This window comes from Nocardioides insulae DSM 17944, assembly GCF_000422825.1.
Taxonomy (GTDB): Bacteria; Actinomycetota; Actinomycetes; order Propionibacteriales; family Nocardioidaceae; genus Nocardioides; species Nocardioides insulae.
Map to the genome: position 1 here is coordinate 229,028 of NZ_KE383929.1, position 56,542 is coordinate 285,569.

Sequence of the window (56,542 nt, forward strand, 5' to 3'; positions counted from 1 at the left end):
CGGCTGAGGCGGCACCGGTGCCCGAGTCCTCGATGGCGACGCACTCGGTCGGGGCCAGCCCCAGCGCGGCGGCACCGGCCAGATACGGCTCCGGGTGGGGCTTGCCCCGGCTGACCTGGTCGCCGGTGACGACCGCGGCGAAGGTCCCGGGTGGGAGAGCGGCCAGCACCGGGGCCACGAAGCGCTGCCACGACATCGTCACCAGTGCGCACGGCACGCCCGCCTGCTGCAGCTCCGCGAGCAGCTCGCGGGCCCCCGGGCGCCACGGCACGTGCTCCTCGATCCGAGCCACCACGCCGTCGAGGAGTTCCTCGACGACCTGTTCCGGCGTGCGCTCCAGGCTCATCCGTGCGATCAGGTAGCGCGCCGAGTCGAGCAGGTCGCTTCCGACCAAATGCAGGGCGTCCTGGTGCGACCAGGTGGCGCCGTACTTGTGCGCCATCGCGAACTCGGTCTCGATCCAGAAGGGCTCGGTATCGACCAGAGTGCCGTCCATGTCCCACAGGACACCGGCGGGGAGACGCACTCCCTCGCCCGCGGAACCTCCAGGCCGACGGGAATGTGCAGTGCTCAGAATGCCCTCCGGAAGCTCGACGCCGCCTGCGATGCGACCACTCAGCCTAGAACGCGGAGGCTCCGGGTCCACCATCAGCGGGGCGAACTCCACGCAACCCCAGCGTCGGGCGAGCGTGGGTGGTGCGAGGCGCCCAGGGACCAACGGCACGCGGGCCCTACGCTCCTCCCATGCCTGACACCGGCCAGATCCGCCTGCGTCCCATCGACGAGGGCGACCTCGATCTCCTCGAGCGCCTGCACGAGGACCCGGTCGAGGCGGGCGAGCACGACTTCTACGGTTTCCGGCACCCCGGCCGGCTCCGTCGACTGTGGTTCGAGGAGGGCTTCCTCTCCCCCACCGGTGGGCGCCTGGCGATCGCCGACGCAGCCGGCAGGTTCCTGGGCGAGGTGCAGTGGCACGAGGTGTTCCAGGGACCGGCCTCGCCGTGCTGGAACATCGGCATCGCCCTGCTGAGCTCCGAGCGCGGCCGCGGGGTGGGCACGCAGGCCCAGGTCCAGCTGGCCGACTACCTGTTCGCACACACCCGGGTGAACCGCATCGAGGCCAGCACCGACCGGGACAACCTGGCCGAACAGCGCTCCCTCGAGCGGGCCGGATTCACCCGGGAGGGGATCCTGCGGGGTGCCTGCTTCCGCGCCGGTGAGTGGCGAGACATGGTGATGTACGCGGTGCTGCGCTCGGACCGCCCCACGTCCGGGTGAGCCCGCAGGTCTCCTCCCGGGCTCGTTCGGCCCGTCCATCCGGCCGACGAGGTGACCGGGATTCTCGCCCCGGGAACGGCATTTTCGGCCCCGGAACCATCCCGACGCTCCGCCGCCAGTGAGGCTCAGCTGTCCGGCTCGTAGCCCAGGTTGGGTGCCAGCCACCGCTCGGCCTCGGCCATCGACCAGCCCTTGCGGCGCGCGTAGTCGGCGACCTGGTCCTGGCCCAGCCGGCCCACCACGAAGTACTGCGACTCGGGCAGGCTGAAGTACAGGCCGGAGACCGAGGCGCCCGGCCACATCGCCATCGATTCGGTGAGCTCGATCCCGGTGACCGCCTCGACATCGAGGAGCTCCCAGATGGTCCGCTTCTCGGTGTGGTCGGGGCAGGCCGGGTAGCCCGGCGCGGGGCGGATGCCCGAGTAGCGCTCCGCGATCAGCTCCTCGTTGCTGAGCTGCTCCTCGGCGTACCCCCAGAACTCGGTGCGCACGCGCTCGTGCAGCCGCTCGGCGAACGCCTCGGCGAGCCGGTCGGCCAGCGCCTCCAGGAGGATGGCGGAGTAGTCGTCGAGGTCCGCCTTGAACGCCTGGATCCGCTCCGAGGCCCCCAGTCCGGCGGTGACCGCGAACGCGCCGACGTGGTCGGGCAGCCCGGTCTCCAGCGGCGCCACGAAGTCCGCGTTCGACTTGTGGGGTACGCCGGAGCGGTGCTCGCCCTGCTGGCGGAGGTGATGGAGCACGACGCGCTGCTCGGTGCGGGCCTGGTCGGTGTAGACGATGGTGTCGTCGCCGATGGCGTTCGCGGGGAAGATGCCGTAGACGCCGCGCGCGGTCAGCCACTTCTCCGCGATGATCCGGTCCAGCATGTCCTGCGCGTCGTCGTACAGCTTGCGCGCCGTCTCCGCCGTGGTCGGGTTGTTCAGGATGTCGGGGAACTTCCCCTTCATCTCCCAGGCGTTGAAGAACGGCTGCCAGTCGATGTATTCGCGCAACTCGGCCAGGTCGTAGTCGTCGAGGACGTGCACGCCGGGGGTCTTGGGCTGCGGGGGCTGGTAGTCGTTCCAGTCCACCTTGGTCGCGTCCGCACGAGCCGCCGCATAGGTGATGATCGGCCGGGCGGACTTCTCCGCGTGACGCTTGCGCAGGGCGTCGTAGTCGGCGCGGAGCTCGGCCAGCAGCGGCTCGCGCTTGGTCTCGTGCAGCAGCGCGGAGGCCACCGGCACGGACCGGGAGGCATCCTTGACCCAGACCACCGGGCCGTCGTACTGCTTGTCGATCTTCACCGCCGTGTGGGCGCGGCTGGTGGTGGCCCCGCCGATGAGCAGCGGGATCTCCAGGCCGAGCCGTTGCATCTCGGCGGCGAAACCGACCATCTCGTCCAGCGACGGCGTGATCAGCCCGGAGAGGCCGATCAGGTCGGCGTCGACCTCGCGGGCGGTGTCGAGGATCTTCTGCGCCGGCACCATCACGCCGAGGTCGATCACCTCGAAGTTGTTGCACTGCAGCACCACGCCGACGATGTTCTTGCCGATGTCGTGGACGTCGCCCTTGACCGTGGCCATCACGACGGTGCCGTTGGTGTCCTTGGCCTTGGCGAACTCGGGGTTGGCGGCCTTCTCCTCCTCGATGAACGGGATGAGGTAGGCGACCGCCTTCTTCATCACCCGCGCCGACTTCACCACCTGCGGGAGGAACATCTTGCCCGCTCCGAACAGGTCGCCGACCACGTCCATCCCGGCCATCAACGGACCCTCGATGACCTCGATCGGGCGACCACCGCGCTCCGCGATCTCGGCGCGCAGTTCCTCGGTGTCGGACTCGGCGTAGGTGTCGATCCCCTTCACCAGCGCGTGGGTGATCCGCTCGGAGACGGGCAGCGAGCGCCACTCCTCGGCACTCGCCTCGGCCTGCTCGCCCTGCTTGTTGTGCGCGTCGGCGATCTCGAGCAGACGCTCCGCGGCGTCCGGGCGACGATTGAGGATGACGTCCTCGATGCGCTCGCGCAGCTCCGCGTCCACCTCGGAGTAAGGCACCAGCTGACCGGCGTTGACGATGCCCATGTCGAGGCCGGCCGCGATCGCGTGGTAGAGGAAGACGGCGTGGATCGCCTCGCGGACGGGGTTGTTGCCCCGGAAGGAGAAGGAGACGTTGGAGATGCCGCCGGACACCTTCGCCCCGGGAAGATTCGCCTTGATCCAGCGCGCGCCCTCGATGAAGTCGAGCCCGTACGACGCGTGCTCCTCGATGCCGGTCGCGACGGCGAACACGTTCGGGTCGAAGACGATGTCCTCGGCCGGGAAGCCCACCTCGTCGACGAGGATCCGGTATGCCCGCTGGCAGATCGCGATCCGCTTCTCCAGGTTGTCGGCCTGGCCGTCCTCGTCGAAGGCCATCACGACCGCCGCGGCGCCGTACTTGCGGCACAGGCGGGCGTGCTCCCGGAACTTCTCCTCGCCCTCCTTGAGCGAGATGGAGTTGACGATCGGCTTGCCCTGCACGGTCCGCAGGCCGGTCTCGATGACCTCCCACTTGGAGGAGTCGATCATCAGCGGCACCCGGCTGATGTCGGGCTCGGAGGCGATCAGCTTCAAGAAGCGGTCCATCGCCGCGACGCCGTCGATCATGCCTTCGTCCATGTTGACGTCGATGACCTGGGCGCCGTTCTCGACCTGCTGGGCCGCCACGCTCAGGGCGGTGTCGTAGTCGTTGGCCTTGATCAGGTTGCGGAAGCGCGCGGAGCCGGTGATGTTGGTGCGCTCGCCGACGTTGACGAACAGGCTGTCCTCGGCGAGGGTGAACGGCTCCAGGCCGGCCAGCCGCATGACCGCCGGCACCTCCGCGGGCACCCGCGGCTCCTTGTCCGAGACGGCCTTGGCGATCGCGGCGATGTGGTCGGCGGTGGTGCCGCAGCAGCCGCCCACCAGGTTGACGAACCCGGCGTCGGCGAACTCGGCGATCACCTCGGCGGTCTGGGCGGCCGCCTCGTCGTACTCGCCGAAGGCGTTGGGCAGGCCGGCGTTGGGGTGGCAGGAGACGAACGTGTCGGCCACCCGGGACAGCTCGGCGACGTAGGGACGCATCTCGGTGGCGCCGAGCGCGCAGTTGAGCCCGATCGTGAGCGGGCGGACGTGGCGTACGGAGTTCCAGAACGCTTCGGTCACCTGGCCCGAGAGGGTCCGGCCGGAGGCGTCGGTGATGGTGCCCGAGATCATCACCGGCCACCGTCGGCCGGCCTCCTCGAAGAGGGTCTCCAGGGCGAAGATCGCCGCCTTGGCGTTCAGCGTGTCGAAGATGGTCTCGACCATGAGCGCGTCGGCGCCACCGTCGACCAGCCCGCGGGCCGCGGTGAGGTAGGCGGCCACCAACTGCTCGTAGGACACGTTGCGCGCCCCCGGGTCGTTGACGTCGGGGCTGATGCTCGCCGTCCGCGTCGTCGGCCCGAGCGTGCCCACCACGTAGCGGGGCCGGTCGGTGGTCGCGAACTCGTCGGCGACCCCGCGGGACAGCCGCGCCGAGGCCAGGTTGAGCTCGTAGGCCAGGTCGACCATGTCGTAGTCGCCCAGCGAGACCGCATTGGCGTTGAAGGTGTTGGTCTCGATCAGGTCGGCGCCGGCCTCGAGGTGCTCCCGGTGGATGCCGGCGATGATGTCGGGCTGGGTGAGCGTGAGCAGGTCGTTGTTGCCCACGACGTCCACGTGGTGCTCGGCGAACCGCTCGCCCCGATAGCCTGCCTCGTCCGGACGGTCCCGCTGGATCGCCGTACCCATGGCACCGTCGATCACCAGGATCCGCTCGCGCATCGCCCGGGCCAGCTCCTCGGTGGCGTCGGGACGCCAGCCGACCGAGACGTCGGCCAGGGGCGGGATCGGGGTGGGACGGGTCAAGGCGCGGTCTCCTTCAGTGGCGGTCCGACCATACGGCGGGCGACGCGTCCAGCGTAGGCGGCGGCGTCCGCGGGACGGACTTCGTTCCCGAATCCTGACACCGATTCCGAGGCACCCCGAAATCCGCTCGGGGCCACTACCGGTGCCGCCTTGCCACGACGGGCAGGTGCGTCTCCTAGGCTGGTCGGGTGATCGAGATCGAGGAAGCGCCGGACCTCATCGACCCGGTGGTCATCACCGCCTTCGAGGGCTGGAACGACGCCGCGGACGCCGCCTCCGGAGTGCTGGACCACCTGCTCGACGTCTGGCAGGCCCGGGTGGTGGGTGCGGTGGACCCCGAGGACTTCTACGACTTCCAGGTGAACCGCCCGCACGTGGGTATCGACGATGCCGGCATGCACAAGCTCACCTGGCCGAGCACGCAGATCTCGGTGGCCTCCCCACCCGGTCTCGGTCGTGACGTCGTCCTGATCCGCGGGATCGAGCCGAACATGCGGTGGCGGCAGTTCTGCGCGGAACTGCTGGCCGCCTGCGAGGAGCTGGACGCGCAGCTGGTGATCACCCTGGGGGCGCTGCTCTCGGACACGCCCCACACCCGCCCGATCCCCGTCACCGGATCGGCCAGCGAACCCGAGCTCGTCGACCGGCTGCACCTCGAGCAGTCCTCCTACGAGGGACCCACCGGCATCGTCGGGGTCTTCCAGGACGCCTGCACGAAGCTGGACATGCCCTCGGTCAGCTATTGGGCTGCGGTTCCCCACTACGTCGCCCAGCCGCCGTGCCCCAAGGCGACGCTGGCGCTGCTCGGTCGGCTCGAGGAGCTGCTCCAGTGCAGCATCCCGCTCGGCGACCTGCCCGACGACGCACGGGCCTGGGAGCGTGGCGTCGACGAACTCGCCGAGGACGACGAGGACGTGGCGGAGTACGTGCGCGCCCTCGAGGAGAGCCGCGACACGGCCGAGCTCCCCGAGGCCTCCGGCGAGGCGATCGCCCGCGAGTTCGAGCGCTACCTGAAGCGTCGCCAGGGCGACGCCTGAGCCAGGCCACCGCTCGGCGGTGGTGGCTCAGGGGTGGCTCAGGGGTGGCTCAGCCCCGATCGGTCCGGCGAGCGCCGGACAGGATCACAGACGCAGGCCCAGTGCGGCGTCGAGCATGGTCGCCACGGCGACGGTGGCATCGGGATCGCTGGCGTCGGCGAGATGTCCGGCCCGGCCGAGGGTCTGGTCGACCCAGGTCTGTACCCGCTCCACCGCGCTCGGAGCATCGAGGTCGTCGGCCAGTGCCGCGAGCACGTCGGCCACGACCGGGGCGGAGGGGGCACCCGCGCCGAGGGCCAGGGCCTGGCGCCACTGCGCGATCGTGTCGACCGAGGCGAACAGCTGGTCGTCGGTCCACTCCCAGTCGGTGCGGTAGTGATGCCGCAGGAGGGTCAGACGGATCGCCATCGGGTCGATGTCGGCGTTGCGCAGGGCGGAGACGAAGACCAGATTGCCGCGCGACTTGGACATCTTCTCGCCGAGGTAGCCGACCATGCCGGCATGGCTGTAGAGCTGCGCGAAGCGCTCGCCCGGCCGGGCGACCTGGACGTGGCCGGCACAGATCTCGTGGTGCGGGAAGACGAGGTCCGACCCGCCGGCCTGGACGGTGAACCCGGTGCCGAGGGCGTCCAGGGCGATCGCCGCGCACTCGATGTGCCAGCCGGGGCGACCCCGCCCGAACGGGCTCTCCCAGGCCGGCTCGTCCGGCCGCTCGGCGCGCCAGACCAGCGCGTCGAGGGGGTCCTTCTTCCCTGCCCGCTCGGGGTCGCCGCCCCGCTCGGCGAAGAGTTCCAGCATGACGTCGCGGACCAGCCCCGACTCCTCGCCGAAGGCCGCGTCGGCGGTGACCGAGAAGTACAGGTCGTCGTCGACCCGATAGACCGCGCCGGCCTCCTGCAACTGCTGGATCAGGGTGATCACCAGCGGGATCGACTCGACCGCACCGGTGAAGGTCTGCGGGGGCAGCACCCGCAGAGCGGCCATGTCCTGCCGGTAGAGCTCGGTCTCGCGCTCGGCCAGTTCTACCCAGTCGACCCCGACCTTGTCGGCACGCTCCAGGAGCGGGTCGTCCACATCGGTGACGTTGTGGGCGTAGTGGACCGCGTGACCGGCGTTGCGCCAGGCGCGGTGCAGCAGGTCGAAGGCCACGTAGGTGTTGGCGTGGCCCATGTGGGTGGCGTCGTACGGCGTGATCCCGCAGACGTAGAGCCCGGCGGTCCCCTCGGGCCGGGTCTCGACCCGTCCACGGCTGGAGGTGTCGTAGAGCGTCACCTCCGGCCCCTGGACAGGCAGCTTCGGGAACTCCGGGGCAGGCCAGGCACGCATGCCCGCACTCTACTGGCGCGCGCCCAACGCGCAGAATGCTGTCCGCGTCCGGGGCCTCAGAAGGGCGGCCAGGGGATCGGCGGCCACTCACCGGTCGGGATCGGCAGGGTGCCCTCCTGCAGTAGTGCCACGCACCGGCGTTCCAGCGCGTCGAGGTCGGGGTCGGCGAGCAGGGGGGCCAGCGACTCCCCAAGGTCACCGGCCAGCGCCACGAGTACGGCGGTGACCGCGTCGCGCTCGTCCTCTGAGATCGGTTCGCCCGCCCAACCCCACAGCACCGTACGCAGCTTGGGCTCCCGGTGGAAGGCGATCCCGTGGTCGATCCCCCAGCGGTGGCCGGCCTGCCCCTCCAGGACGTGCCCGCCCTTGCGGTCGGCGTTGTTGATGATGGTGTCGAGCACGGCGATCCGGCGAAGCGCCGGGGTGTCCTCGTGGATCAGGGAGATCGGACGGTCCTCGGCGTCGAGGCCGTCGAATACGTGGAGGTAGCCCTCCGGGGTACGCCCCTCGGGCACCAGGGTCACGGCCTCGTGCTCGTCGGCAGTGTCGATCCAGCGCTGGACCATGCCGGGCCCGTGCGGCCCCTCACGCAGCCATGTGGTGGGCACCAGTCCCCAGCCGGTGGCCTCGGAGACCCGGTAGGCGGCCACCTCCCGGCGGGCCAGATTGCCCTCGGGAAAGTCCCACAGCGGGCGCTCACCGGCGATCGGCTTGTAGACCACCGTGACCTCGCCGATGGTGCCCACGAAGGTGGCGTTGGACGCGGGCATCACTCGGCCGTGCAGGCGGAGTTCACCCTCGGCGAGATCGACGTCGCCCCCTTCTTCCCACCCGGGATCCGCTCCGAACGGGTCGGTCACCGGGTCACTCCCCGGAGGGATCACGGCGCTTGAAACCGTTGGCCCGCACACACAGGTGTCCCTGGGGGTCGACCGGCCGGCCGCAGAAGGGGCAGTCGGGACGCCCCGCCCCGATCACCTGCCGGGCCCGCTTGACGAAGGACCGAGCCGCCGCCGGCGGCATCCGCACGATGACGAGTTCCTCCGGTTCGTCCTCGGCCTCGGCCAGCGCGGCGATCTCCTCCCCCGTCACCGACTCCTCGGGGTCCACCAGGGTGACCTCGGTGAGGGGAAGCACCTCGATGACCACCCGCTCGTCACCGGGATCCCAGGAGAGCGTGAGGGTGCCGACCTGGAACTCCTCCTCGATCGGCTGCTCCAACGGGTCGTTGTCGTCCATGTCCCACGGCGCCACGGCCGGCACGACCGTCGTCGAGGAACGCATCACCTCGTCGAGGAGTTCGTCGATGCGCTCGGCAAGGGCTGCCACGTGCTGCTTCTCGCAGGCGACACTGACCATGCGGGGGCCGCTGCGCGCCTGCAGGAAGAACGCCCGCGCGCCGGGCTCGCCGACGGTGCCGACCACGAATCGCTCGGGCGGATCGAATGAATGCACGACTGGCATGCCCCCCACCCTAGGCAACCGCTGATCGATCCAGTGCGTTGCGCGCCGCGATGCGGTACGCCGACGGCGCCGGGCTCGCGGACGGGCTCCGACATGCCCTCGCTCCCGAGGCTTGCCGGACGCGCTCGCCGCGCGCGGCTCGCGACGCCGCCGTCGATCCGCCTCTCCGGAGAAGGCAGGGGTGAGCGTGCTGGGGGCACGCCCGCACCTGCCGGCCGACAAGACTCTAGTCAGGACGCCCCGAGTCCGGGTCCGGCGCCTCCACCGACCACGGCGTCGCCGGCCGCGGCCGCCCCGGCCGCATCGTCCGGCTCCTCGGTGCGCGCGGCCAGCCAGTCCAGGCTGCCCCGATGCGTGTTGGAACCGAGCACCAGCGGGCGCGCCTCGGTGTAGCGCACCACCGACAGGGACGCCGGGTCCACGTGCAGCCGCTGGAACAGGTCCAGATGCATACCGAGCGCGTCCGCCAGGATCGCCTTGATCAGGTCGCCGTGACTCACCGCCAGCCACACCGCGGCGGCGCCGTGCGCGGCCTCGACCTCGGCGTCGTGTCGGCGTACGGCCTCGACCGCACGGGCCTGCATCGCCGCCAGGGACTCGCCCCCCGGGAAGACCGCCGCCGAGGGCTGGCTCTGCACCACCCGCCACAACGGCTCCTTGGTGAGTGCGGAGAGGGCGCGGCCCTGCCAGTCGCCGTAGTCGCACTCGGCAAGTCCCGGCTCGGTCCGGATCTCGGCGTCCTCCCCACGGGCCGCGAGCACGAGTTCGGTGGTCCGGCGGCACCGCTCCAGAGGGCTGGAGACCACCCGGGCCAGGGGCACGCCGACGGTCCGCTCCCCCGCCCGACGGGCCTGCTCACGACCGGTGTCGTCCAGGTCCACACCCGGCATCCGTCCCGCGAGGATCCCCCCGGTGTTGGCGGTGGATCGGCCGTGGCGGAGCAGGATCACGGTGGCCATGTCGCTCACCCTACGGGAGTCCGGCGACGCCTACCGTAGGTCCGTGATCGTCGACAGCGGCCTGTACCGAGGCGGACGGCGCATCGTCCCGAGCACCGCGCCGCACCGGATCCCCGACCTGCGAGCGGGCGTGCGGGAGCCGGGCGACTTCGTCTGGCTGGGCCTGCACGACCCCGGCGAGGACGAGGTCGCCCGGGTCGCCGAGGAGTTCGAGTTGCACCCGCTCGCGGTCGAGGATGCGCTCTCGGCCCACCAGCGGCCCAAGCTCGAGCAGTACGGCGACACCCTCTTCCTGGTGCTCAAGACCTTGCGCTACGCCGCCGACGACACGGTCGAGACCGGCGAGATCTCGGTCTTCCTCGGTAAGGATTTCGTGGTGACCGTGCGGCATGGTCCCGGGATGCCGTTGGGTGCGGCCCGGGCGGCTCTCGACGGTCGGATCGCCACCGGTGGGCTGGGGCCCTCGGCCGCGGTGCACGCCGTCGTGGACCTGGTCGTGGACGGCTATCTCGAGGTCGTTGCGGACCTGATGACCGACGTCGACGAGGTGGAGACCTCGGTCTTCTCCCCGCAGCGCACCAAGGACTCGACCCGGATCTACACCCTGCGCCGCGAGCTCGCGGAGGTACGCCGAGCGGTCCAGCCGCTGCTGGAGCCGATCCAGCGGTTCGCCTCGGGTGGCGTCTACGTGGACGCCGGCGTCGAGCCGTTCTTCCGCGACGTGCTCGACCATCTCACCCGGGCGGCGGACACCGTCGACTCGCTGGAGACGCTGCTGTCCGGGGCGTTCGACGCCCATCTGGCGCAGCTCAGCCTTCAGCAGAACGAGGACATGCGACGGATCTCGGCCGGGGCCGCCCTGATCGTCGTACCCACCCTCATCGCGGGGGTCTACGGCATGAACTTCAGGGTCATGCCCGAGCTCGACTGGGCCTTCGGCTATCCCTACGCCCTGATCCTCATGGCCGCGACGGTGGTCGGATTGTGGATCTTCTTCCGTCGTTCCGGCTGGTTCTGAGCGCGCTTCTGAGCGCCCTTCCAGGCAGGCCGGATCAGGCCTGGAGCACGCCGGTGGACACCAGCACGAGCGTCGCCCCGCCGAGGAGGATCCGGTAGATGACGAAGGGCAGGTAGGAGTGGGTGGAGATGTAGCGCAGCAGCCACGCGATCGCGGCGTACCCCACGGCGAAGGAGACCAGGGTGGCCAGGATGGTGGGCCCCCAGCCGTAGCTGTTGTCGCCGTGCGGGATCTCGGGGAGCTCGAAGAGGCCGGCGGAGAACACCGCGGGGATGGCGAGCAGGAAGGCGTAACGGGTGGCGGTGGCCCGCTCGTAACCGAGGAGGCGACCGGCCGAGATGGTGGCCCCCGAGCGCGAGACGCCCGGGATGAGTGCCAGCGCCTGCCCGAACCCCATGAACACGGCATCGCGCAGGTTGAGCTGCTTGAGCTCCTTGACGTTGCGGCCGTACCGGTCGGCCAGACCGAGCACGATGCCGAAGACGATCAGGGTGGTGCCGATCAGCCACAGGCTGCGGAACTCGGACTCGATGGTGTCCTTGAGGGTGACGCCGAGGATCCCGATCGGGATCGAGCCCACGATGATGTACCACCCCATCCGGGCGTCCAGGTGACCGCGTAGCTCCGGTGTGTAGAGGCTGCGGATCCAGGTGACCGCGATCCGCCAGATGTCGCGCCAGAAGAACAGCATCACCGCCACCTCGGTGCCGATCTGGATCACCGCGGTGAACGCAGCACCGGGATCACCCCAGCCGAACAGCTCCGGGAAGATCCGCAGGTGGGCGCTGGAGGAGATCGGCAAGAACTCGGTCAGACCCTGGATCAGGCCCAGGACGATCGCTTGCAGGTAATCCATCGACTGCTCTCTACTCGAGGTGGTGACGCCGGCCCGGCCTGCGACGAACGCCTCGGTGAGGTCGTCCGCGCGCCGTCGGGCCCCGCGAAGCCTACGTGGTCACCGGCCAGCGGCGAGCCACCGTCGGGCGATGTCGAGCGGGCGGCTATCTTCACCCCCATGCAGTTGCGACCTCTGGGAGCCACCGGGCTGAAGGTCTCGCGTCTCGGGCTCGGCACGATGACCTGGGGCCGGGCCACCGATGAGCACGACGCCCGTGACCAGTTGATCGCCTTCGTCGAGGCCGGGGGCACCCTGATCGACTCCGCCTCCGGGTACGCCGACGGTGGTGCCGAGCGCATGATCGGTTCCCTGCTCGGTGACGTCGTCGCCCGCGACGACGTCGTCCTGGCCACCAAGGCCGGGATCGCCCGGCATCGCGGACGACGGGAGATCAACGCCTCCCGCGGCCATCTGCTGCGCAGCCTGGACACCTCGCTGGCCCGGCTCGGCACCGACCACGTCGATCTGTGGCAGGTGCACGTGTGGGACGACACCGTGCCGATCGAGGAGACCCTGGGTGCGCTGGACACCGCGCTCAGCACGGGTCGGGCGGCGTACGTCGGGATCTCCAACTACACCGGCTGGCAGACCGCGCAGGCGGCGACCTGGCAGCGCGCCGTACCGGGGCGGGCGACGCTGGCCTCCACGCAGGTGCAGTACTCCCTGCTCGCCCGCGAGGTGGAGTACGACGTACTGCCTGCTTGTGCCGCGCTGGGGCTCGGTGTCCTGGCCTGGTCACCGCTGGCCGGCGGGGCGCTGACCGGCAAGTACCGCGGCGGCACTCCCGCCGATTCGCGGGGTGCCCAGCGCGACTTCACCGGCCGGATCGAGTCCTATCTCGATGCCCGCGGCCGCGGGATCATCGAGTCGGTCGCCCGTGCCGCCGAGGGCCTGGACTGGCATCCGCTCCAGGTGGCCCTCGCGTGGGTGCGCGATCGGCCGGGTGTGACCGCACCCATCCTGGGCGCCCGCAATGCCGCCCAGCTGCGTCTCGGACTGGCCACCGACGGCCTCGTCCTCCCACCGGAGATCGTCGCCGCTCTCGATGACGTCTCCGCATGACCACCGGATCCGCCCAGCGAGGGAATAGGCTGCCCGGAACCTGAGGCAGCGACCCAGGCCCCACGACAACAGGAGGTACTCACCTTGGCCCGACACGATCGGCGGCCGCCGGCGCGTGGTGTGGAGTGGGAGTTCGACCGGGTCACCTTCGACCGCGAGTTCCCCAGAGGCGTGGTGACCAAGCTGCTCGTCGAGCGGGCCGAGCACGGGGGCTGGGAGCTGGATCGGGTGCGCATCACCTCCGACGGCACCCGCCGGGTGGTCCTGCGCCGCAAGATCATCCGGGCGGTCCGCACCGCCTGAGGCGGAGCGAGAGGAGGTCACCGGGCAGTGGGACGCACCGACAGCGCCACCTTGAACATCGCGACCTCGCCGGCGGCCGTGCACCGCGCCCTGCTCAGCGCGGTCGCGCTGGAGCGCTGGCTGCCGCCTGCCGGGATGACCGGTCGGCTGCTCGAGCACGACCTGCGCGTCGGTGGGTCCTTCCGGATGGAGTTGGTCCACCTCGACCCGAGTGACTCGCCCGGCAAGACCGCGCCCGACCGCGACGTGACCGAGGTGCGGATCCTGGAGGTGGTACCGGACCAGCGGGTGGTGTGGCAGGTGGAGTTCGATTCCGCGGATCCGGCGCTGGCCGGTGTGATGACGATGACCTGGAGCTACTACGCCCAGCCCGAGGCGACCCACGTCGAGGTGCGGGCCGACGACGTACCGCCCGGGATCGAGGCGGCCGCCCACCGTCGGGGGCTCGATGCGTCGCTCACCAACCTGGCCGCCTATCTCGCGGGGTCGTGACCACGGCTCAGACGTCGTCGAAGAAGCGATCAAGCACCCTGGTCCCGAACTCCAGGGCGTCCACCGGCACCCGCTCGTCGACACCGTGGAAGAGCGCGGTGAAGTCGAGGTCGTCCGGCAGCCGCAGCGGGGCGAACCCGTAGGTCCGGATCCCGAGCTTGCCGAAGTGCTTGGCATCGGTACCCGCGCTCATGAGGTACGGCGCCACGACCGCCTCCGGGTCCTCGGCGAGGAGGGACCGGCTGATCGCGTCGACGAGATCACCTTCGTACGGCGTCTCCCAGGGCCGCTGCCGGCTGAGGAAGTCGATGTCGATCCCGTCTCCGCACAGCTCGGCCAGGGTGGCGAAGAAGTCGTCCTCGTGGCCCGGCAGGAACCGACCGTCCACATAGGCGGTGGCCTCGGTGGGGATGACGTTGACCTTGTAGCCCGCCTGGAGCTGGGTGGGGTTGCTGACCTGGCGCAGGGTCGCCCCGATCATCCGCGCCGCCGGGCCGAACTCGTCCACGAGTCGCTCGGCGTTCTCCGGCGTCGCCTCGGTGCCGGCCAGATCGGCCACGGCGGCGAGCAGGGTGCGCATCGTCGGGGTCAGCGTCACCGGCCACTCGTGGGTGCCGATCCTCGCCACCGCGGCCGCGAGCCGGGTGACGGCGTTGTCGTCGTTGATCATCGACCCGTGCCCGGCCCTGCCGCGGGCGGTGAGGCGCATCCACGCCATCCCCTTCTCCGCAGCCTCGATGAGGTACATCCGGCGTCCTCGGACGGTCGCGCTGAACCCACCGACCTCACCGATCGCCTCGGTGCAGTGCTCGAACTGGTCGCGGTGCGACTCGATCAGCGGACCCGCGCCGCGCAGGCCGCCGGCCTCCTCGTCCGCGGTGAAGACCAGGGTCACCGGCCGCTGCGGGATCCTGCCCGCGCGCTGACGGGCACGCACGACGCTGAGCACCATCGCGTCGAAGTCCTTCATGTCGACCGCGCCACGGCCCCAGACGTACCCGTCCCGGATCTCGCCGGAGAACGGGTCGACCTGCCAGTCCGCCGCCTCGGCGGGTACGACGTCGAGGTGCCCGTGCACCAGCAGGCCGTCGGTGCGGGTGCCGTCACCGCCCCACTGCGCGATCACGTTCGTGCGGCCGGGGCTGGACTCGTGCAGCGTGCTGGCGATGCCGACCTCGTCGAGCAGGCCGGCGACGTACTCCGCGGCCTTCCGCTCCCCCGGCCCGTCGTCGCTGCCGTAGTTGCTGGTGTCGATCCGGATCAGGTCACGGCACAGGTCGACGACCTCGTCCTGGACGTCGCTGCTGCGGGGTTCGGTGGCCATGGGCCCACCGTAACGGGCGGCAGGCCGGTCGACCCGGCCGGCCGCCGCTCGCTTCCACGGGCCGGTCGGCCCTCAGCTCCGATCTCCCTGGGCGGCGACCGCGTCCAGGCATTGGGTGAGTACGGCGTCGATCGGGCGGGTGTCGTCGATGGCCGCGCCGGCCTCGTCCGTCTCCAGCGGCTCGAGCGTGTCGAACTGTGAGCGCAGGAGGGAGGCCGGCATGAAGTGCTCGCGACGCTCCATCCGGCGGTGCAGGGTGTCGTAGTCGGCGTCCAGGTGGAGGAAGAACAGGTCGGCGTACCCGTCGCGCAGCCAGTCGCGGTAGCGGCGGCGGAGCGCGGAACAGGCCGTCACCGACGTACGGCCGAGTGCCTCCTGGCGCTGGATCTCGGTGCCCAGCACGTCGAGCCACGGCCGCCGGTCATCATCGTCGAGGGGGATCCCCTTGGACATCTTCTCCACGTTGGCCCGCGGATGATAGGTGTCCCCCTCTACGAAGACGCTGTCCAACCGGGCCGCGAGGGTCTCGCCGATGGTGGTCTTGCCGGTGCCGGAGACACCCATCACGACCAGGTGACGGGGCCTCATGGCACGACCAGCCACAGCAGCAGGGCGAGCCCGAAGATGGACAGCCCCAGGGTGGTCTCCAGCACGGTCCAGGTCCGCAGAGTGACCGCCTCGGTCATCCCGAAGAACCGACTGACCAGCCAGAAGCCGGAGTCGTTGACGTGGGAGAGCACGGTCGCGCCGGCGGCGATGGCGAAGACCACCAGCGCGATGTCGAAGTCGCCGAGCCCCTCCGAGGCGACCTGGCTGGCGATCAGCCCGGCGGTGGTGGTGATCGACACGGTCGCCGACCCCTGGGCCACCCGCAGCGCGGTGGCGATCAGGAATGCCTGGAGGATCAGGGACAGGCCGAGCCCGGAGAGCGAGTCGGTCAGCGCCTCCCCGATCCCGCTGGCCCGCAGCACGCCGCCGAACATGCCACCCGCACCGGTGATCAGGATGATCGCGCACACCGGGCCCAGGGCCTGGTCCACTATCCCTGCCGACTCACGGACGGGGAACCGGCCCGGGGAGAGCAGGAAGATGGCGGCGAGGGTGGTGAGCAGCAGCGCGATCGGCGTCTGCCCGATCAGCACCAGGAAGTCACCGAAGGCGGAGTCCTCGGCGAGGGTGCCCGTCGTACGGAGGGTGCTGACCACGGTGTTGAGCCCGATCAGCAGCATCGGCAGCAGCAGGATGCAGATCACCGTGCCGAAGGACGGCGGTGGTCCGTACTTGGGGGTGTCGCCGGCGTCGTCGGCCAGCAACGGCGGGTGCGCCAGGGTGTCGTCCGCACCGATGCGGACCGCGACGAGGTAGCCGCCGACGAACCAGGCGAGGACGGCCACCGGGATTCCGAGCAACAGGGTCAGCCCCATGTCGCCGCCCAGGCTGGCCACCGCCGCGACCGGGCCCGGGTGGGGCGGCACGACCGCGTGCATCGCTGCGAAGCCGGCCGCGGTGGGCAGCGCGTAGATCAGCACCGGGCCGCCGAAGCGGCGTGCCACGGTGAAGATGATCGGCAGGAAGACCACCAGGCCGGCATCGAAGAAGATCGGGAAGCCGAAGATGAGGGCCGCCACGCCGAGGGCGAACGGTGCGCGCTTCTCCCCGAACCTGGTGATCAGGGTGTCGGCGAGCACCTGGGCTCCACCGGTCACCTCCAGCAGTCGGCCGATCATCACACCGAAGGCGACCAGTAGGGCCACCGACCCCAAGGTGCCGCTGAACCCGACCAGCAAGGCATCCGGTACGTCGGCCAGTGGGATGCCGGCCGCCACCGCGGTCACCGTGCTGACCAGGGTCAAGGCGATGAAGGCGTGCAGCTTCACGGCCATGATGAGCACCAACAGCACCGCTACCGCGGCCGCCGCGATGAGCAACATCACAGGGGTGCTGTACGCCGGTTCCAAGGGATCCACGAGAGTCCTCCCGAAGGCGGAATGGGGCCCATCGACAGTATCGGACCCGCGTGACCCGCGTCACCGACCGCGCCGTCAGCGCCGTGGGGTCTCCGGATCGTCCCGCAGGTTGTCGGGGTCGATGTGCGCGGCCAGATCCGCCTCGCTCTGCGCGCGGATGGTGCGCTGCAGGTCGGGCTGGTGGCCCAGCTTCTCCTCGGTGATGGAGGTGACCTGCCGCTGCCAGTCGGCGAGAGCACGGTCGTGGGCCTGTTTGAGCGCCGCCCCCAGCATGGCGTACGCCGACGGGGCCCCCTGGGCGTACACGACGTCGACCAGGAGTCCGCTGCCGTCCACGGTCGCGGTCACGAGCCCACGGTCGGAGCGGCCGGTGCCGCGGATCTCACGCAGCTCGTTCGCCGCCTGCATCGCCTCCTCGGCACGGCGCTGATGCTGCTCCATGATCCGCGGGAGGTTCTCGGGGGTGAAGTCGGTGATCAGTTCGTCGGCCATCTCACTTCTCCTCCCCCAGCAGCCGCATCACGGCGGCGGCCATCGGACGCTCGAACAGCTTGGCCGTGTCCTCCGGCGAGATCGACCGCCCGCCGCCCAGTTCGTCTCGAGCCGCGTTGATCGCGGTCATCGTCTCCTCGCGCAGCTGATCCCGCGACAGGTAGGCGCACTCCGGGCCGAACTCGGCCGACTCGAGCATCCCCTTGCCGTTGACCCGCACCTTGATCTCGCCCTCCAGCCCCTCGCCCTGCGCGGACTGCGGACGGCTCTCCGCATCGGCCCGTGCTTCGGCGTCCGCGGCCACCGCGCTCTCGAGTCGGCGCGCGGTCTGTTCCATCAGCTCGGCGAACATCGCGGCGTGGGGGTGGGGTCGGTCCAGCGGGTTGCTCGGCGGCCGGATCGGCCCCAGGTTGAGGCCGGGCTGGGTGCCTGGGTCGGGTACGTCGGCTGGTGGCATGGGTGTCCTCTCCTCAGAACTCGGCCGGTCAGCCGCCGGGCTGGGCGCGCTGGACGCCGCCGGCGATCGACTTGATGATCTCGGCGAACGATCCGACCGCAGCCGCGATGTCGTCCACGCTGCTGGTGGCGCGCGTGATGGTCGTCGTCAGTGTCGTGGTGGCCCGGGCGCTGTCGGTCACGGTGATACTGATCCGCGCCGTGGCCATCGGGATCACCCAGGTGAGTCCGATCCCCAAGGTGGCGCTGGCCTGGATGACGTAGCTGATCAGCTGACCGACCAGTTCCGACACGATCCACTTCACGAAGCTGCGGACCGCGTCGACGACCCCGCTGGCCACGGCCAGCCCCAGGCCGATGCACCGATACCCGTGCGCCGCCTGGTACATCCCGCTGATCAACGCGTTGGTCAGCACGGAGTAGGCATCCGCCGCGACACCGGTCCAGTTCGCCAACGCCTTCTGGACCACGGCGTGCAGCTGCTCGGCCGCGGCCTCGGTCTGGGTGGCGATGTTCTCCCAGGTCTGGCCGATGCCTTCGACCAGTGCGGGGTTCCCGGCCAGCGCGTCCAGGGCCTGCGGCAGCGGCGGCATGTAGTCCATCAGGAACCCGGCCGCACTGGAGAGCAGCGTTCCGAGCGGGTCGACCACGGCGGCGAAGGCCGACGCCCCGAAGCCGAACGCGCTGATCGCGGCGCTCGCCCAGTCGCCGTCGCCGAGTGCCGTCGCGGCGCTGACGAGGTCGGAACCACCGGGGATCCCCTGGGCCAGGCCGGAGTAGTCGCCGTCCGCGATCTTGGCGTACGAGGAGCCCGCGAAGTCGATGGGGTCGACGGCGATGATGTCGTCGGTCATCAGACCTGCACCCACTTGGGGTCGAACCGCTCCGCCACCTGTCCGTCGGTGAGTTCGAAGATGGTGGCCACGGCGTCCAGCCCGCCCGCCTCGGCGTCGGCCAGCCCGGCGAGTGCCTCCATGCTGCCCAGGGCGATGGTGCTCATCGCCAGCACGGGAGGAGTGAAGAACGAGCAGAGCAGGCCGAAGGCCTGGGGGCTCATCCCGGTCACCGTCGACCCGGCGCTCTGGATCTCGCCGACCCGACTGCTCACGTCCCTGACCTCACCGGCGTGCCGCCTCAGGTCGCCTGGTGTGACGTCGAACCCACTCATGCTTCGCCATCCCTCGTTGTGCCAGTGACTCGTGAACGGTCCGTGTCGTTCCCGTCTCGACCGAGCTCAAACCTCATCCGGACGATCACGGCTCTCCGGTGCGGGTGTCGCGGTGAGCGCCCGGACGACGGATCGGGCCAACTCCAGCCGGTCGGTGAGCGCGGAGACGTCGGGTTCCGTCGTGGTGACCAGGGTGAGCTCCCCCGCGCCCAGGATGAGGGACGCGGACAGCTCCCGGACCCTGGGGAGCAAGGGGCCCAGCCGAACGCCGACCGTGGTCGCGTCGACGCCCGCCGCCAGCATGCCGTGCACGCCGTACCTTTCGCCTTCCACCCCATCGGGGATCAGGAACGGCGCGGCGAACCCCGTGGGTCCGGCCACCATCGCCGGTGGGGTCGCCAGCACGGTGGGCGCGCCCGCCCAGCGGCACGGCAGCCTGACCAGGTGCAACGCGACGGGGAGGCCCACGACGGCGTACCGATTGAACCGGGTCGCCACCCACGACTCGACGACGAGATCCGGCGACCCGTCGAGGACCAGCAAACAGCGTTCGTGCCGGATCTGGCTGGTGCGCACCCGATCCGGGAACTCGCGATCGGTGACCTCGTGCTCCTCGAAGACGCGGTAGCCGTTCTCGCGCGCCCAGGCGGCCACCCCGGACCGCGCCGCGCCGGATCGGGCCACATCCAACCGCTGGACCCGGCGAGGCCGCACAGCCATGAGGACGCCTGCCACCAGGAACACCAACAGGATCAGCGCCACCAGCACCAGCATCGCGATCGATTGCATGCGCCCGATCGTGCCAGCACCTGTCATACACCTGCGTCGTCGGGTCATGCGGGCACCCGCGCTGTCAGCGGTCCGGAACGACTTCGGGCCCCGACCGATGGTCGGGGCCCGAAGCACTGCGTGCGCGAGGGGGGACTTGAACCCCCACCCTCTATACGAGGACTAGCACCTCAAGCTAGCGCGTCTGCCTATTCCGCCACCCGCGCAGTGCGAGATGAACATTAACAGCCACCCCGGCACGAGACGAATCGGGGTCGACTCCTGCCTCCCTACCGGCGATGCTCCGGTCCTGTCGTCGGGACGAGGGTCCGTAGGCTGGTGCCCAGGGGCAGGTCGTCCCATCCAGTCTGCCTCGCCCGGCCACGCCGGGTGACGCCGAGAGAGTGCGGAGTCAGCCATGACCTTCCGGGTCGGATTCGTCACCGGTGCCACCCCCGACAAATGGGCCCGGGCCTGGCGGGAACGCTCCCGCGAGCGACTCGAGCTCGAGCCGCTGGAGGAGACCGGTCAGGAGACCGGGCTCCTGGACGGCAGCCTGGAGATGGCGTTGCTGCGCCTGCCGGTGGACCGATCCCGGCTGCACTGCATCCCCCTGTACGACGAACTGCCGGTCGCGGTGATGGGTCACGAGCACGTGCTCACGCTCCTGGATGAGGTGAGCACCGCCGACCTCGACGAGGAGCAGCTGGTGCTGCCCCACCGGTCCGGATGGACGCCGCGGGCCGAACAGCTGACCTGGCCCGCGATGACGGAGAAGGACGCGATCGAGACGGTGGCCGCGGGCACCGGGGTCGCCGTCGTACCCATGTCGGTCGCGCGGCTCTATCACCGCAAGGACGCGACCTACCGGGTGGTGACCGACCTCGAGCCCACCCGGATCGGGCTGGCCTGGCCGATCAACGAGGACCGCGACCCGGCCGCCGAGGAACGCGTGCAGACCTTCATCGGCATCGTCCGCGGCCGCACCGCCAACTCGAGCCGCCGCTGAGCCCTACCGGTCCGCCGCCCGCTGATCCCGTTGAGCGCCGAAGCGGTGACCCGCCGAGCCGGTCCCTACCCTGAACGCATGAGTTTCGTGTCCCCCGGCACCGCGGCCGAGTACGACGTCCGTGCGCGGCAGGGGCTCGAGGCCACCTTCGACACGCCCGCGACGGGCGTCGGTCGAGCCCCGGGTCGGGTCAACCTGATCGGCGAACACACCGACTACAACCGCGGGCTCGTGCTCCCGGTGGCTCTCCCCCATGCCACCTACGCCGCAGCGGCTCGACGCGAGGGCACCCGGTTCCGGATCGCCAGTGCTCAGCAGAGCGAGGTCTGGACGGGCGCGCTCGGCGACGCCGCTCCCGGCCGGGTGACCGGTTGGGCGGCGTACGCCGCGGGCGTGGTGTGGGCGCTCTCGGAGGCGGGCTTCCAGACACCGCCGATGGACGTGTACATCGACACCTCGGTGCCGCTGGGCGCCGGCCTGTCCAGTTCCGCCGCGATCGAGTGCGCGGTGGCGATGGCGGTGCTCGGCGTCACCGACGTCGACCTCGACGACGACGTCCGCCGGCTCGTGGTCGAGGCGACCATCCGCGCCGAGACCGAGGTCGCGGGGGCGCCCACCGGTGGGATGGACCAGACCGTGTCCGTCTTCGCCGCCGAGGGCCAGGCCGTCCTCATCGACTTCGACGACGACTCCCACACCGCGATCCCGTTGCCCGCGGACGATCACGTGCTGCTGGTCACCGACTCGCGGGTCACGCACACGCTGGTCGACGGCGGGTACGCCGCCCGCCGGGCCGACTGCGAGGAGGCCGCCGCCGCGCTGGGCCTGCCGAGCCTCCGGGCGGCGACCGTCGCCGACGTCGAGCAACTGCCCGATGCCAGGATCCGGGCCCGGGCACGGCACATCGTCACCGAACTGGACCGGGTCACCGCGACGGTGGCGGCGCTGGAGCACCAGGACTGGGCGCGGCTCGGCGAACTGTTCGCCGCCTCGCACGCCTCCATGCGCGACGACTTCGAGATCTCGACCCCGGAACTGGACCTGTCGGTGGCGACCGCGGTGGAGGCCGGCGCGGTGGGGGCACGCATGACCGGCGGCGGCTTCGGTGGTTCGTCGGTCGCGATCGTGCCCACCGACCGGGTCGACGGGGTGGCGCGGGCGATCGACGTCGCCTACGCGGCCGCGGGCCACCCCTCCCCGGCCCACCTGCTGGCGACGCCGTCGGGGGGCGCAAACTACCTCGGCTGAGGGCCGGCGCCGATTCGGCTCACAGGTGCGCGCTCACCCAATCGGCGAGGTCGCGCGCGCTGCGGTCGACCGCGGTGTTCCAGTCCAGCGCGGTCTCGTCGGCGCTGTCCGAGACGTGCTTGACCAGCCGGGCCGGCACCCCGGCCTGCTCGCACGCCCAGGCGACGGCGTACCCCTCCATGTCGACCAGGTGCGCCACCTCGGCCAGTCGGATCCGCTCGGTGGTCTCGTGCACGAACTGGTCACCGGTGGCCAGCAGCCAGGGCGTGTCCGCCACGGTGAGCCACTCCCGGGTGTCATGCCCCAGGCCTCGGATCACCTCGGCCGAGATGTCGTGGCTGAGCACCCGGCCGGCCTCGTACACTCCGGAGAGCCCCTCCCGGAGGGCCCCGCATGAGCCGATGTTGATCACCTGGTCGACCTCGGGTGACTGCGCCAGGGCCCGGGCGACGGCGGCCGCGGCAGGCACCTTCCCGATGCCGGTGACGAGCAGCGGGATGTCGGGTGGCAGGTGGGCGGCCTCGACGCGGGTGGCGGAGACGACGAGTGTGGTCACGGGCCGGAGGCTACTTCAGCCCAGCGCGGCTCGGCCCCGGCACCCGGCGACGGAGGATGAGCTCTCTGCCGGCCCCGTAACGCCTCGGCGCTTGGGCCCGAACCCACCGCGCCAGCAACTGCCTTCGCTAGCCGCCCGCATACCTCCAGGAGAGCACCGGGCGCCGCCACCGCTGGTTTCGCGTCCCTGCTGCGCTGCTCGTTTACCTTCTCCTTCCCCCAGGGCCTCCTCCGTTCCGCATCGCGCCGGGTCACCGCCTAGGGTGTCGCTGTGTCCGACGCTCCTGCCCTGAGCCCCCACGGTCCCCTGCCCGAGGACGGCACCGTCCGGCCGATCACCCGCTGGGGGGAGCCGGTGATGCATCGGGAGCAGCAGCGGGTCGAGGTCTTCGACGAGTCTCTACGGGCACTCGCCGCCGACATGGTCGCGACCATGTACGCCGCGGACGGGGTCGGCCTGGCCGCCTGCCAGATCGGCGAGGACGTTGCGATGTTCGTCTTCGACTGCCCCGACGAACGTGGTCAGCGGGTCGTGGGCGTGGTGTGCAACCCCGAACTCACCCTCCCGGAAGGCACCGATCGCCGTCTCGACGAGGACGAGGAGGGGTGCCTCTCCTTCCCCGGCGCGTTCGTCACCTGTGCCCGCCCCGACCGGGCCTCGGTCCGTGGCCAGGGGCTGGACGGCGCCCCCGTCGAGTTCAGCGGCGACGGCCTGCTGGCGCGTTGTCTCCAGCACGAGACCGACCACACCCGGGGCACCGTCTTCGGCGATCGTCTCTCCCAGAAGGCACGCAAGAAGCTGAGCAAGCAGCACGACAAGCTCGCAGCCGACTACCCCCTCGACTGGCCGTCCTGACCGACCTGCTTCCTCCCCTCGGACCCCGTCGAATCGGCCCCCGTGGACGGTCGAGTGGGTCCCCGTGGACGGTCGAGTGGGTCCCCGTGGACGGTCGAGTGGGTCCCCGCAGACGGTCGAGTAGGTCCCCGCAGACGGTCGAGTCGGGCCTCGTCGGTCCCACATCGCCGCTCTCAACAATGCCTATTCACAGGCGGTTGAACTGCGGAAGCGAGGCACCTCGGAATGCTCCAACCTGCCGAGGTATGACATCGTCCAGCACCCTGTTCACCAAGGAACTTCCCGACTTCCCGTTCACGGCCGTCCAGGCACGAGAGTTCGGGCACGACCACTACCGACTTCGACGCCGGCTGCGCGCCGGCCAGGTGCGTCGTCTCCTCAGAGGGGTCTACGCACGGTCCGACATCCCCGATGGGATCGAACTCCGGGCAAGAGCCGCAGCCTTGGTGGTGACTCCCCACCATGTGGTCGTCGACCGCACGGCGGCCTGGCTGCTCGGCATCGATACCTTCGCGCCCGATGAACTCCAGCATCTTCCTCCGATCGAGACCTGTGCGCGTCGCGGTAACGCCCCCACCCGACGGCGAGACCTGCGCGGAGGCTCTCGGGATCTCCTGCCTCGGGACATGATGGTCATCGGCGGGGTCACGGTCACGACCCCGCTGCGCACGTCCCTCGACCTCGCCTGCCACCTCCGTCGCGGGGAGGCTTACGCGGCCCTCAACGACTTCGCTCGTGCGTACGCTGTCACACCAGCCGCACTGGCGGTGGAGATCGGACGCTTCCGCCGACGGCGAGGAGTGATCCAGGCACGAGAGCTCATCTCGTACGTCGACCCGCGGCTCGAATCGCCTCGTGAATCCTGGACGCTCCTCGCGATCATCGACGCGGGCCTCCCTCTGCCCGAACCTCAGTTCTGGGTCGAGATCGACGGCGTGCTGGCCTACCGAGTGGACTTCGCGTATCCGTCCCGGCGTGTCTGCGTGGAGTACGACGGCCGCGAGGCACACGAGTCGACCGAGGCCCAGCGTCTGCATGACCGAGAGCGGCGGGAGAACCTGCGACGCGAGGGATGGCTCGTCATCGTCGTACGGCGCGGGGACTTCTCGGGCGACCGACTCGACGCATGGCTCCGCAAACTGCGCGAAGCGCTCCAGAACCCGTCCTACTCTTCACGGCGATGGTGAGCGACCATCGCTACCGATCGCTCGGCCTCCGCACGCACCGCTCGCCCTACCGCAGCGACGAACGACACCGCCTTCGGGACAGACGACTCAATGTGTCCGCTAGACCCGACTCGACCGTCCGCAAGACCCGACTCGACCGTCCGGGAGGGCCGACTCAACCGTCCGCAAGACCCCACTCAACCGTCCGCAAGACCCAACTCAACGATCCGCAAGGCGCAACTCAACGGCGGGGAGGGTCAGCGGCGGGAGGTGACGTAGCAGGCGACGGCGGTGGCCGCGGCGACATTGAGCGAGTCGATGCCGGCACTCATCGGGATGATGGCCCGCCGATCGGCCGAGGTCTCCCAGCGCGGACTGAGCCCGTGGCCCTCCGAGCCCAGGACCAGGGCGACCCGCTCCACGCCGGCCACCGCGGTCTCGATCTCGGTGGCGTCATCGGCGAGGGTGAGGGCGACCGTGGTGAACCCGGCTGCCGAGAGCATCGGGAGAGCGTCGTACCAGTCCGGGAGGCGGGTCCACGGCAGGGAGAAGACCGCACCCATGGCGACCTTGATGGAGCGTCGGTAGAGCGGGTCGGCACACCGCGGAGCGAGGAGTACGCCGTCGAACCCCAGCGCCGCACCGCTGCGCAGGATCGCGCCCACGTTGGTGTGGTCGACCAGATCCTCCAGCACGAGCACCGATCGGGCACCGGCGAGCACGTCCTCGACCGTCGGAAGCGGCCGGCGCGAGAGGGAGGCCAGAGCGCCGCGGTGGACGTGGAAGCCGGTGACTCGTTCGGCCAACTGCTCCGACATCACGTAGCAGGGCGCCTCGGAACCGTCGAGCAGGTCGGCCAGACCGTCCAGCCACTTCGGCGCCATCAGGAAGGAGCGTGCCTCGAACCCGGCCTCCACCGCCCGACGGACGACCTTCTCCCCCTCGGCGAGGAAGAGCCCGTGCTCCGACTCCAGGTGCTTGCGCAGTTCGACGTCACGCAGGTCTCGGTAGTCGGCCAGACGGGGGTCGTCCGGGTCGGTGATCTCGATGAACTCGGCCACGTCAGTCCGAGAACGCGTCCGGGTGGGCGACGCGGACCACCTCGCCGACGACGATGATCGCCGGGGGCCGGACCGCGTGTGCGGTGAGCTGCTCGGCCAGGGTGCCGAGGGTGGCCAGCACGGTGCGCTGGGTCGGCATGGTGCCGTCGCAGATGACAGCGACAGGGGTGGTCGCCGCTCGTCCTCCGGCCACCAGCGCCTCGGCGATGGCGGGCGCGTTCTGGACGGCCATCATGAGGACCACCGTGCCGTGCAGTCGTGCGACGGCCGACCAGTCGGTCAGCGACTCCGGGTGCCCCGGCGGCAGATGGCCCGAGATCACCGTGAAATCGTGCGCGACGCCGCGGTGGGTGACGGGGATACCCGCGACGCCGGGCACCGTCACCGGGGAGGTCAGCCCCGGGATGACGGTCACCGGCACACCGGCCTCGCGACAGGCGATGACCTCCTCGTAGCCACGACCGAAGACGAAGTTGTCCCCGCCCTTGAAGCGCACCACGCACTGCCCGGCCTTGGCCCGCTCGACGATGATCCGGTTGATCTCCTCCTGCTGGGCGGAGCGTCCCCGCGGCAGCTTGGCCACGTCGATCAGTTCCACGTCGGCAGGCAGTTCGTCCAGGATCTCGCGGGGCGCCAGCCGGTCGGCCACCACCACATCGGCCTCCATGACCGCCTTGCGCCCGGCCACCGACATCAGGTCCGGCTCCCCGGGCCCGCCGCCGACGAGAACGACGCCCGGCGTACGCTCCCGGTCCTCCCTGCTGAGGATCACGCCCTCGCGCAGCGCCTCCAGGATCGAGTCCCGGACCGCAGCCGAGCGGCGCGGCTCGCGGTTGCCGAGCACGGCGACGGTGATGCCGGCGTGCCGCCCCACGGCGGGGGTCCACGCCGAGGCGTCGCGGGCGTCATCGGCGCGAACGCAGAAGACCCGACGCGCCTCCGCGGCCAGATGCACCGCCTCGTTGACCTCGGGGGTGGCCGTGGTCGCGATGACGTACCAGGCACCATCGAGGTCGGTGGGGTCGAACTCCTTCTCGTGCCAGTTGATCTCGCCCGCCCCGACCAGGCCCTCCAGTGCGGGGGTGATCTCGGGTGAGACGACGTGGACCTCGGCGCCGACGGCGATCAGGCCGGGCACGCGCCGCTGGGCGACGTGTCCGCCCCCGATGACGACGGTGCGGCGGCCGGCGAGACGGAGGCCGGCGGGGTACGGCGGGAAGTCGCTCACCCCCACATTGTGTCGTGCCGGGTTCGCGGACCGGCACTCAGGTCATCGCCTGGACAACCGGGGATCGGGACCGGATGTGAGTGGGTCCACTGGCCAGATAGGTTCGGGGCGAACGACCGATCATCAATTAGGAGTGAGATGTCCCTCGAGCGTCCGGTCCACCCCGACCCGTACGAACTGCTGCCGCAGGTTCCCTCCCTGCGCGTGACCAGCACCGAACTCACCGACGGCCAGCCCCTCGGCGAGGCCCAGGTCTACGCCGGTGCCAATACCTCGCCCCAGATCTCCTGGGAGCCGGGCCCCGAGGGCACCAAGAGCTACACGGTGACCTGCTTCGACCCGGACGCACCGATCGTGTGCGGGTTCTGGCACTGGCTGGCCGTCGACATCCCGGCCCACATCACCTCGCTGGACGCCGGCGCCGGCGTGCTCGGCGACGCCGGGCTGCCCGAGGGCGCCTTCCATGTCCGCAACGACTTCGGCACCCGCGACTTCGGTGGTGCCGCGCCGCCGAAGAACGACATGGTGCACCGCTACTACTTCGCGGTCCACGCGGTCACCGAGGAGAAGCTCGGGGTCGACGCCGACACCACGCCGGCGTTCGTCAACTTCAACCTGACCTTCAAGACGGCCGCCCGAGGGCTGCTCATCGCCACCGTCGACGCCTGATCCACCGACGGCCCTGGACCGGTTGGTCCGGGGCCGTGGTCGGTTCACACCCGGTCGAAAGCGGTGGGCCGCCCGCCGTGCTCCTCGATGAGCGATGTGCGGGCCCGGCGACGGAAACGCAGGATCTGGGTCAGGCCGATGGCCCACAGGATGTACTGGAAGGACATCGCCCAGGTGAAGGCGGAGGCGGCGTAGTCCGTACCCGCCGGGCTGCGCCAGTCCAGGATCCAGCCGATCGCCAGCACGGTGAGGAGCGCGGCGATGAAGCCGCCCTGGTTGACCAGCCCCGAGGCACTGCCCTGCCGCTCCGGCGGGTTGGAGGTGCGCGCCACGTCGAAGCCGATCATCGAGGCCGGGCCGCCGACCCCGAGCGCCACCATCAGCACGACCAGCGTCCACACCGGGGCCTCCCCCGGCCAGCACAGCACCAGCGTCCAAGCCGCCACGACGCCCAGGCAGGCGCCCAGGGCGATGGTGGAACGCTGCCACGGGTAGCGACCGATGCTCCAGCCGATCGCCGGGCCCGAGCACATCGCCACGACCACGAACAGGGTGAGCAGCGTTCCGGCCGCCTCCTCCGAGAGGCCCTCCGAGCGCACCATGAACGGCAGCCCCCACAGCAGCGAGATCGCATGCGTGCTGAAGCAGGTGGTGAAGTGGATCCAGAAGCCCAGCCGGGTGCCGGGGTGACCCCACGACGCGCCCAGGCTGCGGCGTACGGACCGCAGGTTCATCGGTGCTCCCCGCAGGTGCTTGCCCTCCGGTGAGTCGTGCAACAGCAGGGCCAGGAGCAGGGCGACCAACGGTCCCAGCAGGGCCGCGGTGAGGTACGTCGAGGTCCAGCCCCAGTGCCGCAGCGCCAGGGTCACGGGTACGGCGGCCACGATCGCCCCACCCTGCCCGATGGTCCCGGTCAGCGTCGTGACCAGCGGGACCTGCCGGCCCGGGAACCAGGCGGCGACCAGCCGGATGACACAGATGAAGGTCATCGCGTCGCCCACCCCGACGAAGAACCTCGCGATCAGGGCCTGCGGATAGCTCTCCGCGAAGGCGAACCCGGCTTGGGCCGCGCTGCACACGAGCACGCCGCCCAACAGGATGCTGCGTGAGCCGAACCGGTCGATCAGCAGACCCACCGGCACCTGCATCGCGGCGTAGACCAGCAACTGCAGCATCGTGAAGGTCGCCAGCCCCGAGGCGGAGAGCCCGAACCGGTCAGTGGCCTCCAACCCCGCCACCGAGAGCGAGGAACGGTGGAAGATGGCGAGGAAGTAGGCCGCCAGGCCCACGCCCCACACGATCCAGGCCCGTCGTTCTGCTCGCTCGGGCGTAGATGTCACTGCCCGGACTTTACTCTGGGCCCGCTGTCGGACCGGCATCCTTCCATGGGTCGGTCATCGCCCTCCCGGGGGCCGGTCACCGCGAAGGGGAGGTCAGTCGAGGCAGAACTCGTTGCCCTCCGGGTCCTGCATCACGATCCAGCCCGCACTCATCGGAGGCGCCGGCTCGAAGCGGGAGACCCGGGTGGCCCCGAGCGCGGCCAGGCGCTCGGCCTCCGCCTCCAGGGCGCTCATCCTCTCCTCTCCCTCCAGGCCCGGCGCGGCCCGGACGTCGAGATGGACACGGTTCTTCACCGTCCTGGCCTCGGGAACCCGCTGGAAGAAGATCCGCGGCCCGGCACCGTCGGGGTCGACACAGGCGGACGCGGCGTTGCGCTGCTCCGCCGGAAGGGATGCCGAGAACTCATCCCACGAGGCGAAGCCCGGTGGCGGAGGTGGGAGCACGTAGCCGAGCACCTCGTTCCAGAACTGGGAGAGGCCGCGCGGATCGGCGCAGTCGAAGGTGATCTGGACCTCGCGGATCGTCGTCATGACCTCACGCTAGGCCCCCGGCCGGACAGGTGCTGTCCGCTGCCCTCACTGCCGCTCGCTTGGTCGCCGGCGCTCGCTCCGCTCGCGCAGCTCCTCGCTCGTCGGAAACACCAGAGCTCGTTCCTCGCTCGGCGCTGCCGCTCACTTGGTCGCTTCCATCATCTGGCGGAGCTCCTTCTTCAGATCGCCGATCTCGTCCCGCAGGCGGGCGGCGACCTCGAACTGGAGCTCGGCGGCGGCACCCTTCATCTGCTCGGTGAGTTCCTGGATCAGCTGGGCGAGGTCGGTGCTGGGCAGCCCGACCAGCCCGTGCTCGCGAGCCTCCGCCGCGGCATCGCCCAGCACCGGGGTCGGCGCGACCTTGCCGCCCTTGCCCGCGGCCGGCTTGACGCCCCCGGCGCGCCCCTTCTCCCCCACATCGGCCCAGGTCTGCAGCAGCGCCTGGGTGTTCTCGTCCTCGCGGGCCAACATCTCGGTGATGTCCGCGATCTTCTTGCGCAGCGGTTGCGGGTCGACCCCGTGCTCGGTGTTGTAGGCGACCTGGAGCGCGCGGCGGCGGTTGGTCTCGTCGATGGCCGCCTCCATCGAGGGTGTGATCCGGTCGGCGTACATGTGCACCTGCCCGGAGACGTTTCGCGCGGCCCGGCCGATCGTCTGGATCAGCGACTTGTCCGAGCGCAGGAAGCCCTCCTTGTCGGCGTCCAGGATGCTCACCAGCGAGACCTCCGGCAGGTCGAGCCCCTCCCGCAGCAGGTTGATGCCGACCAGGACGTCGTACTCGCCCATCCGGAGCTCGCGGAGCAGGTCGATCCGCTTGAGCGTGTCGACCTCCGAGTGCAGATAGCGGGTGCGGATGCCGGCATCGAGGAGGTAGTCGGTGAGGTCCTCCGACATCTTCTTGGTGAGCGTGGTGACCAGCACGCGCTCGTTCTTGGTCACCCGCTCCTTGATCTCGTGGATGAGGTCGTCGATCTGACCCTTGGTCGGCTTCACCACCACCTCGGGGTCGATCAGCCCGGTGGGTCGGATGATCTGCTCCACGACGTCCGGCCGGCCGTCGGCACCGGTCACCTTGTCGAGCTCGTAGTCACCCGGAGTGGCCGAGAGGTAGATGGTCTGGCCGATCCGCTCCAGGAACTCCTCCCAGCGCAGCGGCCGGTTGTCCATCGCGCTGGGCAGTCGGAACCCGTGCTCGACGAGGTTGCGTTTGCGGGACATGTCGCCCTCGTACATGCCGCCGATCTGCGGTACGGCGACGTGGGACTCGTCCACGACCAGGACGAAATCCTCGGGGAAGTAGTCGATCAGACAGTTGGGGGCGCTGCCCCGCTCGCGGCCGTCGATGTGCATCGAGTAGTTCTCGATGCCCGAACAGGATCCGATCTGGCGCATCATCTCGATGTCGTAGGTGGTGCGCATGCGCAGGCGTTGGGCCTCCAGCATCTTGCCCTGCTTCTCGAAGGCGCTCAGCTGTTGGTCGAGCTCGGACTCGATGCCGTTGATCGCCCGCTCCATCCGCTCCGGACCGGCGACGTAGTGGCTCGCGGGGAAGATGTAGAGCTCGGAGTCCTCGGTCAGCACCTCGCCAGTCACGGCGTGCAGGGTCATCAGACGCTCGATCTCGTCGCCGAAGAACTCCACCCGCACCGCGTGCTCCTCGTAGACCGGGAAGATCTCCAGGGTGTCGCCCCGGACCCGGAAGGTGCCCCGGGTGAAGGACAGGTCGTTGCGGGTGTACTGGATCTCCACCAGTCGGCGCAGGACGGAGTCGCGGTCGTGCTCCTCGCCGACCCGCAGCCGCAGCATCCGGTCGACGTACTCCTGCGGTGTGCCGAGGCCGTAGATGCACGACACCGTGGACACCACGATCACGTCGCGCCTGGTCAGCAGGCTGTTGGTCGCCGAGTGCCGGAGCCGCTCCACCTCCTCGTTGATCGAGGAGTCCTTCTCGATGTAGGTGTCGGTCTGCGGGACGTACGCCTCGGGCTGGTAGTAGTCGTAGTAGCTGACGAAGTACTCCACGGCGTTGCGGGGGAAGAGCTGCCGCAACTCGTTGGCGAACTGGGCGGCCAGGGTCTTGTTGGGCTGGAGCACCAGCACCGGACGCTGCACCTGCTCGGCCACCCAGGCGACCGTCGCGGTCTTGCCGGTGCCGGTGGCACCGAGCAGGACGACGTCCTCGACGCCGCCCTCGATCCGCCGGCTGATCTCCGCGATCGCGGCGGGCTGGTCACCGGAGGGTGAATAGTCGGAGACGACCGTGAAGGGGGCCACGCGGCGCTCGAGATCGGTGACGGGACGCATGGGTCCGAGCCTACGGGGCCACGCCGACACGAGCGGACAGCTACGGTCCGCAAGGTGACGCCGACGCTACGGCGCGGCGGGAACGTCGGCCGCTAGATTGGCCGCGTGACCCGATTCCGCCCGCCCGTCGCCCGGCTCTGGCTCTGGCTGCGCCGGGCACTGCTCGTGTTCTTCGGGGTCCCGGCGCTGCTCGCCGTCGTGATGAGCGTGGTGGATTCATACCGCCGCCGCGGCAAGCGCTCCCGTCCGTTCCCCACCATGCAACCGACCAGCGCGCGCGTCGGCCACGGCGAGATCACGACGTACAGCTTCGGTGCCGATCTGTACGACGACATGATCGCCTCGATCGAGAGCGCCGAGCGGCTGGTCCTCTTCGAGACCTACATCTGGAAGGGCGACGAGATCGGCGAGCGGTTCAAGCAAGCCCTCACCGACGCCGCCGCCCGGGGGGTCGAGGTACACATCATCTACGACGCCTTCGCGAACCTGGTGGTCTCGCCGCGCTTCCTCCGGTTCCCCGACACCGTCAAGGTGCTCCGCTTCCCGGTCTACGGCGCCGGCTGGCGGTTCTTCGACCTCAGTCGGTACGGCCGCGACCATCGCAAGATCCTGGTCGTCGACGACAAGGTCGGGTACGTCGGCGGGTACAACATCGGCTCGGCCTACGCCACCGAGTGGCGCGACACGCATGTGCGCATCACCGGTCCCGGCGTGTGGGATCTCAAGCGGGCCTTCGCGGACTTCTGGAACCTGCACCGCCGTCGGCTGCTGGGCCCCAGCCGGCGACCGCTCCTGCTCGGCACCTCCGAGATCAGGTGGGAGACCGCGGTGCGATTCCATCGCAATGTGCCGAGGCTGTGGATGTTCCCGATCCGCGGGATGTACCTCGAAGCCATCCACCGCGCGGCACGCAACGTCTGGATGACGCACGCCTACTTCCTGCCCGACCAGGACTTCGTCGACGCGCTCGTGCTGGCGGCCCGCCGCGGGGTCGACGTCCGGATCCTGCTGCCGCTGAAGTCCAACCACATCGTGGCCGACTGGCTCTCCCGCGGCTACTTCACCCAGCTGCTGGAGGCCGGGGTCCGGATCATGCGCTACAAGGACGCGATGGTGCATGCCAAGACAGCCACCGTCGACGGGCTCTGGACCACCGTGGGCACCGCCAACATCGACCGGATGAGCCTCACCGGCAACTACGAGATCAACGTGGAGGTCATCGACGCCGGCCTCGCGACGGTGATGGAGGAGCTCTTCGAGCTCGACCAGAGCAACTCACTCGAGCTCACCGCCCACGAATGGGAGGCGCGCGACCTGCACCGCAAGTTCACCGAGCTGGTCCTCACCCCGCTGCGTCCCTTCCTGTGATCGGGATCATCGGCCGGGCAGGTGGGTGCGCGGAGCCATCCGCGGCCCACGTCGGGGGCGGTGGCCGGAAGCGGCGTACACCAGCGCAACCACGCGCGCGCGGTGCGGTCTGAAGGGTTCGAGGAACTCACGCAGTCGCTCGTCGTCCCACGGTTCGCCGGTGAGCGCCCATCCGATGTCCTTCGCCACGTGGTAGTCGCCGAAGGAGACCGCGTCGGGGTCCCCGTGGGCACGCGCGCGCACCTCGGCCGCGGTCCATTCGCCGATCCCGGGCAGGCTGGTCAGCCGGCGTTCGACCTCGTCGCCGGGAAGGCCCAGGGTGCGTTCCAGGCTCGGCGCGACCCGGGCCGCGGTCACGACGGCCCGGGAGCGGGCGGGGTCGACCGGCAGTCTCAGCCAGGCCCAACTGGGGATCGCACGCAACGATTCCGGGGACGGCGGCAGCCACAGGTCCTCACGCGGGCCCGGGGCGCGCTCGCCGAACCGGGTCACCAGTCGGCGGTAGCCCGCGAAGGCCTCCTGCCCGGTCACCTTCTGCTCCACGATCGCCGGCACCAGGGCCTCCATCACCAGGCCGGTCGCACCGATCAGGGGTACGCCGTGGCGCCGGACCGCCTCGCGCAGGAACGGATGCTCGGGCGCGAAGCCGTCGGGCTCGTCGTCCTGCCCCAACAGCCTCGGCATCGCGTCCAGCGCCCACTGGGCGCCCTCCCCCCAGGCCGTGACCCGCACCGTGTCGCCGTCCTGACTGGCGCTCCACGCGGCGACGCCGTCGGGGGTCCGGACCGCGCGCCAGTGCTCGACGCCTGCACCCGCCCCCTCGATCCGGTACGTCGGGTCGCCGCTGCCCCGCCGCAGGGGGCCCAGCATCGCGGCGAGCCGCACCGGTCGGTGCAGTTCGATGCTGCGTGTCGTGCCTCCCCGCTCCATCCCCACGAATCTAGGCCGTCCCGCCAACAGCCGCCCGTCCGGGCCTCGCCGGCCGGTGCAACGGTCGGGGACTGTCCGTGGTCGGGTGTTGACTGTTCCCATGCTGCTCGCCGACCTCGTGGAGACCCATGCCGCGGTGGCCGCCACCCGGTCGCGCAAGGCCAAGTCGGCCGCCCTGGCCGACCGGTTGTCGGCCGCCGATGCCGACGACCTCGCCATCGTGGTTGCCTATCTCGGCGGCACCCTGCTGCAACGACGTACCGGACTCGGCTGGCGCGGCCTGACCGAGCTGCCCGAGCCCGCCGAGGTGCCGACGCTCCAGGTGCGCGAGGTGCATGGGGCCTTCCAGCTGATCTCCGAACTCTCCGGCGCCGGGTCGCAGGGCCGGCGCAGGGCTGCGGTGGACCAGCTCTTCGGCCGGGCCACCGCAGCCGAGCAGGGGTTCCTGAGCGGCCTGGTCACCGGGGAACTCCGCCAGGGCGCGTTGGACTCGCTGGTCCAGGAGGGCCTGGCCCAGGCGGCCGCCGTACCACTCGTCGCGGTCCGGCGGGCGGCCATGATGGCCGGGTCCACCGTGGCGATCGCGGCAGCAGCCTTCGCCGGATCCGAGGCCCTGGCCGAGTTCCGGTTGGAGGTCGGTCGGCCCGTGCTCCCGATGCTGGCCTCGAGTGCGGCCTCCGTGACGGAGGCGCTGGCCAAGGTGGCCGACCCCGGTGGGGCTGCGGTCGACACCAAGCTCGACGGCATCCGCATCCAGGTCCATCGGGACGGCGAGGAGGTGCGGATCGCGACCCGGACCCTCGACGACATCACCGCCCGGCTCCCCGAGGTGGCCGACCTCGTCCGCGAGCTCCCCACCACCCGGTTGGTCCTCGACGGTGAGGCGATGCTGCTCGGGGAGGACGACCGACCACGCGCCTTCCAGGAGACCGCCTCACGGACGGCGACCCATGGCGAGGGCGAGGAGGTGCGGGCCTTCTTCTTCGATCTGCTCCACCTCGACGGCAGCGACCTCGTCGACCGTCCCCTGGCCGACAGACTCGCCGCGCTCGACGCCTTGGTCCCCGAGCGGCATCGCGTCGCCCGGCTCATCACCGATGACCCGGAGGCGGCCGAGACCTTCGCCCACGACGCCGTCTCGGCCGGCTACGAAGGCGTCGTGGTCAAGCACCTCGCCGCGCCGTACGCCGCCGGCCGCCGCGGGGCCGCCTGGATCAAGGTCAAGCCGGTCCACACCCTCGACCTGGTCGTCCTGGCCGTCGAATGGGGCTCGGGGCGCCGCCGGGGCTGGCTCTCCAACATCCACCTCGGTGCCCGCGACCCCGACACGGGCGACTTCGTGATGCTGGGCAAGACGTTCAAGGGGATGACCGACCAGATGCTCGCCTGGCAGACCGAGCGTTTCCTCGAGCTCGAGACCGGGCGCGACGGGCACGTCGTCCACGTGCGGCCCGAGCAGGTGGTCGAGATCGCCTTCGACGGCCTCCAGCGCTCCACCCGCTACCCCGGCGGTCTCGCGCTCAGGTTCGCGCGGGTCGTCCGCTACCGCGACGACAAGCGTGCCGAGGACGCCGACACGATCGGCGCCGTTCGGGCCCTGGAGGGGTGACCACCCCGGGCCGCGGAGCCCCGGCAGGTGCCCTCGCGTGCCCCGCGCGGGCGAGCGACCTCCCGGCACGGGCCCTTCTGGTGCGCGGGCGGGGGTCAGCCGCGAGGCGGGCGGATGATCCCTTCCTGCGCCGCGGTGGCCACGAGGGTGCCGTCGTGGGCGAAGACCCGGCCGAGGGAGAGCCCGCGTCCGCCCTGCGCGGAGGGTGACTCCTGGTCGTAGAGCCACCACTGGTCCGCGCGGAAGGGGCGGTGGAACCACAGGGTGTGGTCGAGCGAGGCCATCTGGACCCGCGAGGTGTCGAGCGAGTGAGCCGCCATCGACGCGCTGAGCAGGGTGATGTCACTGGCCCAGGTGAAGGCCGCGAGGTGGACCAGCGGATCCTCGGGCAGAGGGGCGGCGATCCGGAGCCACATCCGCTGCTGAGCCGGACGGGTCGGGTCGGGGGTGAGGCCGCGCTGGGAGTTGCCCACCGCGCGCATCTCGACCGCGCCCCACTCGCGGGCCAGGGCGGCGCCCTCCGCGCCGCCCATCGAGGCCATCAGCGCGATCATGTCGAGGCCCTTCTCGGGCGGCCGGACCGAAGGCATGGCGTCCTGGTGCTCGTAGCCCTCCTCGTGGCGCTGGAAGTTCGCGGTGAGGTAGTAGATCGCTCGGCCGTGCTGGCGAGCGACCACGCGGCGGGTCAGGAACGAGCGGCCGTCTCGGATCCGCTCGACGTCGTAGATGATCGGAGCGTCCGAGTCGCCCGGCAGCAGGAAGTACGAGTGCATGGAGTGCACGGTGAACTGCTCCTCGACCGAGCGCACTCCCGCGATGAGGGCCTGTGCGGCCACGTGTCCGCCGAAGGCCCGACCGCGGTCGTTCGGTGCGGGCGCACCGCGGAAGAGGTCGAGGTCGAGCTGCTCGAGATCGAGGGTGGCGACCAGCCGCTGCACGGCCTCGGCCGCGCCCGCGGAAGTGCTCACCGGTCCTCGCCCTCGGGGCCGCCGCGGCCCTCGGGACCTTCGGGCCCCTCGGGTCCCTCCAGCCCCGCCAAGAAGCGTTCGAACTCTCGCCCGAGCTCCTCGCCCGTCGGCAGCGGCTGGTCCTGTGCCAGCAGGCTCGACCCGGACTCCTCGGCCCGCTGGAACGCGTCGTACTGCCGTTCGAGGGCGGCCACCACGTCTCCGACCTCGTGGTTGTCACGGAGGTACTGCTCGATCTCCTGCTCGCGTTGCTGCGCCTCGGCATGCAGGTCGGCCAGGTCGATGGTGAGGCGCGCTGAGATCTCGGCCTGCTCCAGCAGCCCGGCCGCCGCGGCAGGGTAGTCGAGCTGGGCCAGGTAGTGCGGCACGTGGGCGACGTACCCCATCGCGTCGTGCTGCCACTCGCCGAGGCGGATCTCGAGCAGGCCCTGAGCGCTCGAGGGCACCCGGATCTCGCCGTTCCACGGGGACTCCCGCGTGATCAGGTCGGGGTTGTTGGCGTGCTGGGTGAGGGTCATCGGACGGGTGTGCGGCACCGCCATCGGCACCGAACTCAATCCGATCACCCGGTCCACGTCGAAGCGCTCCACCACATCGCGCACGGCGTGGGTGAAGGCCTCCCACCGGGTGTCCGGCTCGGGTCCGCTGAGGAGGAGGTACGGCGTGCCACCGAGGTCCCGCAGCACCCGCACGATCAGCCGCGGCGCGTCGTAGGACTCGTAGTGGTCGCGGACGAAGGACACCGGAGGACGACGGGCGCGGTAGTCGTGGAACTGGTCGACGTCGAAGGTCGCCACCACCGGGGCCTGGCCCGCGGCCTGGGCGAGCAGGTGGCGTACGGCGTGCTCCCCCGCCTTGCCCGCGTCGAGGAATCCATCCAGCACCACCAGCATCGACAGCGGCCCGTCGTGGTCGGCGAGCTCGGGGACCTCGTCGACGATGTGGACCAGGCGCGACTGGGGCACAGGGTTCTTCCTCTCCGGATGGTCCGCCTGGGGCTCAGGCGGCAGGGCGGGACGGCGTCTCCAGGGTCTGCGGTTCCACATGGCGCAGGCCCAGCGTCCACGACCTCCACGATATTCCCCCGTCCTGAGCCGACGCGGCCTGACCCCGTCGGGGCCGACGTGAGTGGGCGCACACGCTCTTCACATCGCATCTCTTGTTACCCCCTAGTAACGTTACTGGCGGGCAACCGCCCATCCGTCGTCCACGCTCCAGGAGATCCGGTGACCCGACAGCTGCGAGAGGTCGTCTTCGTCGACGGCGTACGCACCCCCTTCGGCAAGGCGAAGGGCCAGTACGCCGAGACGCGGGCCGACGACCTCGTCATCAAGTGCATCCGCGACCTGCTCCGTCGCAACCCCGACCTTCCGCCCGAGCGGATCGACGAGGTCGCCATCGCCGCGACCACCCAGATCGGTGACCAGGGCCTCACGCTGGGCCGTACCGCCGGGCTGCTCTCCGGCCTGCCCGCGAGTGTGCCCGGCTTCGCCATCGACCGGATGTGCGCCGGGGCGATGACCGCCGTGACCACCACTGCCGGCGGGATCGCCTTCGGCTCCTACGACGTCGTCATCGCCGGCGGGGTCGAGCACATGGGCCGGCACCCGATGGGCGAGGGCGTGGACCCCAACCCGCGCATCGTCGCCGAGCGGATCGTCGACCCCGACGCCCTGGTGATGGGGAACACCGCGGAGAACGTGCACGACCGCTACCCCGCCATCACCAAGGAGCGCTGCGACGCGCTCGCGGTGCGCTCCCAGCAACGCGCGGCTGCGGCGTACGAGGCCGGCATCATCCAGCCCGACCTGGTCCCCGTCGCGACCCGATCGGCGCAGGAGGGCTGGGGGCTGGCCACCGTCGACGAGCCGATGCGTCCCGGGACGACGGTCGAGCAGCTCGCCGGCCTCAAGACGCCGTTCCGGCCGCACGGCCGCGTCACGGCCGGCAACGCCGCCGGCATCAACGACGGTGCGACCGCCTGCCTGCTCGCCGACGAGGAGACCGCCCGCGAGCTCGGCCTCCCGGTCCGGATGCGGATGGTCGGGTTCGCCTTCGCCGGGGTCGAGCCCGAGGTGATGGCCGTCGGCCCGATCCCCGCCACGGAGAAGGCGCTGGCCAAGGCGGGACTGTCCATCGAGGACATCGATGCCTTCGAGATCAATGAGGCCTTCGCCGTCCAGGTGCTCGCCTTCCTCGACCACTTCGGCCTCGCCGAGGACGACGAACGGGTCAACCCGTACGGCGGCGCGATCGCCTTCGGCCACCCCCTCGCCTCCTCCGGCGTCCGATTGATGACCCAGCTCGCCCGACAGTTCGAGGCGCGCCCAGAGGCCCGCTACGGCCTGACCAGCATGTGCATCGGCCTGGGCATGGGCGGCACCGTGATCTGGGAGAACCCGCACTGGTCCGCGCACCAGGAGCAGGGCGAGGCCGCCATCATCGATTCCGCCGGAAAGGTGGCCTGACCATGACCGAACTCAGCACCCTGATCGAGAGGGCCACCGCGCTCGCGTCCGAGGACGAGGTCGTCACCACCGCCCGTCTGCGCAAGGTCGCCCTTCCCGCCGGCGCCGGTGTGATGGGCCTGATCACCCTCGACAACGGCCTGGACCACACCCGCCCGAACACGTTCGGCCCGCGTGGCCTGATCTCGCTCGACGCCGCCATCGACGCCGCCCTGGCCGACGACGAGATCGTCGCCCTCGGCGTGACCGGCAAGCCGTTCATCCTCGCCGCCGGCGCCGACCTGACCACGCTCGCCGCGGCCGGGCCGGACGGCGTACGGGTCATCGCGGAACTGGGCCACGCCGTCTTCCGCAGGCTGATCGACGGCGGCAAGCCGTCCTTCGGCTTCATCAACGGGCTCGCCCTCGGTGGCGGCCTCGAGGTGGCGCTGCACTGCACCTACCGGACGATCCTGGACACCGCGGCGGCGGTCGGCCTGCCCGAGGTCATGCTCGGCCTGGTGCCGGGCTGGGGCGGAAGCCACCTGCTGCCCAACCTGATCGGTCCCGAGCGGGCCACCACCGTCTTCATCGAGAACCCCCTCAACAACGGCCGCACCCTCACCGGCGCGCAGGCGTTCGGGCTCGGCATCGCCGACGCGATGTTCACCGGCGCCGACTTCCTGGAACGCTCGCTCTCCTGGGCCGGCGATGTCCTGACCGGCACGATCACGGTGGAGCGCACCGAGATCGACCGGGGCGAGGCCTGGGACGCCGCCGTACGCCGCGCCGAGGGCGTGGTCGCGGGCAGGACCGGCGGCGCCTCCCCCGCCGGCGTGCGGGCCGTGGACCTGCTCGCCGGCGCCCGCGCCGCGAGCCGCGACGAGGGCTTCGCAGCCGAGGACGACGCCCTCGAGGCGATGTCGCGTACGCCGGAACTGCTGGCCAGCCTGTACTCCTTCGACCTGGTGCAGAAGCGGGCCAAGCGGCCCGCGGGTGCACCGGACCGGGCGCTGGCACGCAAGGTCACCAAGGTCGGGATCGTCGGCGCGGGCCTGATGGCCTCCCAGATGGCCCTGCTGTTCGTGCAGCGGCTCAAGGTGCCGGTGGTGCTCACCGACCTCGACCAGTCGCGGGCGGACAAGGGTGTCGCCTACGTCCACGCCGAGCTCGACAAGCGCCTCGCTGCCGGCAAGGCATCCCCCGATGCGACCAACCGGCTCAAGGCCCTGGTCAGCGGCACCGTCGACCAGGCCAGTGCCTTCGCGGACGCCGACTTCGTGATCGAGGCGGTCTTCGAGGAACTGTCGGTCAAGCGACAGGTCTTCGCAGCTGTGGAGAAGGTGGTCTCGCCCGAGACGATCCTCGCCACCAACACCTCCTCGCTCTCCATCACCGAGATGGCGGCCGACCTCGATCACCCCGAGCGGCTGGTGGGATTCCACTTCTTCAATCCGGTGGCGGTGATGCCGCTGCTGGAGATCATCCGCGGCAAGGAGACCGACGAGGCCACCCTGGCGACCGCGTTCGCGACCGGCAAGGCGCTGAAGAAGACCGCCGTCCTGGTCAAGGACAGCCCCTCCTTCATCGTCAACCGCCTGCTCGGCCGGTTCATGGGAGAGGTGGCCAGGATCGCGGACGACGGCACGCCCATCGAGGTCGTCGACCGCGCCTTCGCCGGCGTGACGCCGATGCCGCCCTATCTGCTCATCGCCCTGGTCGGCCCGGCGATCGCGCTGCACAACGGGGAGACGCTGCACGCGGCCTTCCCGGAGCGGTTCCACGTCTCGGCCAACCTCCGAGCGGTGGTCGAGGCCGGGAAGCCGGGCTTCTACGCGCCCGGGACCTTCGAGGTGGACCCCGCCGTCGCCGAGCTCATGACCATCGGCACCACGGTGCTCGACGAGACGCAGGTCCGCCGCCGTACGCTCGAGGCGCTGGCCGACGAGACCTCCCGGATGCTCGAGGAGGGAGTCGCCTCCGCCCCCGAGGACATCGACCTCGCGATGATCACCGGTGCCGGCTTCTGCTTCTGGAACGGCGGCCTCACGATGCTGCTGGACAGGGAGGGCATCTCGACCGCTGTGCTCGGTCGAACCTTCCACTGAGCGGTCACGTCGACGGGCCCGGCACACGTCTGCCGGGCCCGTCGGGGCGCGTGCTCAGCCGCGGCCGCCGTCCGCCGCACTCCACAGCCGTGCCACCTGCTCGGCGGTGCGCTCGAGATTCTGCTCCACTCCGCTGACCGCCTCCGCCAGCGTCCCGGGGCCGGGTACGACGGAGAGGACGGCCGTCATGCCGGCCTCGACGGCCGGTCTGGACCCCTCCGCGACCGACCCGGCGAGCGCGATCACGGGCACGCCGAAGTGCTGTGCCCTGCGGAGCACACCGACGGGGGCCTTCCCACCCATGGACTGGACGTCGAGGGCACCCTCTCCGGTCAGCACGAGATCGGCGTCCCGCAGCACGGCATCAAGCCCGACCGCGTCGGCCACCAGATCGAACCCGCCGGTCAGCCGAGCTCCGAGGAAGACCAGAGCACCGAAACCGAGGCCACCGGCCGCGCCGGCGCCGGGCCGGTCGCGATGGTCCTCCCCGTGCTCGGCGAGGGTCTCCCCCAGCCGACGCAGTCCGAGGTCGAGGATCTCCACGGTCGGTCCGTCCGCGCCCTTCTGGGGCCCGAACACAGCAGCCGCTCCGCTCGGACCGCTCAGCGGGTTGTCGACGTCGCACGCCGCGAGCACCTCGCACCCCCTCAGCCGCTCGTCGAGACCGCTCAGGTCGATCGTCCGGAGTCCGGCCAGCGCGGCACCTCCGCGATCGAGTTCTGCCCCCGAGTGGTCGGTGAAACTGGCGCCGAGCGCCTGCGCCATCCCGACCCCACCGTCGGTGGTGGCGCTGCCGCCGAGGGTGAGCACGATCCTCCTCGCGCCCCGTTCCAGGGCGGCCCGGACCAACTGTCCGACGCCGTAGGTCGACGCCCGACCTGCGCTCCGCGGAGTGGGGTCCACCAGGTCCAGCCCGGCCGCCGCCGCCATCTCGATCACTGCCGTCGGCGGTCCGTCGTCGCCGAGATGCGGGAGTAGTCCGTAGTGAGCGGGCAGCGGCTCCCCCAGCGGGCCATCGACCTGCTCGGTCACCATGGTCCCGTCCAGAGCCGCGACGAGCGCAGCGGCGGTGCCCTCGCCCCCGTCCGCCAACGGCAGTTCGGTGATCCGCCACTGCGGGGCTCCCCTGCGCCAGCCGCGAGCCAGGGCTGCGGCGACGTCGGGGCTGGAGCAGCTGCCCTTGAAGGAATCGGGGGCGATGACGAGATGCCTGGTCATGCCGGTCAGACCAGGAGCGAGAGCGGAAGGACGACGAGCATGCCCGCCAGACCCTGGATCAGGGTGCCCGTGGTCTGCGCGCGGTAGGCCTGGCCCACACTCATCCGGCTGAACTGGCTCACCACCCAGAAGTAGCTGTCGTTGGCGTGCGAGACGGTCATGGCGCCGAGGCCGACCGCCATCACCGCCAGGGTCGCCCCGAGGTCACCGGTCAGTCCGAGATCGCCGAGGAGCGGCGCGACCAGGGCCGAGGTGGTCACCATCGACACCGTCGAGGAGCCCTGGGCGGTCTTCAACGCCGCGGCGATGAGGAAGGGCACCAGGATGCCGATCCCGAGGGCGGAGAGCTTGTCGCCGAGGTAGCTGCCCAGGTCCGTGGCCGCGATCACGGCTCCGAACGCACCGCCGGCACCGGTGATGAGCAGGATGGGGGCGGCGTCCACGATGCCCTCCCCGATCCGGTCCGAGACGGTCTTCTCGCCGTTCCTGGAGTGCAGTGAGTAGATCGCGAGTGCGACACCGACCAGCAGCGCGATGACCGGCTGACCGACGAACCTCAGCGCGTCCGCGACGACGGAGTCGGTGGCCGGCAGGAACGGCAGCGCCATCGCCGACCCGAGCATGATCAGCACGATCGGCACCAGGATCGGGGCGAACGACGCCCACGTGCCCGGCCGGTGGGTGGACGCGGCGACCTCGGCGAACTCGGCCATCCGGCGGTCGAGATGCTCGTTCGATTCGCCCTCCGGCTGGGCGTGGGAGAAGCGCAGCGCCCACAGCGAGCCGGCCGCCGCCGAGACAATCCCGACCGCCAGGCCCACGGCCATCACCAGACCGAGCTTGTCCGAGAGACCAAGATTGCCGGCGGCCGCGATGGGGCCCGGCGTCGGGGGCACGAGTGTGTGGGTGGCGTACAGGCCGGTGGCCAGGGCCACCGACATGGCGACCGGGCTGGTCTTGGTGCGAGCTGCCATCGACTCCTTCAGGGAGTTGAGGATGACGTAGGCGGAGTCGCAGAAGACGGGGATCGAGACGACGTAGCCGATGGCACTCATGGTCAGCGTCGGGAACCGCTTGCCGAAGATCTTGATGATGGCGTCGGCCATCGTGATGGCCGCCCCGGAACGGTCCAGGAAGACCCCGATCACCGTGCCGAGCACGATCACGATGCCGATGTTCCCCAGGGTCGTGCCGAACCCGGCCGTCACGACCGACACGACACCGAGCGAATCACCCTCGGTCAGCAGCGGCAGCCCGAAGGCGACCCCTCCGACCAGGGCGGTGATCAGCAGCGCGAGGAAGGGATGCATCTTGGCGGCTGCGGTGAGCAGCACCAGCCCCACGACCAGGGCGATCAGGATGAGCAGGTCGACCACGGAGAGCCTTTCGTCGAGTGGCCGGTCCACGAGATCGGGCGGCCAGAGTCACTCGGACCAAGGATGGTGGCGGGCTGTGACGCGGTCCACAGGCGGTTGGCCAGATTCTGCGCCGCCGCTTTGTGCGATCGCACAGCTACCCGCCGATGTCGCCTCCGGTGGCCACCACCGGACCCAGATAGAGCCACATCACGTGCGGCAGCCGGTCCAGCTGTAGACCGGTGATCTCCCCGATCCGGCCGAGCCGGTAGCGGACGGTGTTGCGATGGACGTGGAGCGCGTTCGCCGTGGCCGTGGGACTGGCCCGGTGACGCACGTAGGCCTGGAAGGTGGCGCGCAGTTCCCCGGTGGGATCGGACGCCTCCAGCCGATGCCACGGCTCGGCGACGAGTTCTGCCCGCCAGTCCTGCCGCAGGCCGGAGAGCAGCGCGAGCAGGGGCAGGTCATCGAAGGTGTAGGCCGAGGTGTCCTCCCGGATCAGACGCCCGACCGCAAGAACGTCGAGTGCGGTGAGGTAGCCCCGCTCGAAGGCGAGCTCGCCGGAGAACGCCCGGCCCACGGCGTACCGGATCGTCTCGCGACGATCGCTCAGTGGCTCGGAGACCGAGATCGGCAGCCGCTCCGCACGATGGGCGGTGCTGAAGAGCACCAACTCCCGTGGCGACGTACGCCCGACGAGGACGCCGCGGATGCCGGCCAGGGAACGGTGCAGTTCTCCGAGACCCCCCATCCCCTCGCCTGTGCCGGTCGGTACGACGACCACGGACAACCGGGCGACGTCCAGATCGATCCCGAGGGACGCTGCCCACGGCGCCAGGTCCCGGCGTTCGACCGCACCCGTCGCGGCCTGTGCCACGAACTCCTCGCGCTCGTGCCGTCGCCAGTGCTGTTGCTCGGCCGCGTGGGCCTGATCGACCATCAGCTCCGCCGTCACCCGGATCAGATCGCCCAGGACCCGCACCTCGGCCGGATCACCCGTGATGCCGATGACACCGATGAGTTCGCCCCGACTGCGGATCGGCACATTCACCCCGGGCTGGACCCCGCGGAGCGCGCCCGTCTCCTCCGAACCGATCTCCACGACCCGCTGCTGCTGCGCGGCGAGCAACGCGCCTTCGTGGACGCCGCCGATCCGATCACCATCACCGGAGGCGAGGATCACGCCGTCGGAGTCCATGACGTTGACGTTGTGCCGGAGCACGGCCATCGTCCGATCGGCCACCTGGCGAGCCAGCTCCGGACTCAACGGTCGGCGACCCACCGGGGACGGCGTGCGTGCTGCGCGCAGGGGTCAGTACCGGCTGCTCGGGTGGCTCCGCGGAGCCACGTCACCCTCGAGTGCGCGACCGGCCATCTCCTCGATGACGCTGCGGGCGACGGTCTGGGGGGTGAGGCCGATCCGTTCGAGGATCGCGGCCCGCTTGGCATGGTCGAGGAACTCCTGGGGGATCCCGTGGATCCGCACGGGCGTGTCCACCCGGGCCTTGGACAGCGCCTGCAGCAGGCTCGCGCCGACGCCTCCGGCGACCCCGTTGTCCTCGACGCTCACCACCAGCCGGTATCGGCCGGCCAGGTCGACCAGGGCGGGGTCGACCGGCTTGACCCAGCGGGGGTCCACCACGGTCGCCCCCAGCCCCTGCGCGACCAGGAGTTCGGCGGCCGCGACCGCCGTACCGGCCATCGCGCCGACGCCGACGAGCAGGACGTCGGGATCGCCCCTCCGGAACAGGACGTCGGCGCGGCCCGCGGTGTCGATCGCGGGGAGGTCCTCGGGAGGCGGCCCCTTGGGGAAGCGCACCACCGTGGGAGCGTCGTCGACCTCCACGGCCTCGTTGAGCAGTTCCCGCAGGCGCGTCGCGTCGCGTGGCGCGGCCAGGCGCAGCCCGGGCACCACCTCGAGGATCGACATGTCCCACATGCCGTTGTGCGAGGCGCCATCGTCGCCGGTGACGCCCGATCGGTCCAGCACGAAGGTGACGCCGCAGCGATGCAGGGCACAGTCCATCAGCACCTGGTCGAAGGCCCGGTTGAGGAAGGTCGCGTAGACGGCCACCACCGGGTGGAGGCCCCCCATCGCGAGGCCGGCCGCGGAGGTCACCGCATGCTGCTCGGCGATCCCCACGTCGAAGGTGCGCTCGGGGAAGCGGGCCTCGAAGTGGTGCAGCCCGACCGGGTGCATCATCGCGGCGGTGATCGCCACGATGTCCTGGCGCCGCTGGCCGATCTCCACGATCTCGTCGGCGAAGACGTCGGTCCAGATCCTCCCCTTCGGGGTCTCCGCGCCGGTCACGACGTCGAAGGGCCCCGGCGAGTGGAACTGGTCGGCCTCGTGCCGCTCGGCGGCGTCGTACCCAAATCCCTTGCGGGTCATCGCGTGCACGATCACCGGCCCACCGAAGCGCTTCGCCCTCTCCAGGGCCTGCTCCATCGCGACCCGGTCGTGCCCGTCGACGGGGCCGACGTACTTGAGGCCGAGATCCTCGAAGAGCCCCTGGGGAGCCAGCGCGTCCTTGACCCCCTTCTTGATGGCGTGGAGCGCGTCGTAGGTGGCCGCACCCACCCCCGGCACCTGGTGGAGCCGCTTCTTGATCGTCTCGAGGGTCTGCTCGTAACGCGGGTCGGTGCGGAGCGAGGTGAGGGCGTTGGCCAGCCCACCCACCGTCGGGGTGTAGGAGCGGCCGTTGTCATTGACGACGATGACCAGCCGACTGTCCTTGGCGATCGCGATGTTGTTGAGCGCCTCCCAGGCCATCCCGCCGGTCAGCGCACCGTCGCCGATCACGGCCACCACGTGCCGCTGCTCCCCGCGGATGGCATAGGCCTTGGCCAGGCCGTCGGCGTAGGACAGGGCGGTGGAGGCGTGTGAGTTCTCCACGACGTCGTGGTCGGACTCGGCCCGGCTCGGGTAGCCGGAGAGGCCGCCCTCGCGACGCAGGCCACCGAACTCGCCGGCCCGGCCGGTCAGCATCTTGTGCACGTAGGCCTGGTGGCCGGTGTCGAAGATGACCCGGTCCGTCGGGGAGTCGAAGACCCGGTGGATGGCCAGGGTCAGCTCCACGACCCCGAGGTTGGGCCCGAGATGACCACCGCCGACCGCGCAACTGGAGACCAGCAGATCGCGAATCTCCACGGCCAGCTCGGTCAGCTGGTCCTCGCTCAGACCCCGGAGGTCGTCGGGCGAGGTCACCGATGGGAGAACAGCCATGGACGGGAGGTTACAACCCGGTGTCGCACTGTGCCGCCTCCTCACGCCGGGTGTGCGTGGGTTCGCTGGGCTCGTCGCGTCACAGCCGCGCAACATAGCGGCGCCCCCGGATGGCGTCCTCGACGAGCCCGACCTCCCGGCGTACGGCGGAGAGCCGGGCGTCCTCGAGCAGGAGCGTCTGGACGGCGGCCTCCACCACGGCAGGGGTGGCCACCTGCCCCAGATCCGCCCGGGCCTCGGAGAGACCGCGCCGGATCGCGGCCTGGTCGGCCTCGACGTGGAGCACGGCGAACCGGGCGAGCACGACCAGGTGACGACGCAGGCCCGTATAGCGGCGGTAGTCGGAGGGGCAGCGGTCGAGCAGCCAGGACGCCGCGGTCTCCTCCCATCCCGGCGCGTCGGGTGGACGGACCTGGTCCGGCCACCCGGGCGGAGCGTAAGCAGGCATGAGGAGAGTCTATCGAACATCTGTTCGATTCAGGAAGTCGCTGTCGGCTCTGGGTCGAGTGACTGACGCTGCCTTGACCGGGTGACCGAACGAGCGCCCGGGAAGGAGGCCTTCGCACACCACCCGGGCACCACATGCGACGACGCCGGCACCCCTGATCGGGGCGCCGGCGTCGTGGTCGTCGAGCAGCTCAGGCGAGCTCGAGGCCGGGGTAGAGCGGGTTCTTCTCGAGCAGTTCGGCGCTGGCGGAGCGCACCCGATCGGCAACTCCGTCGGCGAGCCGGTAGGACGCCTTCGAGGGGCCGCCGGCCTTGGTGGTGCCCGGGGTGGTGTTGGACAGGACCTCGACGATGAGCTCGGAGACCCGGTCGAACTCGGCGGCGCCGAAGCCCCGGGTGGTGAGCGCCGGCGTACCGAGCCGGATGCCGGAGGTGTACCAGGCGCCGTTCGGGTCTGCCGGCACGGAGTTGCGATTGGTGACCACACCGGCGTCGAGCAGCGCCGACTCGGCCTGCCGACCGGTGAGGCCGAAGGAGGTCACGTCGAGCAGGACCAGGTGGTTGTCGGTGCCCCCGGTGACCAGGTTCGCCTCGCGCCGCAGGAAACCCTCGGCAAGCGACTTGGCGTTGTCGGCGATCTGCTGCGCATAGGTCTGGAAGGCGGGCTGGCGGGCCTCGGCCAGAGCGACCGCCTTGGCCGCCATCACGTGACTGAGCGGGCCGCCGAGCACCATCGGGCAACCGCGGTCGACACTGGGGGCGAACTCCTCGGTGGCCAGCACCATGCCGCCGCGCGGACCGCGCAGCGACTTGTGGGTGGTGGTGGTGACCACGTGGGCGTGCGGCACCGGGTCCTCGTCGCCGGTGAAGACCTTGCCCGCCACCAGGCCGGCGAAGTGGGCCATGTCGACCATCAGGGTGGCGCCGACCTCGTCGGCGATCTCGCGCATCTTGGCGAAGTTCACCCGTCGCGGGTACGCCGAGTAGCCGGCGACGAGCACCAGCGGCTTGAACTCGCGCGCCTTGGCGGCCAGGGCGTCGTAGTCCAGCAGCCCGGTCTCGGGGTCGGTGCCGTACTGCTGCTGGTGGAACATCTTGCCGCTGATGTTGGGCCGGAACCCGTGGGTGAGGTGGCCGCCGGCGTCCAGGCTCATCCCGAGGAGGCGCTGGTTGCCGAGCTCGCGGCGCAGCTTCTCCCAGTCCGCCTCGGTGAGGTCGTTGACGTTGCGCACGCCGTGCTCGGCCAGGGCCGGCGACTCGATGCGGTGCGCCAGGATCGACCAGAAGGCGACCAGGTTGGCGTCGATGCCCGAGTGCGGCTGGACGTAGGCGTACTCGGCACCGAACAGCTCGCGCGCGTGCTCGGCGGCGAGGGCCTCGACCGTGTCGACGTTCTGACAGCCGGCGTAGAAGCGGTGGCCGACGGTGCCCTCGGCGTACTTGTCACTGAACCAGGTGCCCATGGTCATCAGCACGGCCGGGGACGCGTAGTTCTCGCTGGCGATGAGCTTGAGGCTGGCTCGCTGGTCGGCGAGCTCCTGGCGCGTGGCATCGGCGATGCGGGGCTCGACCGAGGCGATGACCTCGAGAGCGTGGCGGTAGGCGCTGCTGGTGAGCGAGTTCAGGTCGGCCATGCCTGGAATGCTAGTGACCCGGCGACCCCGGCACGAATCAGTCGTCGAGGCGCGGACGGCGACCGACAGGCCAGGCCCACCGAACCTCCGCCGCCCAATCCGGTCGCCGGTGTGACCTGGGCCTCACCGAGGTCGGCTCCCCTCCGGGGAAACAGGATTCTCGTATCACTATTCGGACATGCGTCTCACGGCATGAGACAGGCGCTTGTGGTCGTCGGTTCCGAGGGCTGAGACTCCTTGACATGGTCACCGCTGCAACTCACGCCCACCTCGTGGTACGTCGCCACGTGGACCTCGGGCGTACCCGCAGCGCGATGTGTTGGCCTCGCTGACCGCGGCCGCTCATCGCTCATCCTGAGCCACGAGCCGGCCCGCCGCCCGAGATGACTCCATTCCCCCGGGCGCGGCGATCGAGCCACGCCCTGACATTCCGAGGACCTGCCCTCCATGCCTGATCTGCGCTTCCAGTCGAAGACCGCGACCCGCACCGAGATCCCGCGCCCCAAGCGCGGCGAAGGCCAGTGGGCCCTGGGCTTCACCGAGCCGCTGAACAAGAACGAGCAGAACAAGAAGGACGACGACGCCCTCAACGTCCGCGACCGGATCCTGCACATCTACTCCAAGCGGGGCTTCGACTCGATCGACCCCTCCGACCTGCGTGGACGCTTCCGCTGGATGGGCCTCTACACCCAGCGTGCGCCGGGCTTCGACGGCGGCAAGACCGGCAGCGTGCCCGAGGAGGAGTTGGACGACCGCTACTTCATGATGCGGGTCCGCTCGGACGGCGCCCGACTCGCCCCGGCCACCGTGCGTGCGCTGGGTGAGATCGGCCGCGACTACGCCCGCGACACCGCGGACATCACCGACCGGGAGAACATCCAGTACCACTGGATCCGCGTCGAGGACGTCCCGACGATCTGGGAGACCCTCGAGGCGGCCGGGCTCTCCACGGTGGAGGCCTGCGGCGACTCTCCTCGCCCCTTCCTCGGATCGCCGGTGGCCGGCGTCGCGGCCGACGAGATCATCGACGGCACTCCCGCTCTCGAGGAGATCAAGCGGCGGTACCTCGGTGACCCGGCGTTCTCGAACTTCCCCCGTAAGTTCAAGACCGCCCTGACCGGTCACCCCAGCCAGGACGTGGCGCCCGAACTCAACGACGTGGCCTTCGTGGGCACCGTCCACCCCGAGCTCGGGCCCGGCTTCGACGTCTGGGTCGGCGGCGGTCTCTCGACCAACCCCCGCCTCGCCGAGAAGCTGGGCGTGTGGATCCCCCTCGACGAGGTCCCGGACGTGTGGTCCGGGGTCGCTGGGATCTTCCGCGACTACGGCTACCGCCGTCTCCGCAGCCGGGCCAGGCTGAAGTTCCTGGTGGCCGACTGGGGCAAGGACAAGTTCCGGGAGGTCCTCGAGAACGAATACCTCGGCAAGCCGATGGTCTCGCTCGAGTCTCCGCCCGCGCCCGTCGCCCACCGCGACCACATCGGCGTCCACGACCAGAAGGACGGCAACAAGTACGTCGGCCTGGCACCCGTCGCCGGGCGGGTCTCGGGCACCATGCTGATCGCCCTGGCCGAGGTCATGGAGCGGTTTGGCGTGCCGGCCGCCCGCCTCACGCCGTACCAGAAGATCGTGCTGCTCGGCGTGGAGCCCGGATCCGTCGACGGGCTGCTCGACGCCCTGGAGCCCATCGGCCTCTCGGGCCGTCCCTCCAACTGGCGGCGCAACACGATGGCCTGCACCGGCATCGAGTTCTGCAAGCTGGCCATCGTCGACACCAAGAATCGTGCCCGCGACCTGATCGCCGAGCTCGAGGAGCGGGTCCCCGAACTGGACGCACCGATCACCGTCAACCTCAACGGCTGCCCCAACGCCTGCGCCCGCACCCAGGTCGCCGACATCGGGCTGAAGGGTCAGCTCGTCCTCGACGCCGACGGCAACCAGGTCGAGGGATTCCAGGTGCACCTCGGCGGCGCCACCGGACTGCAGGCCAACTTCGGCCGCAAGCTGCGTGCGCACAAGGTCACCTCCGCGGGCCTCGGCGACTACGTCACCACGCTGGCGACCAACTACCTGTCCGACCGGGAGTCGCCGGAAGAGTCCTTCGCCACCTGGGTCGCCCGCGCCGAGGAGAACCTGCTCCGTGGCGAGCAGATCCTGGAACCCGCGGCGACATGAGCGAGCGCGCGATTCCGTTCCACTGCCCCTACTGCGGTGACGAGGACCTCCGTCCCCATGAGGTGGTGGCGGACACGGGTGAGGTCACCTCGCCGCACGGCGCCTGGGAGTGCCGCTCCTGCTTGCGCGCCTTCGTCCTGAAAAGCCTGGGCATGACACCGTCACCGACCCGAGGAGGTCAGTCATGAGTGTGGCCACCGCGGCGGCGCGGGCCAACCGCGCCGTCCAGACCGCCGGCCGCTCCCCCGAGGAGCTGCGCGAGCTCGTCCTGCACTGGGGTGCCGAGCTCGAGCTCGCACCCGCGGAGACGATCATCGAGTGGGCAGCCGCCACCTTCGGAGAGCGCTTCTGCGTCACCTCCTCGATGGGCGACGCCGTCCTGGCCCACCTGGCCAGCACCGTCGTACCCGGGGTGGACGTGGTCTTCCTCGACACCGGCTACCACTTCGCCGAGACCATCGGCACCCGCGACGCCGTGGCCGCGACCATGGACGTCAACCTGCTGACCATCACACCGGTCCAGAGCGTCGCCGAACAGGACGAGACCTACGGCAAGGACCTCTACAAGACCGACCCCGACCTGTGCTGCCAGCTGCGCAAGGTCAAGCCCCTGGCCGAGTCCCTCAGCGGGTACGACGCCTGGGCGACCGGGCTGCGCCGCGCCGAGACCCACAACCGGGTGATCGCCCCGGTCATCGGCTGGGACGCCAAGAAGCAGAAGGTCAAGGTCTCCCCGATGGCCCGCTGGTCCGACGAGCAGGTCGACCAGTACATCGCCGAGAACGGGATCCTGGTCAATCCGCTCGTCTACGACGGCTACCCATCGATCGGCTGCGCGCCCTGCACCCGTCGGGTCGCTCCCGGCGATGATCCGCGCTCCGGCCGGTGGGCCGGCATGAACAAGACCGAGTGCGGCATCCACACCTGACCCACGTCCATCCATCCCCCGCCGACATCGTCGTCGGCACCCCCCACCCCCAGCATCACGCACTTTCCGAAGGGAGGCCCGAGCACCATGGCCGCTCCTGCACTGGTCGCGCTGGCTCACGGCAGTCGTGACCCGCGCTCCTCTGCCACCATCACCGCTCTCGTCGAGGAGGTCCGCGCGATGCGGCCCGATCTGCGGATCGAGCCCGCATTCCTCGAACTCTCGCGGCCCTCGTTCACGACCGTCATCGACCGTCTGGTCAAGGCGGGCCACGAGGAGATCGTGGTGGTGCCCCTGCTCCTCACCGACGCCTTCCACGCCAAGGTCGACGTACCTTCCGTGGTGGCCGAGGCCCAGGCCCGGCACCAGGGTGTGAAGATCCAGGCGACCGACGTCCTCGGGCTGGAGACCCGGTTCCTGGAGGTGCTCGACGTACGACTGCGGGCGGCGCTGAAGCAGGCCCGGGTGCGTGAGCTCGACGCGCTCGTCCTGGCCGCGGCCGGCTCGAGCGACCCCCTGGCCAACCAGGCGGTCGCCCGTCTGGCCAGGGTGTGGGGCACGCACCATCGGCTCCCCGTGGTGGCGGCCTATGCCTCCTCCGCACCCCCTGCCACCGGCGAGGCCGTCCGCCAGTTCCGGGCGGAGGGACGCCGGCACATCGCGGTCGCCTCGCTCTTCCTCGCCCCGGGTCTGCTCCCGGACCGGGCCGCCGAACTCGCCCTCGAAGCCGGCGCCGTCGCCGTCTCCGACCCCCTGGGCGCCCACCCCGAGGTGGCCCGCACCGTCCTGGCGCGCTACGCCGTCGGCGCGGTCGAACTCGTCCCCGTCTGAGAGCCTCCGCTCCTGCAACCCAAGATCGAGCCGGCGTCGTTGGACGCCGGCTCGATCCACTCTCCGCCGAGTCGGCGTGCTGCGAGGGCCAGCCGTCGACAGCTACGCCCTCTCACCCGGGCCGCAGCCCGGTCCGGTCGGCCGATCGTGCCGATCAGCTGACCAGCTGCTCCACGAGCCGCTGGAGCTCGGCCTCCGGGTCGGCGGCGACCCCGCCGTGCACCGGCCCGGGCTGGAGCACGGTGCTCTTCGGTGCACGGACGAACCCGAACCGCTGCCCGAGGGGGTGCTGCGCCGCAGCCCCGCCGCGCGCATCGCCGGCACAGACCCCGTCGACGAACGCCAGCGCCTCGCACACCTGGTCGACATCGAGGGTCGGGAAGGCGGCGGAGAGCCGGTCGGCCGAGACCCGCCACCCGACACGGAGGAAGCCGGCCGCCTCGCAGTAGAGCACCACGCCGACGTTGAGGAACTCCTCGCGGTCCACCCGTGGCACACAACGAAGCACGACGTACTGGTAGGACAGCCGCGCGCTCATGCCGAGACCTCCGCGACCGGGAGCCATTGCGAGGCCCGCAAGCGGGCCGTCAGGAAGCTGACGTACGCCGACCGCAGTGCCGCCGGGGTCTCGGCGCCGGGGACCGGCTCGAGCCACTCGTCTGGCACGGTGGCCAGCACCTCGGCGAAGACCGACTCGTCCAACTGCCGGCGGATCTCCGCGTCGGCGGCGGGCAGCTGGTCAGCGTACTGCCGCAGCACGTGGTCATCGGAGTTCCACGGCTGTTGCGCGAACCGCTCCGGTCCACCCTCCTTGGCCAGCGACCCGCCCTGCCAAGCGTGGTGGAAGTAGAGCGAGGCGCCGTGGTCGATGACCCACAGGTCTCCGTGCCACAGGAGCAGGTTGGGGTTGCGCCAGGACCGGTCGACGTTGGCGGTGAAGGCGTCCAGCCACAGCACCTTGGCCGGGTCTGCGCTACCGGGCCCGGGATCCCCGTCGTACCCGAAGGAGCCGGGGAGGAAGTCGATGCCGAGATTGAGGCCGGGGCTGGCATTGAGCAGATCCTGGACCTCCTCGTCGGCTTCGTAGCGTGCGATCTCCGGGTCGAGGTCGAGGACCACCAGTCGCGGCGTGTGCAGCCCGATGCGTCGGGCCAGCTCACCCACGATCACCTCGGCGACCAGCACCCGCACGCCCTGGCCGGCACCACGGAACTTGCACACATAGGTGCCCAGGTCATCGGCCTCCACGATCCCGGGGAGGCTTCCGCCCTCCCTGAGGGGCGTGACATAGCGCGTGACGCGCACCCGCGCGAGCCCATCCGCGCCGAGCTCGCCGAAGTCAGCAGTCATGGCGCGAGTATCCCAGTGTGTCCTCCCCGCCGAGCACTCGGACCACGTCGAAGGTGTGCCCGACCACCGTGCTCACCGAGCCGTCGGGCTCCGGTTCGTCGAACCACACCTCCTCGGTGAAGCCCAGCTTGCGCAGCACCCGCCGGGAGGCGAGGTTGCGATGATCCGGCGCGGCGAAGAACGAGCGTGCCCCCGGATGGCGCTCGCGCGCATGCCGGCACCAGTGCGAGAGGATCCGGGTGCCGAGCCCACCTCCGACCATCGCCGGGGGTCCGATCGCGTAGTCGAGACCCAGCGAGTCCGGATCGTGGGTGAGGACCGGATAGTCCGGATGATCGCGGAGCAGGTAGTCCTGACAGAACCCGACCGACCTTCCGTTGGCCTCGACGACCCACAGATCGGTGCCGCTGCCGGCGCGTAGGTCTGGGGCGTAGCGCTGGGTGATGTTGGCCAGGGTGGGCTCGCCGTCGACGCCGAACCACCGCCGAACGTGCGGTTGGGCGAGCCAGCCCGCCAGCACCCGCAGGTCGCCGGTGACCATCGGCCGCAGCGCCACCCGGGGCTCGGGATCGGCGCTGAATTCCTTCACCTCGCCGGAGAGATCCATCGCCCAGACCGCCGCCGCCGGGCTCCCCGAGATGCGGCCGGCAGCGGCGTACCAGCTCTCCCCCGGCTCCGCCGTGCCGGTACGCCACCTGCCGTCGACCCGCACCTGCACGGGGACGGTCACGAGCCGATCTCTCGCTCGGTGCTCACAGCCCCGATTCAAGCATCCCCTCGTCAGGGTCGGCGTCGACCTCCTCGCGGACGATGGCGTACGCCACCCCGGGCGAATAGCCCTTGCGAGCGAGCATCCCCACGAGTCGACGGACCTTGACCTGCTGATCCAGCCGGTGCATCGTCCGGAGCTTCTTGCGGACCAGGGCTCGCCCCGCCTCCCGCTCGTCGTCAGGATCGAGCTCGTCGAGCGCGGCTCGGGCGACCTCGTCGGAGACGCCCTTGCGCCGAAGCTCCTGTGCCAGGGCTCTGCGCGCCAACCCCTTGCCTGATTGGCGACCGCTCACCCAGGCCCGGGCGAAGGCTGCGTCGTCGATCAGCCCGACCTCCTCGAAGCGGTCGAGCAGGGCCGTCGCGATCTCATCGGGGATCTCGCGCTGGGCCAGCTTGTCGGCCAACTGCCGGCGGCTGCGGGCCTGAGCGGTCAGCTGATCGAGCAGGATCTTGCGCCCCCGAGCCTCCTCGTCCGTGGGTGCCGCCGCCGGTGCGGGTTGGGCTCGCCCGGCCCGACCCCGGGAACCCGACTTCGCCCTGCCGGTCCGATCACCGCTGCGCCGGGAGCGATCCGCTGCCGGACGGTCAGCGGTGTCGCCAGTGCCTCGAGTCCAGGCCTCGACGCCGCTGGTGACGTCGCCGAGCCACGCTGGGGGTGGCCCGGACGACGCCCACGGGTCTGCCTCGCCCTGCCAGGGATCAGAAGGAGTCGACGCCGATCGGCTCATCGGAGAGCTCCTCGCCGTCCACTGTCGGTCCGACCCCGAGCTTCTCGAGGATCTTCTTCTCCAGCTCGTTGGCGAGGTCGGGGTTGTCGGAGAGGAACTTGCGCGCATTCTCCTTGCCCTGGCCGAGCTGATCGCCCTCGTAGGTGTACCAAGCGCCCGCCTTGCGGACCAGGCCAGCTTCGACACCGACGTCGATCAGCCCGCCCTCGCGGCTGATGCCCTTGCCGTACATGATGTCGAACTCCGCCTGCTTGAACGGCGGGGCCACCTTGTTCTTCACGACCTTGACCCGGGTGCGGTTGCCCACGACCTCCTGGCCGTCCTTGAGCGACTCGATCCGGCGCACGTCGAGACGCACCGAGGAGTAGAACTTCAGCGCCCGGCCACCGGTGGTGGTCTCCGGCGAACCGAACATCACGCCGATCTTCTCCCGAAGCTGGTTGATGAAGATCGCCGTGGTGCCCGCGCCGTTCAGAGCGCCGGTCATCTTCCGCAGGGCCTGGCTCATCAGCCGCGCCTGAAGGCCCACGTGGCTGTCGCCCATCTCGCCCTCGATCTCCGCCCGCGGGACCAGTGCGGCCACCGA

At 70.6% G+C, this 56,542-nt stretch carries 53 protein-coding genes, 1 tRNA gene and 1 pseudogene (2 of these 55 cut by a window edge); 19 read left to right on the forward strand and 36 right to left on the reverse strand.

Annotation, left to right across the window (positions count from 1 at the left end):
* On the forward strand, positions 1 to 7 hold the end of the coding sequence (locus G515_RS21825; RefSeq protein WP_245565436.1) for a RecB family exonuclease. 1,010 nt of this gene lie to the left of the window's left edge; 7 of the gene's 1,017 nt are visible here — the last part of the coding sequence; the start codon falls outside the window, past its left edge; it ends in the stop codon at positions 5 to 7.
* 24 nt (positions 8 to 31) lie between these two features.
* On the opposite strand, the pseudogene G515_RS23130 reads toward G515_RS21825, so the two are convergent.
* Positions 32 to 649 (reverse strand): annotated as a pseudogene (locus G515_RS23130) (HAD family hydrolase); the annotation flags it as partial.
* A 95-nt stretch (positions 650 to 744) separates the two neighbouring features.
* Here G515_RS23130 and G515_RS0115680 point away from each other — a divergent pair.
* Positions 745 to 1,278, forward strand: coding sequence for a GNAT family N-acetyltransferase (locus G515_RS0115680; protein ID WP_028660903.1), 534 nt, complete (start codon positions 745 to 747; stop codon positions 1,276 to 1,278).
* Positions 1,279 to 1,403: 125 nt separating this feature from the next.
* Here the strand turns inward: G515_RS0115680 and metH are convergent, their stop codons facing one another.
* A complete protein-coding gene (gene metH / locus G515_RS0115685; protein ID WP_051218472.1) occupies positions 1,404 to 5,162 on the reverse strand; it encodes a methionine synthase in 3,759 nt (1,252 codons plus the stop codon).
* Between the two features lie 188 nt (positions 5,163 to 5,350).
* Here metH and G515_RS0115690 point away from each other — a divergent pair, with 188 nt between their 5' ends.
* A complete protein-coding gene (locus G515_RS0115690; RefSeq protein WP_028660905.1) occupies positions 5,351 to 6,199 on the forward strand; it encodes a PAC2 family protein in 849 nt (282 codons plus the stop codon).
* Positions 6,200 to 6,283: 84 nt separating this feature from the next.
* Here the strand turns inward: G515_RS0115690 and mshC are convergent, their stop codons facing one another.
* The 4 genes from mshC to G515_RS0115710 all read right to left on the reverse strand — a co-directional run bounded on the left by mshC (position 6,284) and on the right by G515_RS0115710 (position 9,948).
* Positions 6,284 to 7,525, reverse strand: coding sequence for a cysteine--1-D-myo-inosityl 2-amino-2-deoxy-alpha-D-glucopyranoside ligase (gene mshC / locus G515_RS0115695; protein WP_028660906.1), 1,242 nt, complete (start codon positions 7,523 to 7,525; stop codon positions 6,284 to 6,286).
* A 56-nt stretch (positions 7,526 to 7,581) separates the two neighbouring features.
* Positions 7,582 to 8,385 carry an SCO1664 family protein gene (locus tag G515_RS0115700; protein ID WP_036555881.1) on the reverse strand — a complete coding sequence of 268 codons (804 nt, stop codon included), beginning with the start codon at positions 8,383 to 8,385 and terminating at the stop codon, positions 7,582 to 7,584.
* 4 nt (positions 8,386 to 8,389) lie between these two features.
* Entirely contained in the window at positions 8,390 to 8,989 is a 600-nt protein-coding gene (locus G515_RS0115705) for a DUF3090 domain-containing protein (protein WP_028660908.1), read from the reverse strand.
* A gap of 230 nt (positions 8,990 to 9,219) precedes the next feature.
* On the reverse strand, positions 9,220 to 9,948 hold the full coding sequence (locus G515_RS0115710; RefSeq protein ID WP_028660909.1) for a histidine phosphatase family protein: 729 nt from the start codon (positions 9,946 to 9,948) through the stop codon (positions 9,220 to 9,222).
* A 43-nt stretch (positions 9,949 to 9,991) separates the two neighbouring features.
* Between G515_RS0115710 and G515_RS0115715 the strand changes: the two genes are divergently transcribed.
* A complete protein-coding gene (locus tag G515_RS0115715) occupies positions 9,992 to 10,966 on the forward strand; it encodes a magnesium and cobalt transport protein CorA (protein WP_028660910.1) in 975 nt (324 codons plus the stop codon).
* A 34-nt stretch (positions 10,967 to 11,000) separates the two neighbouring features.
* Here the strand turns inward: G515_RS0115715 and G515_RS0115720 are convergent, their stop codons facing one another.
* Entirely contained in the window at positions 11,001 to 11,822 is an 822-nt protein-coding gene (locus tag G515_RS0115720) for an undecaprenyl-diphosphate phosphatase (RefSeq protein ID WP_028660911.1), read from the reverse strand.
* 159 nt (positions 11,823 to 11,981) lie between these two features.
* Here G515_RS0115720 and G515_RS0115725 point away from each other — a divergent pair, with 159 nt between their 5' ends.
* From G515_RS0115725 to G515_RS0115735, 3 genes are all read left to right on the forward strand, one after another.
* Entirely contained in the window at positions 11,982 to 12,926 is a 945-nt protein-coding gene (locus tag G515_RS0115725) for an aldo/keto reductase (RefSeq protein WP_028660912.1), read from the forward strand.
* A gap of 120 nt (positions 12,927 to 13,046) precedes the next feature.
* Positions 13,047 to 13,229, forward strand: coding sequence for a DUF5703 family protein (locus tag G515_RS0115730; protein WP_028660913.1), 183 nt, complete (start codon positions 13,047 to 13,049; stop codon positions 13,227 to 13,229).
* A gap of 27 nt (positions 13,230 to 13,256) precedes the next feature.
* On the forward strand, positions 13,257 to 13,721 hold the full coding sequence (locus G515_RS0115735; RefSeq protein ID WP_028660914.1) for an SRPBCC domain-containing protein: 465 nt from the start codon (positions 13,257 to 13,259) through the stop codon (positions 13,719 to 13,721).
* Positions 13,722 to 13,728: 7 nt separating this feature from the next.
* Here the strand turns inward: G515_RS0115735 and G515_RS0115740 are convergent, their stop codons facing one another.
* From G515_RS0115740 to G515_RS0115780, 9 genes are all read right to left on the reverse strand, one after another.
* On the reverse strand, positions 13,729 to 15,045 hold the full coding sequence (locus G515_RS0115740; RefSeq protein WP_028660915.1) for a M20/M25/M40 family metallo-hydrolase: 1,317 nt from the start codon (positions 15,043 to 15,045) through the stop codon (positions 13,729 to 13,731).
* Between the two features lie 72 nt (positions 15,046 to 15,117).
* Entirely contained in the window at positions 15,118 to 15,633 is a 516-nt protein-coding gene (locus G515_RS0115745; protein ID WP_036555882.1) for a gluconokinase, read from the reverse strand.
* Positions 15,630 to 17,012 carry a GntP family permease gene (locus tag G515_RS0115750; RefSeq protein WP_028660917.1) on the reverse strand — a complete coding sequence of 461 codons (1,383 nt, stop codon included), beginning with the start codon at positions 17,010 to 17,012 and terminating at the stop codon, positions 15,630 to 15,632. Before G515_RS0115750 ends, G515_RS0115745 begins: the two co-directional genes overlap by 4 nt.
* Positions 17,013 to 17,087: 75 nt before the next feature.
* A complete protein-coding gene (locus G515_RS21830; RefSeq protein WP_036555883.1) occupies positions 17,088 to 17,504 on the reverse strand; it encodes a YbaB/EbfC family nucleoid-associated protein in 417 nt (138 codons plus the stop codon).
* A 1-nt stretch (position 17,505) separates the two neighbouring features.
* A complete protein-coding gene (locus G515_RS0115760; RefSeq protein ID WP_028660918.1) occupies positions 17,506 to 17,961 on the reverse strand; it encodes a hypothetical protein in 456 nt (151 codons plus the stop codon).
* A 28-nt stretch (positions 17,962 to 17,989) separates the two neighbouring features.
* Positions 17,990 to 18,814 carry a hypothetical protein gene (locus G515_RS21835; protein ID WP_051218473.1) on the reverse strand — a complete coding sequence of 275 codons (825 nt, stop codon included), beginning with the start codon at positions 18,812 to 18,814 and terminating at the stop codon, positions 17,990 to 17,992.
* Positions 18,814 to 19,128, reverse strand: a complete 315-nt coding sequence (locus tag G515_RS21840; protein ID WP_036555884.1) for a type VII secretion target — start codon at positions 19,126 to 19,128, stop codon at positions 18,814 to 18,816. Before G515_RS21840 ends, G515_RS21835 begins: the two co-directional genes overlap by 1 nt.
* A 66-nt stretch (positions 19,129 to 19,194) precedes the next feature.
* The gene (locus G515_RS0115775) at positions 19,195 to 19,917 is read right to left on the reverse strand and encodes a hypothetical protein (protein WP_028660919.1); all 723 of its coding nucleotides are present in this window, start codon (positions 19,915 to 19,917) and stop codon (positions 19,195 to 19,197) included.
* A gap of 121 nt (positions 19,918 to 20,038) precedes the next feature.
* A tRNA-Leu gene (locus tag G515_RS0115780) sits at positions 20,039 to 20,123 on the reverse strand.
* Between the two features lie 191 nt (positions 20,124 to 20,314).
* Here G515_RS0115780 and G515_RS0115785 point away from each other — a divergent pair.
* Both G515_RS0115785 and galK read left to right on the forward strand, forming a co-directional pair.
* Positions 20,315 to 20,905, forward strand: a complete 591-nt coding sequence (locus G515_RS0115785) for a LysR family transcriptional regulator substrate-binding protein (RefSeq protein ID WP_028660920.1) — start codon at positions 20,315 to 20,317, stop codon at positions 20,903 to 20,905.
* Positions 20,906 to 20,983: 78 nt separating this feature from the next.
* A complete protein-coding gene (gene galK, locus G515_RS0115790) occupies positions 20,984 to 22,153 on the forward strand; it encodes a galactokinase (RefSeq protein ID WP_036555885.1) in 1,170 nt (389 codons plus the stop codon).
* Between the two features lie 19 nt (positions 22,154 to 22,172).
* Here the strand turns inward: galK and G515_RS0115795 are convergent, their stop codons facing one another.
* Entirely contained in the window at positions 22,173 to 22,709 is a 537-nt protein-coding gene (locus G515_RS0115795; RefSeq protein ID WP_028660922.1) for a nucleosidase, read from the reverse strand.
* Between the two features lie 270 nt (positions 22,710 to 22,979).
* Here G515_RS0115795 and def point away from each other — a divergent pair, with 270 nt between their 5' ends.
* Together def and G515_RS0115805 are read left to right on the forward strand one after the other, a co-directional pair.
* Positions 22,980 to 23,564, forward strand: coding sequence for a peptide deformylase (gene def, locus G515_RS0115800; protein ID WP_281168308.1), 585 nt, complete (start codon positions 22,980 to 22,982; stop codon positions 23,562 to 23,564).
* 245 nt (positions 23,565 to 23,809) lie between these two features.
* Positions 23,810 to 24,751, forward strand: a complete 942-nt coding sequence (locus G515_RS0115805; RefSeq protein WP_028660924.1) for a type IV toxin-antitoxin system AbiEi family antitoxin domain-containing protein — start codon at positions 23,810 to 23,812, stop codon at positions 24,749 to 24,751.
* A gap of 236 nt (positions 24,752 to 24,987) precedes the next feature.
* Here the strand turns inward: G515_RS0115805 and G515_RS0115810 are convergent, their stop codons facing one another.
* Positions 24,988 to 25,791, reverse strand: coding sequence for a TrmH family RNA methyltransferase (locus tag G515_RS0115810; RefSeq protein WP_028660925.1), 804 nt, complete (start codon positions 25,789 to 25,791; stop codon positions 24,988 to 24,990).
* A 1-nt stretch (position 25,792) separates the two neighbouring features.
* Complete coding sequence (cobA, locus tag G515_RS0115815; protein ID WP_028660926.1) at positions 25,793 to 27,019, reverse strand: uroporphyrinogen-III C-methyltransferase; 1,227 nt, start codon at positions 27,017 to 27,019, stop codon at positions 25,793 to 25,795.
* Positions 27,020 to 27,157: 138 nt separating this feature from the next.
* Between cobA and G515_RS0115820 the strand changes: the two genes are divergently transcribed.
* A complete protein-coding gene (locus G515_RS0115820) occupies positions 27,158 to 27,688 on the forward strand; it encodes a YbhB/YbcL family Raf kinase inhibitor-like protein (RefSeq protein ID WP_028660927.1) in 531 nt (176 codons plus the stop codon).
* A gap of 44 nt (positions 27,689 to 27,732) precedes the next feature.
* Here G515_RS0115820 and G515_RS21845 read toward each other — a convergent pair whose 3' ends face one another.
* The 3 genes from G515_RS21845 to uvrB all read right to left on the reverse strand — a co-directional run bounded on the left by G515_RS21845 (position 27,733) and on the right by uvrB (position 31,863).
* Positions 27,733 to 29,028 (reverse strand): MFS transporter, encoded by a 1,296-nt coding sequence (locus G515_RS21845; RefSeq protein ID WP_245565438.1) that lies wholly within the window; start codon positions 29,026 to 29,028, stop codon positions 27,733 to 27,735.
* A gap of 93 nt (positions 29,029 to 29,121) precedes the next feature.
* Positions 29,122 to 29,559: a VOC family protein gene (locus G515_RS0115830; RefSeq protein WP_028660928.1), complete on the reverse strand. Its 438-nt coding sequence runs from the start codon at positions 29,557 to 29,559 to the stop codon at positions 29,122 to 29,124.
* Positions 29,560 to 29,700: 141 nt separating this feature from the next.
* Entirely contained in the window at positions 29,701 to 31,863 is a 2,163-nt protein-coding gene (gene uvrB / locus G515_RS0115835; protein ID WP_028660929.1) for an excinuclease ABC subunit UvrB, read from the reverse strand.
* Between the two features lie 105 nt (positions 31,864 to 31,968).
* Here uvrB and G515_RS0115840 point away from each other — a divergent pair, with 105 nt between their 5' ends.
* Positions 31,969 to 33,231, forward strand: coding sequence for a phospholipase D-like domain-containing protein (locus tag G515_RS0115840; RefSeq protein ID WP_028660930.1), 1,263 nt, complete (start codon positions 31,969 to 31,971; stop codon positions 33,229 to 33,231).
* Positions 33,232 to 33,237: 6 nt separating this feature from the next.
* Here G515_RS0115840 and G515_RS0115845 read toward each other — a convergent pair whose 3' ends face one another.
* The gene (locus tag G515_RS0115845) at positions 33,238 to 34,161 is read right to left on the reverse strand and encodes a DNA-3-methyladenine glycosylase family protein (protein ID WP_051218475.1); all 924 of its coding nucleotides are present in this window, start codon (positions 34,159 to 34,161) and stop codon (positions 33,238 to 33,240) included.
* 100 nt (positions 34,162 to 34,261) lie between these two features.
* Between G515_RS0115845 and G515_RS0115850 the strand changes: the two genes are divergently transcribed.
* Positions 34,262 to 35,770, forward strand: a complete 1,509-nt coding sequence (locus tag G515_RS0115850) for an ATP-dependent DNA ligase (protein ID WP_028660932.1) — start codon at positions 34,262 to 34,264, stop codon at positions 35,768 to 35,770.
* 95 nt (positions 35,771 to 35,865) lie between these two features.
* Here G515_RS0115850 and G515_RS0115855 read toward each other — a convergent pair whose 3' ends face one another.
* Together G515_RS0115855 and G515_RS0115860 are read right to left on the reverse strand one after the other, a co-directional pair.
* The gene (locus tag G515_RS0115855) at positions 35,866 to 36,738 is read right to left on the reverse strand and encodes an acyl-CoA thioesterase (RefSeq protein WP_051218476.1); all 873 of its coding nucleotides are present in this window, start codon (positions 36,736 to 36,738) and stop codon (positions 35,866 to 35,868) included.
* Positions 36,735 to 37,703 (reverse strand): PAC2 family protein, encoded by a 969-nt coding sequence (locus G515_RS0115860; RefSeq protein WP_051218477.1) that lies wholly within the window; start codon positions 37,701 to 37,703, stop codon positions 36,735 to 36,737. Before G515_RS0115860 ends, G515_RS0115855 begins: the two co-directional genes overlap by 4 nt.
* A gap of 261 nt (positions 37,704 to 37,964) precedes the next feature.
* Here G515_RS0115860 and G515_RS21850 point away from each other — a divergent pair, with 261 nt between their 5' ends.
* Together G515_RS21850 and G515_RS0115870 are read left to right on the forward strand one after the other, a co-directional pair.
* The gene (locus G515_RS21850) at positions 37,965 to 39,206 is read left to right on the forward strand and encodes a thiolase family protein (RefSeq protein WP_036555886.1); all 1,242 of its coding nucleotides are present in this window, start codon (positions 37,965 to 37,967) and stop codon (positions 39,204 to 39,206) included.
* Between the two features lie 2 nt (positions 39,207 to 39,208).
* Positions 39,209 to 41,293 (forward strand): 3-hydroxyacyl-CoA dehydrogenase NAD-binding domain-containing protein, encoded by a 2,085-nt coding sequence (locus G515_RS0115870; RefSeq protein ID WP_028660935.1) that lies wholly within the window; start codon positions 39,209 to 39,211, stop codon positions 41,291 to 41,293.
* 54 nt (positions 41,294 to 41,347) lie between these two features.
* Here G515_RS0115870 and G515_RS0115875 read toward each other — a convergent pair whose 3' ends face one another.
* The 6 genes from G515_RS0115875 to G515_RS0115900 all read right to left on the reverse strand — a co-directional run bounded on the left by G515_RS0115875 (position 41,348) and on the right by G515_RS0115900 (position 49,173).
* The gene (locus G515_RS0115875; RefSeq protein ID WP_036555887.1) at positions 41,348 to 42,511 is read right to left on the reverse strand and encodes a glycerate kinase; all 1,164 of its coding nucleotides are present in this window, start codon (positions 42,509 to 42,511) and stop codon (positions 41,348 to 41,350) included.
* 5 nt (positions 42,512 to 42,516) lie between these two features.
* A complete protein-coding gene (locus G515_RS0115880; RefSeq protein WP_028660937.1) occupies positions 42,517 to 43,887 on the reverse strand; it encodes a GntP family permease in 1,371 nt (456 codons plus the stop codon).
* 136 nt (positions 43,888 to 44,023) lie between these two features.
* The gene (locus tag G515_RS0115885; RefSeq protein WP_281168309.1) at positions 44,024 to 45,148 is read right to left on the reverse strand and encodes a sugar diacid recognition domain-containing protein; all 1,125 of its coding nucleotides are present in this window, start codon (positions 45,146 to 45,148) and stop codon (positions 44,024 to 44,026) included.
* Positions 45,149 to 45,178: 30 nt separating this feature from the next.
* Positions 45,179 to 47,092, reverse strand: coding sequence for a 1-deoxy-D-xylulose-5-phosphate synthase (gene dxs / locus G515_RS0115890; protein ID WP_028660939.1), 1,914 nt, complete (start codon positions 47,090 to 47,092; stop codon positions 45,179 to 45,181).
* Positions 47,093 to 47,171: 79 nt separating this feature from the next.
* On the reverse strand, positions 47,172 to 47,540 hold the full coding sequence (locus tag G515_RS0115895; RefSeq protein WP_028660940.1) for a hypothetical protein: 369 nt from the start codon (positions 47,538 to 47,540) through the stop codon (positions 47,172 to 47,174).
* Between the two features lie 190 nt (positions 47,541 to 47,730).
* Positions 47,731 to 49,173: a glycine hydroxymethyltransferase gene (locus tag G515_RS0115900; protein WP_036555888.1), complete on the reverse strand. Its 1,443-nt coding sequence runs from the start codon at positions 49,171 to 49,173 to the stop codon at positions 47,731 to 47,733.
* A gap of 447 nt (positions 49,174 to 49,620) precedes the next feature.
* Here G515_RS0115900 and G515_RS0115905 point away from each other — a divergent pair, with 447 nt between their 5' ends.
* The 3 genes from G515_RS0115905 to G515_RS0115915 all read left to right on the forward strand — a co-directional run bounded on the left by G515_RS0115905 (position 49,621) and on the right by G515_RS0115915 (position 53,107).
* A complete protein-coding gene (locus G515_RS0115905; RefSeq protein WP_028660942.1) occupies positions 49,621 to 51,348 on the forward strand; it encodes a nitrite/sulfite reductase in 1,728 nt (575 codons plus the stop codon).
* Between the two features lie 184 nt (positions 51,349 to 51,532).
* Positions 51,533 to 52,276, forward strand: a complete 744-nt coding sequence (locus G515_RS0115910; RefSeq protein ID WP_051218479.1) for a phosphoadenylyl-sulfate reductase — start codon at positions 51,533 to 51,535, stop codon at positions 52,274 to 52,276.
* 87 nt (positions 52,277 to 52,363) lie between these two features.
* Complete coding sequence (locus G515_RS0115915; protein ID WP_028660944.1) at positions 52,364 to 53,107, forward strand: sirohydrochlorin chelatase; 744 nt, start codon at positions 52,364 to 52,366, stop codon at positions 53,105 to 53,107.
* Between the two features lie 154 nt (positions 53,108 to 53,261).
* Here G515_RS0115915 and G515_RS0115920 read toward each other — a convergent pair whose 3' ends face one another.
* The 5 genes in view from G515_RS0115920 to recA are tightly spaced (at most 22 nt apart) and all read right to left on the reverse strand, a layout consistent with a single transcriptional unit that may run on beyond the window.
* Positions 53,262 to 53,645 carry a DUF3037 domain-containing protein gene (locus tag G515_RS0115920; protein WP_028660945.1) on the reverse strand — a complete coding sequence of 128 codons (384 nt, stop codon included), beginning with the start codon at positions 53,643 to 53,645 and terminating at the stop codon, positions 53,262 to 53,264.
* Positions 53,642 to 54,457 (reverse strand): HipA family kinase, encoded by an 816-nt coding sequence (locus G515_RS0115925; protein WP_051218480.1) that lies wholly within the window; start codon positions 54,455 to 54,457, stop codon positions 53,642 to 53,644. The genes G515_RS0115920 and G515_RS0115925 overlap by 4 nt, the downstream gene beginning before the upstream one ends.
* On the reverse strand, positions 54,447 to 55,187 hold the full coding sequence (locus G515_RS21855) for a GNAT family N-acetyltransferase (protein WP_051218481.1): 741 nt from the start codon (positions 55,185 to 55,187) through the stop codon (positions 54,447 to 54,449). The genes G515_RS0115925 and G515_RS21855 overlap by 11 nt, the downstream gene beginning before the upstream one ends.
* A gap of 22 nt (positions 55,188 to 55,209) precedes the next feature.
* Positions 55,210 to 55,956 carry a regulatory protein RecX gene (locus G515_RS24020; protein ID WP_084653652.1) on the reverse strand — a complete coding sequence of 249 codons (747 nt, stop codon included), beginning with the start codon at positions 55,954 to 55,956 and terminating at the stop codon, positions 55,210 to 55,212.
* Positions 55,928 to 56,542: the 3' portion of a recombinase RecA gene (gene recA / locus G515_RS0115940; protein WP_028660947.1), read on the reverse strand. It continues 435 nt past the right edge of the window; the window shows 615 of its 1,050 coding nt (coding positions 436-1,050); the start codon falls outside the window, past its right edge; the stop codon is at positions 55,928 to 55,930. The genes G515_RS24020 and recA overlap by 29 nt, the downstream gene beginning before the upstream one ends.

What these genes read in the sequence shown, in the direction of transcription:
- G515_RS0115925 (WP_051218480.1), bottom strand. Translation starts at nt 54,457, where the DNA reads ATGACTGCTGACTTCGGCGAGCTCGGCGCGGATGGGCTCGCGCGGGTG.
- G515_RS0115915 (WP_028660944.1), top strand. Translation starts at nt 52,364, where the DNA reads ATGGCCGCTCCTGCACTGGTCGCGCTGGCTCACGGCAGTCGTGACCCG.
- G515_RS0115900 (WP_036555888.1), bottom strand. Translation starts at nt 49,173, where the DNA reads ATGGCCGACCTGAACTCGCTCACCAGCAGCGCCTACCGCCACGCTCTC.
- G515_RS24020 (WP_084653652.1), bottom strand. Translation starts at nt 55,956, where the DNA reads ATGAGCCGATCGGCGTCGACTCCTTCTGATCCCTGGCAGGGCGAGGCA.
- G515_RS0115905 (WP_028660942.1), top strand. Translation starts at nt 49,621, where the DNA reads ATGCCTGATCTGCGCTTCCAGTCGAAGACCGCGACCCGCACCGAGATC.
- G515_RS0115830 (WP_028660928.1), bottom strand. Translation starts at nt 29,559, where the DNA reads ATGACGACGATCCGCGAGGTCCAGATCACCTTCGACTGCGCCGATCCG.
- G515_RS0115805 (WP_028660924.1), top strand. Translation starts at nt 23,810, where the DNA reads ATGACATCGTCCAGCACCCTGTTCACCAAGGAACTTCCCGACTTCCCG.
- G515_RS0115820 (WP_028660927.1), top strand. Translation starts at nt 27,158, where the DNA reads ATGTCCCTCGAGCGTCCGGTCCACCCCGACCCGTACGAACTGCTGCCG.
- G515_RS0115725 (WP_028660912.1), top strand. Translation starts at nt 11,982, where the DNA reads ATGCAGTTGCGACCTCTGGGAGCCACCGGGCTGAAGGTCTCGCGTCTC.
- G515_RS0115875 (WP_036555887.1), bottom strand. Translation starts at nt 42,511, where the DNA reads ATGACCAGGCATCTCGTCATCGCCCCCGATTCCTTCAAGGGCAGCTGC.
- G515_RS0115785 (WP_028660920.1), top strand. Translation starts at nt 20,315, where the DNA reads ATGACCTTCCGGGTCGGATTCGTCACCGGTGCCACCCCCGACAAATGG.
- G515_RS0115775 (WP_028660919.1), bottom strand. Translation starts at nt 19,917, where the DNA reads ATGCAATCGATCGCGATGCTGGTGCTGGTGGCGCTGATCCTGTTGGTG.
- G515_RS0115870 (WP_028660935.1), top strand. Translation starts at nt 39,209, where the DNA reads ATGACCGAACTCAGCACCCTGATCGAGAGGGCCACCGCGCTCGCGTCC.
- G515_RS21840 (WP_036555884.1), bottom strand. Translation starts at nt 19,128, where the DNA reads ATGAGTGGGTTCGACGTCACACCAGGCGACCTGAGGCGGCACGCCGGT.
- dxs (WP_028660939.1), bottom strand. Translation starts at nt 47,092, where the DNA reads ATGGCTGTTCTCCCATCGGTGACCTCGCCCGACGACCTCCGGGGTCTG.
- G515_RS0115845 (WP_051218475.1), bottom strand. Translation starts at nt 34,161, where the DNA reads ATGGAGCGGGGAGGCACGACACGCAGCATCGAACTGCACCGACCGGTG.
- G515_RS0115740 (WP_028660915.1), bottom strand. Translation starts at nt 15,045, where the DNA reads ATGGCCACCGAACCCCGCAGCAGCGACGTCCAGGACGAGGTCGTCGAC.
- galK (WP_036555885.1), top strand. Translation starts at nt 20,984, where the DNA reads ATGAGTTTCGTGTCCCCCGGCACCGCGGCCGAGTACGACGTCCGTGCG.
- G515_RS0115850 (WP_028660932.1), top strand. Translation starts at nt 34,262, where the DNA reads ATGCTGCTCGCCGACCTCGTGGAGACCCATGCCGCGGTGGCCGCCACC.
- G515_RS0115705 (WP_028660908.1), bottom strand. Translation starts at nt 8,989, where the DNA reads ATGCCAGTCGTGCATTCATTCGATCCGCCCGAGCGATTCGTGGTCGGC.
- uvrB (WP_028660929.1), bottom strand. Translation starts at nt 31,863, where the DNA reads ATGCGTCCCGTCACCGATCTCGAGCGCCGCGTGGCCCCCTTCACGGTC.
- G515_RS0115920 (WP_028660945.1), bottom strand. Translation starts at nt 53,645, where the DNA reads ATGAGCGCGCGGCTGTCCTACCAGTACGTCGTGCTTCGTTGTGTGCCA.
- G515_RS21835 (WP_051218473.1), bottom strand. Translation starts at nt 18,814, where the DNA reads ATGACCGACGACATCATCGCCGTCGACCCCATCGACTTCGCGGGCTCC.
- G515_RS0115760 (WP_028660918.1), bottom strand. Translation starts at nt 17,961, where the DNA reads ATGCCACCAGCCGACGTACCCGACCCAGGCACCCAGCCCGGCCTCAAC.
- G515_RS0115745 (WP_036555882.1), bottom strand. Translation starts at nt 15,633, where the DNA reads ATGAGGCCCCGTCACCTGGTCGTGATGGGTGTCTCCGGCACCGGCAAG.
- mshC (WP_028660906.1), bottom strand. Translation starts at nt 7,525, where the DNA reads ATGCGTGCCTGGCCTGCCCCGGAGTTCCCGAAGCTGCCTGTCCAGGGG.
- G515_RS0115910 (WP_051218479.1), top strand. Translation starts at nt 51,533, where the DNA reads ATGAGTGTGGCCACCGCGGCGGCGCGGGCCAACCGCGCCGTCCAGACC.
- G515_RS0115680 (WP_028660903.1), top strand. Translation starts at nt 745, where the DNA reads ATGCCTGACACCGGCCAGATCCGCCTGCGTCCCATCGACGAGGGCGAC.
- G515_RS0115720 (WP_028660911.1), bottom strand. Translation starts at nt 11,822, where the DNA reads ATGGATTACCTGCAAGCGATCGTCCTGGGCCTGATCCAGGGTCTGACC.
- G515_RS0115710 (WP_028660909.1), bottom strand. Translation starts at nt 9,948, where the DNA reads ATGGCCACCGTGATCCTGCTCCGCCACGGCCGATCCACCGCCAACACC.
- G515_RS0115895 (WP_028660940.1), bottom strand. Translation starts at nt 47,540, where the DNA reads ATGCCTGCTTACGCTCCGCCCGGGTGGCCGGACCAGGTCCGTCCACCC.
- G515_RS21830 (WP_036555883.1), bottom strand. Translation starts at nt 17,504, where the DNA reads ATGGCCGACGAACTGATCACCGACTTCACCCCCGAGAACCTCCCGCGG.